Annotated in this window: 60 protein-coding genes (2 of these 60 cut by a window edge); 20 read left to right on the forward strand and 40 right to left on the reverse strand. The window is 43.0% G+C overall.

All coding sequences use genetic code 11. The features are described 5' to 3' along the window. The 7 genes in view from P5G49_RS02650 to P5G49_RS02680 are tightly spaced (at most 23 nt apart) and all read left to right on the forward strand, a layout consistent with a single transcriptional unit that may run on beyond the window. Nucleotides 1-2,145, forward strand: the 3' portion of a protein-coding gene (locus P5G49_RS02650; RefSeq protein ID WP_301241926.1) for a Na+/H+ antiporter subunit A. The gene continues 267 nt to the left of window position 1, outside the view; only the last 2,145 of its 2,412 coding nucleotides appear in the window; the start codon falls outside the window, past its left edge; the stop codon is at nt 2,143-2,145. Then, nucleotides 2,132-2,554 (forward strand): Na(+)/H(+) antiporter subunit B, encoded by a 423-nt coding sequence (locus P5G49_RS02655; RefSeq protein WP_301241927.1) that lies wholly within the window; start codon nt 2,132-2,134, stop codon nt 2,552-2,554. Before P5G49_RS02650 ends, P5G49_RS02655 begins: the two co-directional genes overlap by 14 nt. Before the next feature lie 3 nt (nt 2,555-2,557). Then, entirely contained in the window at nt 2,558-2,899 is a 342-nt protein-coding gene (locus tag P5G49_RS02660) for a Na(+)/H(+) antiporter subunit C (protein ID WP_301241928.1), read from the forward strand. Continuing rightward, a complete protein-coding gene (locus tag P5G49_RS02665) occupies nt 2,892-4,376 on the forward strand; it encodes a Na+/H+ antiporter subunit D (RefSeq protein WP_301241929.1) in 1,485 nt (494 codons plus the stop codon). The genes P5G49_RS02660 and P5G49_RS02665 overlap by 8 nt, the downstream gene beginning before the upstream one ends. 23 nt (nt 4,377-4,399) lie before the next feature. Continuing rightward, nucleotides 4,400-4,882: a Na+/H+ antiporter subunit E gene (locus P5G49_RS02670; protein ID WP_301241930.1), complete on the forward strand. Its 483-nt coding sequence runs from the start codon at nt 4,400-4,402 to the stop codon at nt 4,880-4,882. Further along, the gene (locus tag P5G49_RS02675; protein ID WP_301241931.1) at nt 4,879-5,163 is read left to right on the forward strand and encodes a Na(+)/H(+) antiporter subunit F1; all 285 of its coding nucleotides are present in this window, start codon (nt 4,879-4,881) and stop codon (nt 5,161-5,163) included. The genes P5G49_RS02670 and P5G49_RS02675 overlap by 4 nt, the downstream gene beginning before the upstream one ends. Then, a complete protein-coding gene (locus tag P5G49_RS02680) occupies nt 5,141-5,527 on the forward strand; it encodes a Na+/H+ antiporter subunit G (RefSeq protein WP_301241932.1) in 387 nt (128 codons plus the stop codon). The genes P5G49_RS02675 and P5G49_RS02680 overlap by 23 nt, the downstream gene beginning before the upstream one ends. A gap of 19 nt (nt 5,528-5,546) precedes the next feature. On the opposite strand, the gene P5G49_RS02685 is transcribed toward P5G49_RS02680, so the two are convergent. Next, nucleotides 5,547-6,254, reverse strand: coding sequence for a DsbA family oxidoreductase (locus P5G49_RS02685; protein WP_301241933.1), 708 nt, complete (start codon nt 6,252-6,254; stop codon nt 5,547-5,549). Between the two features lie 103 nt (nt 6,255-6,357). Here P5G49_RS02685 and P5G49_RS02690 point away from each other — a divergent pair, with 103 nt between their 5' ends. Beyond that, nucleotides 6,358-7,734: an FAD-dependent oxidoreductase gene (locus P5G49_RS02690; RefSeq protein ID WP_301241934.1), complete on the forward strand. Its 1,377-nt coding sequence runs from the start codon at nt 6,358-6,360 to the stop codon at nt 7,732-7,734. A gap of 93 nt (nt 7,735-7,827) precedes the next feature. Here the strand turns inward: P5G49_RS02690 and P5G49_RS02695 are convergent, their stop codons facing one another. Together P5G49_RS02695 and P5G49_RS02700 are read right to left on the reverse strand one after the other, a co-directional pair. Continuing rightward, entirely contained in the window at nt 7,828-8,754 is a 927-nt protein-coding gene (locus tag P5G49_RS02695) for a manganese-dependent inorganic pyrophosphatase (protein ID WP_301241935.1), read from the reverse strand. A 44-nt stretch (nt 8,755-8,798) separates the two neighbouring features. Further along, entirely contained in the window at nt 8,799-9,242 is a 444-nt protein-coding gene (locus P5G49_RS02700; protein ID WP_301241936.1) for an RrF2 family transcriptional regulator, read from the reverse strand. A 163-nt stretch (nt 9,243-9,405) separates the two neighbouring features. Between P5G49_RS02700 and hmpA the strand changes: the two genes are divergently transcribed. Then, nucleotides 9,406-10,599 carry an NO-inducible flavohemoprotein gene (hmpA, locus tag P5G49_RS02705; RefSeq protein WP_301241937.1) on the forward strand — a complete coding sequence of 398 codons (1,194 nt, stop codon included), beginning with the start codon at nt 9,406-9,408 and terminating at the stop codon, nt 10,597-10,599. Between the two features lie 36 nt (nt 10,600-10,635). Here hmpA and P5G49_RS02710 read toward each other — a convergent pair whose 3' ends face one another. From P5G49_RS02710 to P5G49_RS02780, 15 genes are all read right to left on the reverse strand, one after another. Beyond that, entirely contained in the window at nt 10,636-11,691 is a 1,056-nt protein-coding gene (locus P5G49_RS02710; RefSeq protein ID WP_301241938.1) for a YkvI family membrane protein, read from the reverse strand. Nucleotides 11,692-11,833: 142 nt separating this feature from the next. After that, complete coding sequence (locus P5G49_RS02715) at nt 11,834-12,346, reverse strand: type 1 glutamine amidotransferase domain-containing protein (protein WP_301241939.1); 513 nt, start codon at nt 12,344-12,346, stop codon at nt 11,834-11,836. Nucleotides 12,347-12,411: 65 nt separating this feature from the next. Beyond that, nucleotides 12,412-13,023 (reverse strand): DNA-3-methyladenine glycosylase, encoded by a 612-nt coding sequence (locus tag P5G49_RS02720; RefSeq protein WP_301241940.1) that lies wholly within the window; start codon nt 13,021-13,023, stop codon nt 12,412-12,414. Nucleotides 13,024-13,110: 87 nt separating this feature from the next. Continuing rightward, the gene (locus P5G49_RS02725) at nt 13,111-13,335 is read right to left on the reverse strand and encodes a DUF6199 family natural product biosynthesis protein (protein WP_301241941.1); all 225 of its coding nucleotides are present in this window, start codon (nt 13,333-13,335) and stop codon (nt 13,111-13,113) included. Between the two features lie 12 nt (nt 13,336-13,347). Next, a complete protein-coding gene (locus P5G49_RS02730; RefSeq protein WP_301242275.1) occupies nt 13,348-15,081 on the reverse strand; it encodes an ABC transporter ATP-binding protein in 1,734 nt (577 codons plus the stop codon). 161 nt (nt 15,082-15,242) lie between these two features. Continuing rightward, entirely contained in the window at nt 15,243-15,800 is a 558-nt protein-coding gene (locus P5G49_RS02735) for a hypothetical protein (RefSeq protein WP_301241942.1), read from the reverse strand. Continuing rightward, entirely contained in the window at nt 15,797-16,318 is a 522-nt protein-coding gene (locus P5G49_RS02740) for an AAA family ATPase (protein WP_363322153.1), read from the reverse strand. Before P5G49_RS02740 ends, P5G49_RS02735 begins: the two co-directional genes overlap by 4 nt. Further along, on the reverse strand, nt 16,308-16,973 hold the full coding sequence (locus P5G49_RS02745) for a uracil-DNA glycosylase (protein WP_301241944.1): 666 nt from the start codon (nt 16,971-16,973) through the stop codon (nt 16,308-16,310). The genes P5G49_RS02740 and P5G49_RS02745 overlap by 11 nt, the downstream gene beginning before the upstream one ends. 134 nt (nt 16,974-17,107) lie before the next feature. Beyond that, nucleotides 17,108-17,452: a DUF6054 family protein gene (locus P5G49_RS02750; RefSeq protein WP_301241945.1), complete on the reverse strand. Its 345-nt coding sequence runs from the start codon at nt 17,450-17,452 to the stop codon at nt 17,108-17,110. A gap of 105 nt (nt 17,453-17,557) precedes the next feature. Then, on the reverse strand, nt 17,558-18,763 hold the full coding sequence (locus P5G49_RS02755; RefSeq protein WP_301241946.1) for an MFS transporter: 1,206 nt from the start codon (nt 18,761-18,763) through the stop codon (nt 17,558-17,560). A 150-nt stretch (nt 18,764-18,913) separates the two neighbouring features. Continuing rightward, nucleotides 18,914-19,870 (reverse strand): siderophore ABC transporter substrate-binding protein, encoded by a 957-nt coding sequence (locus tag P5G49_RS02760; RefSeq protein WP_301241947.1) that lies wholly within the window; start codon nt 19,868-19,870, stop codon nt 18,914-18,916. A 17-nt stretch (nt 19,871-19,887) separates the two neighbouring features. Beyond that, nucleotides 19,888-20,649, reverse strand: a complete 762-nt coding sequence (locus tag P5G49_RS02765) for an iron ABC transporter ATP-binding protein (protein ID WP_301241948.1) — start codon at nt 20,647-20,649, stop codon at nt 19,888-19,890. Beyond that, nucleotides 20,646-21,596 (reverse strand): iron chelate uptake ABC transporter family permease subunit, encoded by a 951-nt coding sequence (locus P5G49_RS02770; protein ID WP_301241949.1) that lies wholly within the window; start codon nt 21,594-21,596, stop codon nt 20,646-20,648. Before P5G49_RS02770 ends, P5G49_RS02765 begins: the two co-directional genes overlap by 4 nt. After that, on the reverse strand, nt 21,589-22,539 hold the full coding sequence (locus tag P5G49_RS02775; RefSeq protein ID WP_301241950.1) for an ABC transporter permease: 951 nt from the start codon (nt 22,537-22,539) through the stop codon (nt 21,589-21,591). Before P5G49_RS02775 ends, P5G49_RS02770 begins: the two co-directional genes overlap by 8 nt. A gap of 318 nt (nt 22,540-22,857) precedes the next feature. After that, nucleotides 22,858-23,742, reverse strand: a complete 885-nt coding sequence (locus P5G49_RS02780) for a DUF6612 family protein (RefSeq protein WP_301241951.1) — start codon at nt 23,740-23,742, stop codon at nt 22,858-22,860. 225 nt (nt 23,743-23,967) lie between these two features. Between P5G49_RS02780 and P5G49_RS02785 the strand changes: the two genes are divergently transcribed. Then, nucleotides 23,968-25,686: an ABC transporter ATP-binding protein gene (locus P5G49_RS02785; protein WP_301241952.1), complete on the forward strand. Its 1,719-nt coding sequence runs from the start codon at nt 23,968-23,970 to the stop codon at nt 25,684-25,686. Between the two features lie 222 nt (nt 25,687-25,908). Here P5G49_RS02785 and hflX read toward each other — a convergent pair whose 3' ends face one another. The 5 genes from hflX to P5G49_RS02810 all read right to left on the reverse strand — a co-directional run bounded on the left by hflX (nt 25,909) and on the right by P5G49_RS02810 (nt 33,014). Next, nucleotides 25,909-27,180, reverse strand: a complete 1,272-nt coding sequence (gene hflX / locus P5G49_RS02790; RefSeq protein ID WP_301241953.1) for a GTPase HflX — start codon at nt 27,178-27,180, stop codon at nt 25,909-25,911. Nucleotides 27,181-27,189: 9 nt separating this feature from the next. Next, on the reverse strand, nt 27,190-27,891 hold the full coding sequence (locus P5G49_RS02795) for a VOC family protein (RefSeq protein WP_301241954.1): 702 nt from the start codon (nt 27,889-27,891) through the stop codon (nt 27,190-27,192). 96 nt (nt 27,892-27,987) lie between these two features. Continuing rightward, a complete protein-coding gene (gene putP, locus P5G49_RS02800; RefSeq protein WP_301241955.1) occupies nt 27,988-29,472 on the reverse strand; it encodes a sodium/proline symporter PutP in 1,485 nt (494 codons plus the stop codon). Nucleotides 29,473-29,689: 217 nt separating this feature from the next. Beyond that, nucleotides 29,690-31,333: an AMP-binding protein gene (locus P5G49_RS02805; protein WP_301241956.1), complete on the reverse strand. Its 1,644-nt coding sequence runs from the start codon at nt 31,331-31,333 to the stop codon at nt 29,690-29,692. Between the two features lie 121 nt (nt 31,334-31,454). Beyond that, nucleotides 31,455-33,014, reverse strand: coding sequence for an FMN-binding glutamate synthase family protein (locus P5G49_RS02810; protein ID WP_301241957.1), 1,560 nt, complete (start codon nt 33,012-33,014; stop codon nt 31,455-31,457). A gap of 89 nt (nt 33,015-33,103) precedes the next feature. Here P5G49_RS02810 and nfsA point away from each other — a divergent pair, with 89 nt between their 5' ends. Continuing rightward, nucleotides 33,104-33,835 (forward strand): oxygen-insensitive NADPH nitroreductase, encoded by a 732-nt coding sequence (gene nfsA / locus P5G49_RS02815; RefSeq protein WP_301241958.1) that lies wholly within the window; start codon nt 33,104-33,106, stop codon nt 33,833-33,835. 247 nt (nt 33,836-34,082) lie between these two features. Beyond that, nucleotides 34,083-35,252 carry a class I SAM-dependent methyltransferase gene (locus P5G49_RS02820; RefSeq protein ID WP_301241959.1) on the forward strand — a complete coding sequence of 390 codons (1,170 nt, stop codon included), beginning with the start codon at nt 34,083-34,085 and terminating at the stop codon, nt 35,250-35,252. 77 nt (nt 35,253-35,329) lie between these two features. Here the strand turns inward: P5G49_RS02820 and P5G49_RS02825 are convergent, their stop codons facing one another. The 3 genes from P5G49_RS02825 to P5G49_RS02835 form a co-directional block, all read right to left on the reverse strand. Further along, the gene (locus tag P5G49_RS02825) at nt 35,330-35,881 is read right to left on the reverse strand and encodes an integrase (RefSeq protein ID WP_301241960.1); all 552 of its coding nucleotides are present in this window, start codon (nt 35,879-35,881) and stop codon (nt 35,330-35,332) included. A gap of 181 nt (nt 35,882-36,062) precedes the next feature. Continuing rightward, entirely contained in the window at nt 36,063-36,599 is a 537-nt protein-coding gene (locus P5G49_RS02830; RefSeq protein WP_301241961.1) for a hypothetical protein, read from the reverse strand. Further along, nucleotides 36,596-37,291 (reverse strand): Dph6-related ATP pyrophosphatase, encoded by a 696-nt coding sequence (locus P5G49_RS02835; RefSeq protein WP_301241962.1) that lies wholly within the window; start codon nt 37,289-37,291, stop codon nt 36,596-36,598. The genes P5G49_RS02830 and P5G49_RS02835 overlap by 4 nt, the downstream gene beginning before the upstream one ends. Nucleotides 37,292-37,446: 155 nt before the next feature. Here P5G49_RS02835 and sigV point away from each other — a divergent pair, with 155 nt between their 5' ends. Further along, the gene (gene sigV / locus P5G49_RS02840) at nt 37,447-37,935 is read left to right on the forward strand and encodes an RNA polymerase sigma factor SigV (protein ID WP_301241963.1); all 489 of its coding nucleotides are present in this window, start codon (nt 37,447-37,449) and stop codon (nt 37,933-37,935) included. 4 nt (nt 37,936-37,939) lie between these two features. Then, on the forward strand, nt 37,940-38,815 hold the full coding sequence (gene rsiV / locus P5G49_RS02845; protein ID WP_301241964.1) for an anti-sigma-V factor RsiV: 876 nt from the start codon (nt 37,940-37,942) through the stop codon (nt 38,813-38,815). Nucleotides 38,816-38,893: 78 nt separating this feature from the next. On the opposite strand, the gene P5G49_RS02850 is transcribed toward rsiV, so the two are convergent. From P5G49_RS02850 to P5G49_RS02875, 6 genes are all read right to left on the reverse strand, one after another. Then, on the reverse strand, nt 38,894-39,424 hold the full coding sequence (locus tag P5G49_RS02850; protein WP_301241965.1) for a DinB family protein: 531 nt from the start codon (nt 39,422-39,424) through the stop codon (nt 38,894-38,896). Nucleotides 39,425-39,635: 211 nt separating this feature from the next. Next, on the reverse strand, nt 39,636-40,139 hold the full coding sequence (locus P5G49_RS02855; RefSeq protein ID WP_301241966.1) for a PCYCGC motif-containing (lipo)protein: 504 nt from the start codon (nt 40,137-40,139) through the stop codon (nt 39,636-39,638). A 93-nt stretch (nt 40,140-40,232) separates the two neighbouring features. After that, nucleotides 40,233-41,615, reverse strand: a complete 1,383-nt coding sequence (fumC, locus tag P5G49_RS02860; RefSeq protein WP_301241967.1) for a class II fumarate hydratase — start codon at nt 41,613-41,615, stop codon at nt 40,233-40,235. 126 nt (nt 41,616-41,741) lie between these two features. Then, nucleotides 41,742-42,671 (reverse strand): HD-GYP domain-containing protein, encoded by a 930-nt coding sequence (locus P5G49_RS02865; protein ID WP_301241968.1) that lies wholly within the window; start codon nt 42,669-42,671, stop codon nt 41,742-41,744. A 144-nt stretch (nt 42,672-42,815) separates the two neighbouring features. Beyond that, nucleotides 42,816-44,360 (reverse strand): flotillin lipid rafts scaffold protein FloT, encoded by a 1,545-nt coding sequence (gene floT, locus P5G49_RS02870; protein WP_301241969.1) that lies wholly within the window; start codon nt 44,358-44,360, stop codon nt 42,816-42,818. Nucleotides 44,361-44,387: 27 nt separating this feature from the next. Further along, a complete protein-coding gene (locus P5G49_RS02875; RefSeq protein WP_301241970.1) occupies nt 44,388-44,921 on the reverse strand; it encodes an NfeD family membrane protein in 534 nt (177 codons plus the stop codon). Between the two features lie 244 nt (nt 44,922-45,165). Here P5G49_RS02875 and P5G49_RS02880 point away from each other — a divergent pair, with 244 nt between their 5' ends. The 4 genes from P5G49_RS02880 (at nt 45,166) to P5G49_RS02895 (ending at nt 49,639) form a co-directional block, all read left to right on the forward strand. Continuing rightward, nucleotides 45,166-45,786 carry a DUF47 domain-containing protein gene (locus tag P5G49_RS02880; RefSeq protein ID WP_301242276.1) on the forward strand — a complete coding sequence of 207 codons (621 nt, stop codon included), beginning with the start codon at nt 45,166-45,168 and terminating at the stop codon, nt 45,784-45,786. An 11-nt stretch (nt 45,787-45,797) separates the two neighbouring features. Then, a complete protein-coding gene (locus P5G49_RS02885; protein WP_301241971.1) occupies nt 45,798-46,796 on the forward strand; it encodes an inorganic phosphate transporter in 999 nt (332 codons plus the stop codon). Nucleotides 46,797-46,953: 157 nt separating this feature from the next. Continuing rightward, a complete protein-coding gene (locus P5G49_RS02890; RefSeq protein ID WP_116018206.1) occupies nt 46,954-47,154 on the forward strand; it encodes a cold-shock protein in 201 nt (66 codons plus the stop codon). Nucleotides 47,155-47,509: 355 nt separating this feature from the next. Then, nucleotides 47,510-49,639: an MMPL family transporter gene (locus P5G49_RS02895; RefSeq protein ID WP_301241972.1), complete on the forward strand. Its 2,130-nt coding sequence runs from the start codon at nt 47,510-47,512 to the stop codon at nt 49,637-49,639. Nucleotides 49,640-49,695: 56 nt separating this feature from the next. Here the strand turns inward: P5G49_RS02895 and P5G49_RS02900 are convergent, their stop codons facing one another. The 4 genes from P5G49_RS02900 to P5G49_RS02915 all read right to left on the reverse strand — a co-directional run bounded on the left by P5G49_RS02900 (nt 49,696) and on the right by P5G49_RS02915 (nt 52,237). Next, complete coding sequence (locus P5G49_RS02900) at nt 49,696-49,833, reverse strand: hypothetical protein (RefSeq protein ID WP_301241973.1); 138 nt, start codon at nt 49,831-49,833, stop codon at nt 49,696-49,698. After that, a complete protein-coding gene (locus P5G49_RS02905) occupies nt 49,830-50,309 on the reverse strand; it encodes a hypothetical protein (RefSeq protein ID WP_301241974.1) in 480 nt (159 codons plus the stop codon). The genes P5G49_RS02900 and P5G49_RS02905 overlap by 4 nt, the downstream gene beginning before the upstream one ends. Before the next feature lie 44 nt (nt 50,310-50,353). Then, nucleotides 50,354-51,004 (reverse strand): pentapeptide repeat-containing protein, encoded by a 651-nt coding sequence (locus P5G49_RS02910; protein ID WP_301241975.1) that lies wholly within the window; start codon nt 51,002-51,004, stop codon nt 50,354-50,356. 369 nt (nt 51,005-51,373) lie between these two features. Beyond that, complete coding sequence (locus P5G49_RS02915) at nt 51,374-52,237, reverse strand: putative RNA methyltransferase (RefSeq protein ID WP_301241976.1); 864 nt, start codon at nt 52,235-52,237, stop codon at nt 51,374-51,376. 128 nt (nt 52,238-52,365) lie between these two features. Between P5G49_RS02915 and P5G49_RS02920 the strand changes: the two genes are divergently transcribed. Then, nucleotides 52,366-53,496, forward strand: coding sequence for a CAP domain-containing protein (locus P5G49_RS02920; RefSeq protein ID WP_301241977.1), 1,131 nt, complete (start codon nt 52,366-52,368; stop codon nt 53,494-53,496). Between the two features lie 62 nt (nt 53,497-53,558). Here P5G49_RS02920 and P5G49_RS02925 read toward each other — a convergent pair whose 3' ends face one another. Then, nucleotides 53,559-54,116 carry a superoxide dismutase family protein gene (locus tag P5G49_RS02925; protein WP_301241978.1) on the reverse strand — a complete coding sequence of 186 codons (558 nt, stop codon included), beginning with the start codon at nt 54,114-54,116 and terminating at the stop codon, nt 53,559-53,561. Nucleotides 54,117-54,268: 152 nt separating this feature from the next. Continuing rightward, nucleotides 54,269-54,949 (reverse strand): phosphoribosylaminoimidazolesuccinocarboxamide synthase, encoded by a 681-nt coding sequence (locus P5G49_RS02930; protein WP_301241979.1) that lies wholly within the window; start codon nt 54,947-54,949, stop codon nt 54,269-54,271. Between the two features lie 383 nt (nt 54,950-55,332). On the opposite strand from P5G49_RS02930, the gene P5G49_RS02935 reads away from it, so the two are divergent. Then, the gene (locus P5G49_RS02935; protein ID WP_301241980.1) at nt 55,333-56,052 is read left to right on the forward strand and encodes a YebC/PmpR family DNA-binding transcriptional regulator; all 720 of its coding nucleotides are present in this window, start codon (nt 55,333-55,335) and stop codon (nt 56,050-56,052) included. Nucleotides 56,053-56,109: 57 nt separating this feature from the next. Here P5G49_RS02935 and P5G49_RS02940 read toward each other — a convergent pair whose 3' ends face one another. After that, entirely contained in the window at nt 56,110-56,952 is an 843-nt protein-coding gene (locus tag P5G49_RS02940; protein ID WP_301241981.1) for a DUF2268 domain-containing putative Zn-dependent protease, read from the reverse strand. Between the two features lie 46 nt (nt 56,953-56,998). After that, nucleotides 56,999-57,671, reverse strand: partial view of a LamB/YcsF family protein gene (locus P5G49_RS02945; protein ID WP_301241982.1) — the 3' portion only. It continues 95 nt past the right edge of the window; the window shows 673 of its 768 coding nt (coding positions 96-768); its start codon lies off the right edge, out of view — the gene reads right to left on this strand; the stop codon is at nt 56,999-57,001.

Consider the following 57,671-nt stretch of genomic DNA (forward strand, 5'->3'; position numbering starts at 1 on the left):
GTCGGCAGTTTGGTCATCCTTTACTCTATATACTATTTGTCCGAACGTGAATCATTAGGGCGCTTTTACGTGTATCTCTTACTATTTATGGGCGCCATGCTTGGAGTCGTTTTGTCAGACAACCTTATGGTACTCTATGTCTTTTGGGAATTGACGAGTATTTCATCCTTCCTATTAATCGCCTTTTGGTATCACCGAAAAAAGTCAAGGTATGGTGCTCAGAAATCCATGCTCATCACAGTATCGGGCGGTATTGCGATGCTTGCAGGATTCATCATGTTACAGTCCATGACTGGGTCTTTCAGTGTACGTGAAATAGTGGCGACTATCGGACAATATACGGACGAGCCTCTTTTTATATTCGCTATGCTGTTAGTATTATTGGGCGCATTTACAAAGTCTGCACAATTTCCGTTTCATATTTGGTTGCCAGATGCGATGGAAGCACCAACACCGGTCAGTGCCTATTTGCACTCAGCCACGATGGTAAAGGCGGGCATTTACTTGGTTGCTCGTTTCACTCCCATTTTCGGAGGTGAGACAGTATGGCTCTACGCAGTAAGCGGCGTTGGGGTCTTCACATTATTATTAGGTTCACTGAACGCAGTGAAGCAGACCGATTTGAAAGCGTTACTCGCTTATTCAACAATTAGCCAATTAGGCTTAGTCATGAGCTTATTCGGCCTCGGATCAGTGGCACTGCAGCAAGGATATAGCACGGATTCGGTCATCTATACGCAAGCGACATTCGCGGCATTATTCCATCTTGTTAACCATTCCACATTCAAAGGGGCACTCTTCATGGTCATTGGTATCGTTGACCATGAGTTAGGTACTCGTGATATACGGAGGTTAGGCGGACTCATGGCATTCATGCCTGTGACGTTCACTATCGCTCTAATCGGAAGCTTCTCGATGGCAGGTCTCCCCCCTTTCAATGGTTTCCTGAGTAAAGAAATGTTCTTTGAAGCGTTATTGAATGCTCGAAACCTTGAAGTTTTTACTACAAATTCGATAGGTACGCTGGTCCTTGTAGCGGCATGGATTGCAAGTGTATTTACATTTGTCTATAGCATGATCATTGTTTTCCAAACGTTTTTCGGGGAATTCCACCAAGAGCGTGTTGAGAAGCCAATCAACGAAGCATCTAAGGGAATGCTCATTGCTCCATCCATTTTGGCAACATTAGTCATCGTCATCTTTTTCTTCCCAAATGTTGTAGGAAACTACCTGTTGCGTCCTGCGATGATAGCAATTTACCCAACTTTCGCGGGAGCTGAACGTCTGACACCACATATTAAGGCATGGCATGGATTCAATCCGGCCTTATGGATGACGATTGGTGTCGTAGTTCTTGGTACGATCCTATATAGATTCATGCGATATTGGAGAGGCATCTATACAATTGCCCCGTTGAAATGGAATTTAGATACTGCATTTAACGCCGGTTTGACATGGCTTGAAAACGGATCCCATTTCCTGACGCGGCTATATATGAAAGGCTATTTGAAAGACTATCTCGTCTATATTTTCGTATTCTTCATCATCGCAGTAGGAGGTTCGATCCTATTTACTGGATCCTATTCGTTCGACTTCTCTGATGACAGTTCAATTGCAATAAATGAATTTCTAATTGTGCTCGCAATGGCTGGTGCCGGACTCGCGATGATCTTCGTAAAGTCCAGAATGACAGCAATCATATTAAATGGTGTTCTTGGTTATTCGATTGCCCTTCTCTTCGTCGTCTTCCGTGCCCCGGATCTGGCCTTGACTCAAACCATCGTTGAAACGGTGACAACTGCCCTGTTCCTTCTTTGTTTCTACTTCTTACCTGAGTGGAAGAAAGAACGTTCAGGTAAGAAGACGAAAATCTTCAATGGCATCATCGCAATTTCAGCTGGAATAGTTGTGACAGTTTTAGGCCTTGCCGTGCAAGGCAATAAGATGTTCGAATCAATTTCAGTATATTTCGAGGATTCTTATCGCCTCGCCGGGGGTAAAAACATTGTCAATACGATTTTGGGAGATTTTCGCGCGTTTGACACGATGCTTGAAGTCGTCGTTCTTTTCATTGCCGGAATCGGCGTATTCACACTCATTAAATTAAAGTCTAAAAAGGAGGAACAGGATATTGAAGATCAATGATGTCATTTTGAAAACAGTGACGAGAATCGTCGTGTTCATCATATTGACGTTCGGCGTTGAGCTTTTTCTGTCGGGTCATAACAATCCTGGCGGCGGCTTCATCGGCGGTCTCGTCCTCTCCTCCGCATTTGTTTTACTTTACTTAGTGAATGATATCGAAACCGTTCGTAAGGGTATCCCGTTCGACTTCAAAAAGATTGCAGCTATCGGGGTGTTTCTTGCAGTCGGTTCGGGCGTTGGTTCCGTCCTATTCGGTGAGAATTTTCTGACCCAAGCTTTCGGCCATTTCGATTTGCCGATATTCGGAGTTACTGAACTGTCAACAGTCGTCCTGTTCGAAGCAGGGGTTGCATTGACTGTAGTCGGCGTTGTCGTGACGATTATTTTAACGATAAGTGAGGATGTGTAGCAGATGGAAACATTAATTACAGTACTAGTCGGCCTACTTGTGACAGTAGCTGTCTATTTGCTACTGTCCCGTAATCTGATCCGTGTCATCTTAGGGTCTGCTGTCTTATCACATGCCGCGCATCTGCTTTTAATGACGATGGGCAGCGGATTGAAAAAAGGAAGCGCTCCATTGTTAGGCGAGAATGCAGCAAGCTATGTGGATGCTTTGCCGCAAGCTCTTATTCTAACGGCGATTGTGATCAGTTTTGCCGTGACGGCATTTTTGTTAGTGTTGGCGTATCGTACATATAAAAAGACGGGGACTGACGACCTCTATGCATTGAGAGGGTTTGATGATGAATAATATTATAGTTATGCCGATGATCATTCCTTTAATGACGGGAATCATCTTGATATTCTTGCGAACGCGCGTGAATTCACAACGTATCTTAAGCATTTTGTCAAGTATTGCTACAATTGCAGTCAGCTTAGTTATTTTAAACAGAATTCAGCATGAAGGAATTTTGCGACTTGATTTCGGAGGATGGCTGCCGCCATATGGAATTTTATTTGTAGCGGATTCATTTTCCATGCTGCTTGTTGTAACGACGTCGATCGTGACAGGTATTCTCCTCATTTACGCTTTTTCATCCATCGGGAAACAGCATGAAAACATGTTTTTTTATCCATTCATTTTTTTCCTTGTTGCCGGAGTCAACGGCTCCTTCCTGACAGGTGATCTGTTCAATATGTTTGTCTGTTTTGAAGTCATGCTGCTTTCCTCTTATGTACTTATCACAATGGGGGGCAGGAGGATTCAGTTAGTCGAATCGATCAAATATGTGACGATTAATGTCCTTTCCTCGTGGTTCTTTTTAATTGGGATTGCGTATTTATACGGAACTGTCGGGACGTTGAATATGGCCCATTTATCTGTCAGAGTTGCAGAAGTTGGACAAGGGCCGCTATTAACAGTCATTAGCTTGATGTTCCTGATTGTATTCAGCTTGAAGGCCGGACTCCTTCTTTATTTTTGGCTGCCAGGCTCTTACAGCGCTCCGCCGACTGTCGTTGCGGCATTATTTGGCGCCTTGCTCACTAAAGTCGGGATCTATGCGATGTTCCGCATTTTCACACTCATCTTTTATCACGAAACGGCTATTACGCATACCGCGATCGGAATCATGGCCATCCTGACCATGATTGGTGGAAGTATCGGCGCCCTTGCGTATAATGATATTCGTAAAATCGTTTCGTATAACGTAGTGATTGCCGTCGGTTTTATCTTGGCGGGTCTTGCGATGTCATCTGAAGTTGCATTCCAGGGAGCCATCTATTATTTAATACATGACATGATTGTGAAGGCTTTGCTGTTCCTCATTGCAGGAACGATGATCTATTTGACAGGGAAAGCCAAGATTGAGGAGATGAGCGGTCTAATCCGCAACTATCCGATGCTTGGTTGGCTGTTTTTCATCACGATGCTATCTTTGACGGGTATTCCTCCGTTAAGCGGGTTCATCAGCAAAGTGTTCTTAGGACAAGGGGCAATTGAAACAGGCTCCTATCTGTTATTGGCAGTGGCCTTTATGTCGGGTATTTTCGTACTGTACTCATTACTGCGAATCTTCCTGAACTGCTTCTGGGGCGAGACGATCATCAGTGAGGATGACGATGTCCCATTGAAAAAAGGGATGCTCGTTCCTTGTGTCCTCTTAGCAATCATGACAGTTGCAATAGGAATTGGGGTCGAGGGTCTAGTACCCTATGTCAGCGATGCCGCACGTACACTTATGAATCCTGACATTTATATAGAAGCAGTCTTACAAGGAAATCGTTAAGCGGAAAGTTGAGGTGGAGTTTGATGCCAGCCCAGTTATTACTGAATCTGTTCATCGCTTTTTTGTGGATGACGTTGATGGATGAAGATGAATTGAAGTTCACGACTTTCTTTGCCGGTTTCCTTGTCGGAATTGGAATTATCTTTTTCATGCACCGTTTTTTCGGCACACAATTTTATTTGCGGCGGTTAGTTAAAACAATTAAATTACTTTTCATTTTCATATCTGAATTGACCCAGTCAAGTATCGTCGTCTTAGGACAGATTTTAAGCCCTAAATTGAAGATAAAGCCAGGCATCTTTAAATACGAAACCGTCCTTAAAAGTGATGTAGAGGTCACGATGTTGTCCCTTCTCCTCACATTGACTCCGGGATCCGTTGTTATGGAAGTGTCTCCTGAAGGCGATACGCTGTATATCCATGCAATGGATGTCGAGGAGTCCAAGGCAGGTTTGATCAAACAGCTGAAGAACTTTGAAAAAGCGATCATGGAGGTGACACGATGATTGAAACGATGCTTATGGTATCACTCGTCCTATTTTCAATCACTATTTCCATTGCGATCATTCGGATCATCCTTGGCCCTTCAATGCCCGATCGAGTCCTTGCGCTTGATATGATTGGTGTCAATTTGATTGCCACGATTGCAGTTGTCTCAATCATCTTGAAAACAAAAGCCTTTTTGGAAGTCATTTTGATATTAGGGATTCTTTCTTTCATCGGAACAATCGCCTTTTCGAAAGCGATTGAGAGGGGGGTCATCGTTGAGCGTAAACGTGATGGGTGAATTTATAGGGGCTCTATTGATTTTATTGGGCGGAATTGCGAGTGTCATTAGCGTGTTCGGTCTCATTCGACTGCCGGATGTGTATACGCGCTCACACGCGGCGACAAAGAGCTCGACGCTTGCTGTCTTGCTGACACTTTCAGGAACTTTTTTATATTTTTTGTTCCGTGAACAATTTGTTAGTGTTCGTGTTCTGCTTGGTATTGTTTTCGTCTTTCTTACTGCTCCGGTAGCAGGCCATCTTCTTGTAAGGGCTGCGTACCGGTCGAAAGTGAAGCTTGCGGATATATCGACGGAAGATGCATTGCATGAAGTTTTATACACGAATGAAACAGAAAACGACGGTTCTAGCGACAAAAGCTAGTACCGTCGTTTTTCATATATCAACTACTACAGTTATCATCGGTGCAAATGCCCTGGCCTTCTCCGCCTAATACTTTAAATTGCGGTTGGATTCCTTCCTCTGCTGCCACTTTTCTTATCGCTTCTTCGAAAGCTTGTGTCGTCTGGGCTCCCGAAATTGCGTATTTCCGGTTAATGACGAAGAACGGCACGCCTTGAACTCCAATTTGCCCTGCTTCGGAAATGTCTTTCTTCACTTCGTCGGAAAACTCATCTGATTCAAGCATCTGTTGTACCCGTTCTTTTGAAATGCCTATCTCTTCCGCTATTGCCAATAATGTAGCCTCATCGCCAAGGGCTTCACCTTTTACGAAATGGCCTTCCAATATGCGCTCGGAAACAGCAGTGGCTTTACCTTCCTGCTCAGCTAACTTTGTTAGGCGGTGGGCATTATACGTGTTTGCCACTTTCATTGCGTCAACATCGAAATTCAGTCCAACTGTCTCGGCTTGTTCCGCAACATTTTCCATCATTTGTCGTGCCTCTGTTAAACTGACTCTGAATTTCTTCATCAAGCCTTCCACCGCTGAACCATTTGCTGATTCCGGTGTATTCGGATCCAATTGAAACGCTTTGAACACCACTTCAGTTTGACCGCCTAAGTTTGTAGACTCTATCGCCTCTTCCAATCTTCGTTTTCCTATATAGCAAAACGGGCAAACATAATCTGACCAGATCTCTATCTTCAAGATTTAAACCACCTTTCTTTTCTTATTTTAGAATTCATTTAATCTGGCAACAATGAATATGCCTACTGATGTTGTTAGTGAAGAATCTATTGGAGGACTGAGCATGAATAATTCACTTTGGCTGAAAACCGCCTATACGCGGGATTCCTACCCCGCTTTAGATAAAGATATATCGTGTGATGTCTGCATAATCGGAGGAGGATTAAGTGGAATCGCAAATGCCTACTTTTTAGCAAAAGAAGGATTGGACGTCGTCTTGTTGGAAAAGGACGAGATCTTGAGCGGAGCAACGGGCAATTCAACTGGCAAGCTAACATTACAGCATGATCTTGTTTATGCTAATCTGATTAAGCAATTTGGACGCGATAATGCAAAGACTTATTTTGACGCAAACCGTGAAGCTGTTTTATTCGGAAAGGGTTTTGCGATAGGAGATGAGCTTTGGGATGCAAACTCAATACTCTTTTCACAATCAAAGTTTGGGACAAAACTGCTTCAGGATGAAAAAAGGGCATATGACGAGATTGGCATAGCAGCCGTGTTAGGAAGAGATAGCGAACTTCCATTAAAAACTGAAGCCACGCTCACGATTAAAGATGAAGCTCAAATCCATCCTGTACGATTCGGCCAGCATTTAGCTCAACTATCAGTTAAAGCAGGCGCCCGCATATTCGAAAAAACGCAAATCCGCTTGATGGATTTGAAGAAAAGAATCCTCAACACAAACTCTAATAATGAAATTCAATTTAACAAACTCATATTATGTACTCATTATCCAATAGCAGCTTTACAAGGATTGCAAATCCTTAAATTGACTGTCGGGAGATCGTACGTAGTATCCACCTCTGCCAATATGCCTTTGCAAGGGCAATACATTTCAGTTGATTCACCAAAGCGTTCTGTACGGACGGCTTTCATCGATGGACAAGCTCACTTCCTACTATCCGGAGAGGGACATCCTGCTAATGTGGAAAAGGAAACGCGAATACACTACCGAACCTTAGACTCGGAATTGAAATACGTCTACCATCTTGACCCGCTGCAGTATAAGTGGTCGGCACAGGATCCGTCCACACCCGATCTTATTCCATATGCCGGTCCGATTTCAAAAAGCATGCCGTATGTTTACTTAAACACAGGTTTCAGAAAATGGGGGCTATCTAATTCGCTTGCTTGCGCAAGGATCATAAGTGATCAGATTATCGGCCGGGACAATAAGGCGAGTTCGTTATACGCTCCAGATAGAACTGGGTTCGGTTCATTTCTTGTACAGGCTTTGAAGAATACCGGTCTTGTGCTTAAGGAATTCACGGGCGGGTATATTAGACGAACCGGAACACCGATATGCACTCATATGGGGTGTAGGACAAAATGGAATGAAGCGGACGAGACATGGGATTGTCCTTGCCATGGATCCCGTTTCCGAAAAGACGGCTCTATTTTGGAAGGGCCTGCGACAAAGCCTTTGGATTTGGGATGATGTAAAAGTAGATGTACCAAAGGGCACTGAATTAACTACATTACCAATATAAAAAGGTTGTGCTCTCCAATTAGAAAGAGCACAACCCTAATTTCATTTTAACGCTTCAGTCAACACTGGAACGATTTGTTTCTTTCTTGATACAACGCCTTTTAGGATTGCCGTATTGTTCGTCAATGCGACATTGAATGCGGCACATGCGCGTTCAGCCGCCGTACCCAATGCGATAACTGTTGAATCATTATTCAGGATATCTGTCACAGCGAACAGGAATAGAGACAATCCTTTTTCTTCAATGACGCTGTTCAATAGAACTTCAAGCTCTGCTTGACGGCTCATAACGTCATTCACATCAATCGCATTCACTTGGGCAATCTCAACTTTCGCTCCGCCCATTGTGAACTCTTTCGCATCCAATGATACAAGCTCTTCAAGCGATTTCCCGCTTAAATCCGCACCTGCTTTCAACATTTCAAGACCATATACATGCGCGTCTACATCCGCAATTGCAGCCAACTCTTCAGCAGCAACACGATCCTGTTCTGTAAACGTCGGTGATTTGAATAATAGCGAATCGGAAATGATTGCCGAAAGCATAAGTCCTGCAATGTTTTTCGGAATTTCGACACCATGCTCTTTGTACAATTTATTCAAAATTGTAGCTGTGCAACCAACTGGTTCAGCGCGGTAATAAAGCGGATCAGCCGTTTGGAAGTTGGCGATTCGATGGTGATCGACAACTTCAATAACTTGTACATCATCGAGATCATCGACGCTCTGTTGTTTTTCATTATGGTCAACAAGAATGACTTGTTGCGCTTCCGGTGCAGCCTTTTCTATTAAGCGTGGAGCTTCGAAACCGAACTGGCTTAAAGCATAAGCTGTTTCACCCGAAATGGAGCCAAGACGAACTGCTTCCGCGTCCATTCCAAGCTGCTGTTTTAAATAAGCCAAGCTGATTGCAGCCGTTATGGAATCGGTGTCAGGGTTTTTATGTCCAAATACTAATACTTTTCCCATTTAAATCCTCCTACATATTTATATATAATTTCTTTCTTATTCTATCATAAAGGTTTGCCGAACAGAATTGCGGCAAGCTCATCTTTATTCACAATAAAATCTGCAATCGTATACTTGTCTAAAACTGCAAAATAAGCAAGAAGAGCTTCTTGGAGTGCACCTTTTAACCGGCAAACAGGCGAGAGTATACATCGATTTCCATCGGCACTGAAGCATTCCACCAGATAAAAATCATCTTCCGTTTTTCGTACAAGCTGACCCACATTAATCTCTTCAGGTCTCAACTTCATGCGGATACCACCTCCGCGCCCACGTACTGTTTCAATTAGTCCCATCTTCCCCAATTCATGGACGACTTTCGTCAGATGGTTTTTTGATATCCGGTACTTATCTGAGATCTCCTGAATGGTTGATAATTCATTCTGATCCTTGGCTCCAAGGTATATAAGTACACGTAATGAAAAATCTGTATATAAGGTTAACCGCATAATTTCACCGCCATTCTCCAACCTATTATAACGATTATGTCTGTATCGTGAAAGAAATGTGTCTAAAATCCTACATCACTCTTTAAGGTGTATTTTAGATATAGCTTTAGAGCAGCTAATCGTTTATTGTAGAATTATTAATACAAGAAAGGTTGTGCATTCAATGTTATCACAAGAAACAATTGATATCGTAAAATCCACAGTACCAGTACTTGAACAACATGGAAAAACAATTACAACCGTTTTTTATAAAAATATGTTCGCTGCTCATCCAGAGCTTTTAAACATTTTTAACCACGCAAACCAATCGAAAGGTCGTCAACAAACCGCACTTGCCAATACAGTCTACGCAGCTGCAGCACATATCGACAACTTAGGTGCTATCATTCCAGCTGTTGTCCAAATCGCGCATAAGCACCGTTCATTAGGAATCCAAAAAGAACATTACCCAATTGTCGGATACCATCTTCTTGGAGCGATCAAAGAAGTTCTTGGTGATGCAGCAACTCCTGAAATCATTGCAGCTTGGGGAGAAGCATACCAAGTGATCGCGGACGCATTTATCGGTATTGAAAACGAAATGTACGACAATGCGGAAGAAGCTGAAGGCGGCTGGAGAACGTTCAAGGAATTTGAACTCGTCAAAAAGGTTCCTGAAAGCGAAGTCATCACTTCTTTCTACTTCAAACCAGTTGACGGTCAAAAATTGCCAACTTATAAACCAGGTCAATACATTACAGTACGCTTTCAAATTCCTGGAGACGAATTCACGATTAACCGTCAATATAGCTTGTCACAAGCAACAGGCAACGATACATTACGTATTTCGGTAAAACGTGAAGACGAGTGCAATCCGAACGGTAAGGCTTCTGTGTACCTTCATAGAAGCTTGAATATCGGCGATAAAATCGAAATCAGTGCGCCAGCTGGTGATTTCTATCTGGATACAGAAAGCACTACACCTGTCACATTGATTAGCGGTGGTGTCGGGATTACGCCAATGATGGCGATGTATCAGACAATCGCTAAGACGACACCTGAACGCCCGGTTACATTCCTGCATTCAGCTCGTACTCGCGGTCACCAAGCATTCCATAAAGAGTTGCAGGCAATGACTGAATCACTACAAAACGCTAAATACGAAGTGCTATATTCTGAAGAAGGCGATGGATTCATCAACCGTGAATTCCTTGCGAAGCATGTATCGGAAGGAAGCGATATTTACGTCTGTGGTCCAACGCCTTTCATGCAAGCTGTCATTTCCGGATTGGTCGCAAACGGAGCAACGGAAGATAAAATTCACTTCGAGTTCTTTGAGCCAGCTGAAGAATTGCAATGGGATTTGGCTACTAACTGATAAATGTAAAAAGGGGCTCCATCGCGGGGCCCCTTTTCATCGTCTTACTTTTTTCGGCATTCTAAATGAAGTAACGATCAAAATGACTGATAGGAGTAATCCCAAATAGCCGATCCATGGATAGAAGTAAGCAACTAACAGTTTAAAGCGTAAGAAGCTTAGTCCGAATCCGACAAGTAACGTGATGAATACAAACATCTTGAAATTCCTTGTTCCTACTTTGGTAAATCGTGCCCCAAATGCGTAGAACATACTGACAGCCGTATTGAAAATCATTCCATATAAAATGAATGCCATGAATATGGCGAAAATCGGAGAGATTTCATTGATGATTGCTAACATCGGCAAATCCACATCCGCGATTGTCTCCACTTTTGAGAAAATCGCCAAGTCGCTAAGTAGAATCAGGATTCCTAAACCGAAACCTCCGACAAGCCCGCCTAAAGCTGCGGTCTTTTCATCCTTCTCCTCTCCACCCATCACTAATGACATTGAGGCACCTACCGCAATGTTAAACGATACGTAATTGATGGCGGAGATGAACCAGTTCGGCAATGTAGTTGGTACTTCTTTAGCTACAACATCAAGCTCAGCAAAGGGTTGATCCATCGTCAGTAGACTAAAGACTGAAACAATGATGATGGATAGGATAAGAAATGGCGTAATACTTCCAATAACAGCAACTACTTCATCAATATTCATTAGAATGGAAATGAAAATCAGCGCAACCATCAACAGGCTTCCTATGACAGATGGTACGCCAAATTGTTGCTCCAAATTGGAGCCTGCCCCGGCAATCATGACAACGCCAACACCAAACAAAGTGAATATGATGATGTAGTCAATTATGACGCCTAAAAATCGGCCACTAATTTTATAAATGACGTCCTTGTGTGAAGTTGCCCGCATCCTGCTTCCAAGCCTTGTCAAAACCATTCCTAAATACGCAAACAAAGCTGTGGATAAAAGCGCAGCTGCTATTCCCATCATTCCGAAGCTGGTAAAGTATTGCAGAATCTCCTGCCCGGATGCAAAGCCTGCACCGACGATTATTCCTATAAATGCGCTACCTATTTTAAGTACCTTTTTCAACTGCACCTTGCCCTCCTCTTGACCAATAAATTCAACCCTTATCGTATTAGTACGTTATGTAATTATGGACAAGGTCATTCCGGATTTCAATATAAAAAAGGGAGGGCAGGATTGTAAAATCCCCCCTCCCTCATGATTGCACTCAACCTAAAAGTTTATTCGATTCACGTATGAAAGCAGGCAAATCATCCGGCGTTCGGCTCGTCACCAACTGATTTTGGCATACGACAACTTCCTTATCCGCATATTTCGCTCCAGCATATTCCATATCCACTTTGATGGACTTATAACCTGTTGCGTCCCTTCCCTCCAATGTTTTTGCGGTAATTAGCAGCTGTGGTCCGTGGCAGATTGCAAAAACAGGCTTTTTATCATCCATGAACTTTTTTGCGAATTCCACGAATCGGTCATCCGCCCTTAGCTGGTCAGGTGAAAATCCTCCAGGGATGAAAAGGGCATCATAGTCTTCAGGAGAAGCATCCGCAATTCCAACATCAATCGTTACAGTGGAATCACCTTTTTTTCCTTTCACTTCTTTCCCAGCTTCCTTCTCGATTGTGACGACTTCATGCCCCGCCTCCTGAAAGGCTTTCGCCGGTTCAGTATACTCCGAGTCCTCGAACAGATTTGTGATAACAGTAGCTATTTTAGCCAATAGTCCATCCATCCTTTCAAATTATGCTATCCCTACTTCTATTCCACTTCTATAGGGTGCTAAACTTAAAGGCGGTACTTTGAGACATAAGGATTATCCTTTTCGAAGAATCTCCATGGATAATGGACGGCCTCACCCGTATTGCCAATTCCGACACGTGGACCAGTTTCAATTTTCTCTGCACCTGGCCCCTTGGCAATGAAAAGCGGCTTGTCCGACCAATGATGCCCGTAATACTTCATCGTTACACCAAGCGCTTTTGAAAGCTTCCCCGGCCCATTCGTCCAGTCTTTCATCTTCAATTTCAATCCGCGATTGTCGCGCATCAGCTCGAGTCCATCGACCGGCTCGGCTGCACGAATCAGTACTGCATGGGGAGTTCCGACAGGCCCACAGACGACATTCATCAATGTATGTGTATGCATCTGGTAGGTATATACGAGCCCAGGCGCGCCAAACATGATCTCCGTCCGCTTCGTCCGACGGTTCCCAAAGCTATGGGCTGCTCGATCCTCAGGCCCATGGTAGGCTTCCGTCTCTACTATTCGTGCAGCCATGATCCCCTCAGGCAGCTCATGTACTATATATTGACCGACCAGATTCCGTGCAAGCTCAAGAACTGGTCTCTCGAAAAAATCCTTATCAATCGGTACGTACAAAAGAATCCCTCCGTCCATGCCAATTCCCTCTTTCTTAGGATAGCCGTATTATGATGAAATGAATCCTATTAAAAAACGTATCCGAAAAGTATCGGATACGCATTTTCATATTAGCTTAATTAAGAAAACAACAAAAATGAAAGTCAGCACGAATATCGCGACAATCGACATGATCTTTACATACTTTATCGCTTCATCCGAAACCTCGGGCTGATCCTTATACATCCAGCGCTTCCCCCACAACACCGCGTCTTCAGGATTAAATACCTGCCATATAAGAATCAGATATAGCGGTATGCTAATAATGAAACATACAATGAATTCAGCCACCATGAACTCCCCCTATTTCAACCCCTGTCCTTCCGCAAATTCACGATACAGTGGATGGGAGTTGATTAATTCATCATGCGTGCCTATTCCCGTAATCCGCCCCGCTTCAAGGAAGATAAGTTGGTCCGCGTCAATTACAGTCGACAATCGATGAGCGATAATCAAAGTCGTTCGCCCCTCCATCAACCGTTGTAGCGCCTCCTGTACATGAGTTTCAGAACCGCTATCCAAATTCGAAGTCGCCTCGTCAAGCAGTAAAATCTCCGGGTCATGCAAAAGAGCTCTGGCAATTGCAATTCGTTGGCGTTGGCCGCCCGAAAGCTTCATGCCTCTTTCTCCGACAAGCGTTTCAAACCCGTCCTCCATCGCTACAATGAAGTCTAGCGCATTCGCCGCCTCCGAAGCCTTTCGCACCTCATCCATAGTAGGGCGTTTCTCTAAACCGTATGCGATATTATCTAAAATCGTCCCACTCAACAACGGACTTTCCTGCGATACATAACCGATTCGTTCACGCCATTCGGACAAAGCGATTTCTGAAATCGGCGTATCACCGATTGAAATCGTACCATCCGTCGGTAAATAAAACCGCTCAATAAGTGAGAAAATCGTCGTTTTCCCACCACCGCTTGGTCCGACAAACGCAGTCACTGTTCCGGGTTCTGCCTTGAATGAAACCTCACGAAGAACATCCTTACCGCTTTCATACGAAAAATCGACTGACTCGAATTGAATACCGCTAGTTGGCACTACACGAAGCCCCTTGGCATTCTCTCCATCCATCCCTAAAATCTGTTGAATACGCTCGGTTGCACCGACTGCCTTCTGGAAAATCGTAAACACCTGTGCCATACGCGCAAACGGAATGATAATCTGGAACATTAGAAAAATGATTGCTACAAGCGTTCCGGCGGATAGCGTCTCATTGGCCACCTGCGCACCACCGTATCCCAAGATCACCACTAAGATACTCATCATTATAAGAGTCATGACAGGCGAGATGATAGCCTGTATTTTAGCCTCTTTCAAGCCGAATGAAAACAGCGAGCTTATCGCCATTCTACCCTTCTCTCCTTCAGCCGGCTCCGCACGATACGCCTTCACCAACCGGATATCGCCAAGCACCCGCCCAAGATGCCCCGAGAATTTCGCCATCTCCCCTTGTGTTGCCTTCGCTATTTTGTGCATAATTCTACCAAGTGGTAAGATAATCGCCATACTAACAGGAATGCTGATTAACATAATGAGCGTCATCTTCCAGTCAAGATACAATAGGATTGCAACAGCTCCGATTACGGAAATGATTCCTGTAATGAACGATACAAGATGATCCGACACCAACTGCTTTAGAATCGTCGTATCCTGCGTAATCCTGCTCATAGTCTCCCCAGTTTCATTCTCATCGTAATACGGTACGGGAAGTCGTAGCACCTTATCCCATAACTTAGTCCTCAAATCCGCCACAATCGTCTCACCGATGTAAGCAAGTAAATAATACGAAACCCCACCCAATACAGCCTGCAAAACAAAAACCGTAAACAAGAACACAGCAGTCTGCCAGTTAAAAGCAGCCGCCGTCAACGAATCCACAAGCTGCCGTGTCACTAACGGTATTGCCAAACTCGCCGCCGTAGAAAATAAAGCAAGAACAAGCGCAATCACCGTAATCCCCTTCGGCCATTTCAGTTGCCGCAATAAAACAACGAATTCCTTCATCGACCCTTTCGTCTTCAACTCTTTTTCCATCATCATTCCTCTTTTCTCCCCAAATACGCATAAATCTGCCTAATCACTCATAAAAACCCAAAAAAGCTCATAACCTCCGATAGATACGCATAAACAAGAATAGGCACGCATAAAAGGGGATAAAAGCTCATAAATGCATCCACATGCGTATAGCCCGCTTCTCATTCACCATCATACCAATCGTAAGCCTCATAAAAATGCTTATACATATCGAAACTCATCTTAATATCTTCCTGAATGTTCTTCAAATGCTTGATCAACAGAAATCTCGAATAGAACGGTTGGTCTTTCAACCATAATATATCTTCCTCTGCCTTAAGAATCTTCCTCACACTTGCTTCAAGATACTTTCTTGATTCCGACGAATGCTTTTCCTGAAAAGCTATATCTAAAAGCCTATCACGCAACATTCGAACGTCAACCAACATCCAATTCAAATCTCCCTTGCCCACTTTCACTCTAGCAGACGTCATAAAATCCATCCCGTACAAATCCAATATCAAGTCAGTATCATAGTTCACCCGATTCCACTCTTTAACTGTATTCCCGTCATGCACCTGCTTGAATTCATGCAGTTTTTTCTTATAATCTTGCAAATAAGGAAGATCCGCATCGAATCCAACGGACTGATAGGCACTTAAAGGCGAATGCGGAAAGAGAACCGTCATCAAAAATATGAACAGAGCAATACTTGACATTATCAAGAATTTCTTCTTCAATTCGATTCCCCCATATCCAACATCCTCAACCAATTCTCCACTTCACGCGGCGACTTCAATACAATTACTTCCGCCCCGCTGCGCCATAGCATTTCAAAAACACCCGGCCGCTTCTTTTTCGGATACGTCCATATGAACTTTACAAACTCCCAATCTACCTTCTCCTCGCAACCCTCCGCCATATCAGGCCTTGTCTTCCCCCGATACATCCACCGTCGCTTTAAAATCCGCGACAAACATAACCAATTCGGGAAATCGAGGAAGATAATTAAATCAGCATATTGAGCCCGCATCTCAATCGTGGAGTTGAAATTACCATCGATGATCCATGCGGGCTTCTCCAATTCAGTTTGCAGTTTCTCCCTAAATTCTTGTTTCGGTGTTGGCACCCATCCTTCATTCCAAAATAGTGCATCTAAATGAAGGACGGGCAAATGCAATCGATCCGCAAGCTCAATCGACAACGTCGATTTCCCCGCACCGCTGCAGCCAATGACCAAAATCCGATTATATTTCATTATCCCCATCCCCAATTCTCTTCAGCATCTCGCCAATCGCCAACCAATCCGCCTCCAAATCCGGCCTGTGTGATGGACGATAGAAAACGGCTGCCGGATGAAATGTCGGAACGATTCGATATACTTTATTTGTCCACTCGAACTTGGTGCTATCGAGATCCGGAAGAAATTGAACCGGCCTTTCCAACAATTGCCCATGTAGCTCTGTCACTTTCGCGTCTTTGCCTAAGAGCCTTTGCAATCCGACATTCCCAAGCGCCACGATCAGCTTCGGCTCGATATTTGCAATCTCATAATCGAGCACCGGTGCATGCGCCAAAATCTCTTTCGCAGTCGGCGGCCTATTGTATTTCCGCTTCGTCATCGTGCCGTCTCGCTCACGTTTTTCGCCCCATTTGTATGGCCGGCTACGAACAGTACTCGTTATATAGACATCCTCACGCGTCAATCCAATTGAATCGAGCGACTTCATCAATTCCTTGCCTGCCCTACCGATGAAAGGGATTCCGTCCACTGCCTCGAATTCCCCAGGCGCTTCACCAATCAGCAAAAGCTCAGGCTTCTGGGGGCCTTCTCCATAGACAAAGCCCTCCACCGGAAATCCTTTTAGCCGTTCACGTCCAAGTTCTGCAATCGATTCAGGTATTCGAAACATCGGCACACTCCCTTTCAGCCTTGCAACAGCCTAATTGTTTCAATTAATATTGCTTTTCTCAAAGCCTTGTTTGTTCTACTTGGTTCCTTAGTATATCCGATCATATCGAAACGGATCGATAATTGCGAATTTCATTATTCACCAATGATATATTGTTCCAACGAACGTTCAACACTTGTCGCAAAACTGTTTCCGGCTCCCCAATCAAATCTGAAGAAAACACCTTCCGAACTACCTGCCGCCACGACATGGACGCGCGTGCTTCCATCAAAATTATCAATCGTCGCCGTGACCGACGCCCGGTTGTTTGAGCGCATATAGTATTTCTCCATAATTAATACGTGCACTTCCGCAGATCCAGTCGTCCTCACATAATGATCGACCAATGTCCCGCTAATACTTCCTCGAAGAATTTCAGATTCAATCGTGTTTGCCGCTTCTGCCGGAGAGATTTTCACTGTAAACTCCTTGACTGACATTTCATCATCCCCCTCTTTAGTTCTAATACGATTGGGGGCAAATGGAAGTTTCAATTTATTGGACAAAAAAAGACCGACGCCTTTATGAGAGACGTCGGTCCAAAATCATTCCAGTTCCAATTGTTTTGTTTCTGTTCCTAAAAAGATTACTGCAAGGACACCAATGATAATTGCACAACAGAATATGCCGAAAATAAGCCCGAAACCGTAGCCTGCTGTCAAAAGTGAACCAACCAACAACGGACCGAAAATGCCGCCAATCCGGCCGACTGCCGCTGCTGTACCGGAGCCGGTTGCCCGTACCGCTGTCGGATATTGTTCCGGCGAATAGGCGTAGAGTGCTCCCCATGCTCCTAAGTTGAAAAATGAAAGGAATGCTCCTGAAACAAGAAGCATCGTGAGCCCCTCCGCATTACCGAATAGAAGGGCACTGATGGCTGTTCCGATTAAATAGGTCGATAAGACAAATTTACGGCCTGCCCTCTCGATGAGCCATGCCGCGGTGAAATAGCCTGGCAACTGCGCCAATGTCATGATAAGGACGTATTTGAAGCTGTGAATCATGTCGAACCCTTTCATGACCATGACGCTTGGGAGCCAAAGGAACATACCATAATAGGAGAATACGACCGTAAACCAGACAATCCAAAGCATTGTCGTCCTGCGTGCATATTCTTTCGACCAGATGAGTTTCATTTTCATACCAAGTGATTGCTTTGGTTTCCCCTCCTGTTTAAATTTTGGGGAGTCAGGCAAGTTCCGTCGCAAGTAGATTGCATAAAACGCTGGAAGTGCTGTTAGGATAAGCGCTATCCGCCAGCCATACTCTGGAATGATGAAATATGCTATTAATGCAGCCACAAGCCAGCCCGCCGCCCAGAAGCTTTCCAATAATACAACAACCCGTCCACGCTCTTTCGCGGAGACGCTTTCTGAAACAAGCGTGGATGCAACGGGCAGTTCCCCTCCGAGTCCTGCCCCGACGAAGAAACGTAAAATGAGGAATACCGTCAACGTCGTCGTCAGTGCCGACAATCCGCTTGCTAATGAAAAGAGTACAAGTGTCATCATAAAAACGTTTTTCCTACCAATACGATCTGCCAACAGCCCGAAGCCAAATGCTCCAATAGCCATACCGATTGAATTCATGCTGCCGATCCAACCCATCTCAGCTGGTGATAGAGACCACTCGACTGCAACGGCCGCGATGACGAATGAAAGAATTCCGACGTCCATTGCATCGAACATCCAGCCCGTGCCTGAGATAACTAATAATTTATTGCGGGAAATTCCTTTTTTGTTAGTTTTCATAAGTTGTCTGCCTCTCGTCTTAGATTAATGTACTGTCTTGACACTTGTCATTATACGTTTAGATAGATATTGTTACAAGAGTTAATTTTTAGTATAGGTACCAATAAAAAAAGGCCTGCTCACTTAGTGTGAGCAAACCCTTGAAATTAATTATAATGATGCTTCAATTTCTTCAATCATTTCTTTCATAGAGAGCAATCCGCCACCTGATAAGTACCAGTACTCCCCGTTCAAGTAAACGATTTTCCCATTTTTATATGCGTTGGTTTTCTTAACAAGTTCATTTTCCACAGATTTTTTTGCGCTTGCACCGTTACCGATTGCTGCATCACGGTCGATGACGAATAGGACATCAGGATTTTTCTCGAAAATGTACTCAAATGAAATGTTCTGTCCATGGGTAGATACTTCAATTTTTTCATCAGCTGCTTTATAACCCAATACATCGTGGATGAGACCGAAACGAGAGTTTGGCCCATAGGCACTCACTTTTCCTTCGCTTGCTAAAACGATAAGAGCGGTTTCGTCACTCACTTTTGTTTTTTCTTTTATTGCTGCGATTTTAGCGTCTATGTCATCAAGTTCTTTTTGAACCTCTTCTTCTTTCCCAAAAATTTCACCGATCAATTCAGCATTATGCTTAAATGAATCCATATAATGAGCATAGTCGATACCAACGTAAATAGTTGGAGCGATTTCCGCGAATTGATCATAAAGTTCAGCTTGTCGTGTTGAAATGATGATAAGATCCGGTTTCATAGCATGAATCGCTTCAAAGTCAGGTTCTTTCAAACTTCCGACGTTAGTGTATTTATCGTCATCATATTTCGAGAGATATGTGGGCACATTTGCTCTTGGCAAAGCTGCAACTTCAACGCCTAAATCATCCAACGTATCAAGTGTTCCAAAATCGAATACAACAACTTTTTCAGGGTTTTTCTTAACTTCTACAGGTTTGTCACTAAGTTCATGTTCAACAGAAATGGTTTCGCTAACGTCGTTCGCTTCAGAACCTGATGTTTTATCTTCATCTTTATTTTTAGTGCCGCATGCTGCGAGTACAATCATGAGAGAAGCAAGCAAGAGCATCATTGTTAACTTTTTCATTTACTACCATCCTTTGTTTATGAATTGAAATAGACGCAGATATTACAGTTATTCATCTTTTTAATCGGTATATCCATATCGTAAATTTCCTTCAATGCATCCGAATTGATGATTTCTTCTGTCGGGCCATCGCGGACGACCCTGCCATTTTTTAAGGCGACAATCCGATCAGAATAGACGGATGCAAAGTTAATGTCGTGAAGTACGATAACAACAGTCTTTCCAAGTTCGTCAACTAATCTACGCAGAATTTTCATGATTTGAACGGAATGTTTCATATCCAAGTTGTTGAGCGGTTCGTCAAGCAGAACATAATCCGTGTCCTGTGCAATCGTCATTGCGATAAAAGCGCGCTGGCGTTGACCTCCTGATAATTCATCCATATAATCATTCTGCATTTCCATCAGGCCCATATAATCCATTGCCTGCTCGATAATCCGGATATCCTCCGCATTAAGCTTGCCTCTTGAATAAGGAAAGCGGCCAAATGACACCAACTCACGAATCGTCAATCGTACATTCATGAAGTTCGATTGTTTCAGAATCGAAACGCGCTTCGAGAACTCATTTGATTTCATTTTTTGAACATGATCATTATCCACAAGCACTTCGCCGGTATCTGCGTCAATAAGACGACTGACCATTGAAAGAAGTGTCGACTTCCCAGCTCCGTTCGGACCGATGAAAGATGTAATTTTACCTCGATGGATATTAACATTCACCTTTTCAACGACTGCCTTTTTCCCATAGAACTTAGACAACTCTCGAACTTGGATCATGAGGATCGACTCTCCTTTAATAGTAAATAGATGAAATACACACCGCCGATGAAATTGATAATGACACTCAACGTAGTCGAGAAGGTGAATATCCGCTCCACGACCCATTGACCACCGACAAGTGCAATAATACTCATTACCGAGGCACCCGCGATAAGGATCTTGTGTTTATATGATTTAAAAAACTGATAGGATAAGTTTGCAACAATCAATCCGAAAAATGTAATCGGACCAACAAGAGCAGTCGATACAGATATCAATACCGCAGAAATGACAAGCATTAGCTTGACTACCTGGTCGTAAGAAACACCAAGGTTTATTGCCGTATCCCTACCAAGGGATAGTACATCAAGGTCATTGAATGATTTCCATCCGACCAAAAACGTCAGGATGACAATCCCGAGTGCCCACCATACCAGTTCACCACTCACATTATTGAAGCTCGCGAACATTTTGTCCTGCACTTTCAGAAATTCATTTGGATCAATCAGCACTTGTAGGAAAGTCGAGATGCTTTCAAAGAACGTACCAACGATAATCCCGACAAGTAATAGGAAGTAAATCGGCTGGCCACCCCTCTTGAAGAGCAAACGGTATAAAATGAGCGCAAAAACGATCATTGTCGAAACCGATAAGATGAAGTTCACATGTCTGTTAACGATTGTAATATGGCTGGAGCCAAGGAAAAAAATGACGACCGTCTGTAGCAATAAATACAAAGAATCCAACCCCATTATACTTGGGGTTAAGATGCGATTATGCGTAATCGTCTGGAAGATGACTGTCGAATATGCAATTGCAACTCCAGTCAACACCATCGCTAACACTTTAATAGCACGGCGGGGTAGCGCATAATCAAAACTACCATTTAAATCATGAAACAAATACAACGAGCAAAAAACAACTGCTAGAGCCGATAGAATGATCATTTTAGTCGAATCACGCATATGCTTTCCTCCTAAATAACAAATAGAGGAATATACCGCTTCCAATGACGCCGACCATTAAACTGATCGAAATTTCGTAAGGATAGATGAGAACCCTGCCTAAAATATCACAGATCAAAAGGAAGATCGCACCTAACAACGCGGTGTGCGGTAACGTTTTCTTCAAATGATCTCCGTGGAAAATAGACACGATATTTGGAATGATCAACCCTAAAAATGGAATCATCCCGACAGTCAAGATGACCGTGGTCGTTACAAGAGCCACCAATATTAGGCCGATATTGACAATCCTTTTATAAGCAAGTCCCAAGTTTTTGGAAAAGTCCTCACCCATTCCCGCAACCGTAAAGCGGTTGGCGTATAAATAAGTGATAATCAGAACAGGGATGCTTATGTACAAAAGCTCGTACCGACCGACCATAATCATCGAAAAATCACCTTGCAACCAAGACGCCATGTTTTGGATGACATTTGATTTGTAAGCGAAAAAGGTCGTAATGGAAGAGAGGATATTTCCGAACATGAGCCCGACGAGCGGAATGAAGATTGCGTCCTTGAATTTAATGCGGTCCAAGATTTGCATGAACAATAATGTTCCAGCAAGTGCAAATACAAAGGCAACTATCATTTTCTCAATCGTAGATGCGTTCGTAAAAAGCAACATCGAAACCAATATTCCAAGACGAGTGGCATCCAATGTTCCCGCAGTTGTCGGCGATACGAATTTATTCCGACTCAGCTGTTGCATAATGAGACCCGCAATACTCATCCCCGCACCCGCAAGAAGAATCGCTACTAGTCTTGGCAAACGGCTTATGAGGAAAATTTCGGTTTTCTCCGACTGGAAATCGAGGAGGTCCATTGGTGATATTGAGCTCACTCCAACGAATAACGAAAGGAATGATAGTAATATAAGTGCAATAAACAAATAGCGTTTCTTCATGAAGATTGAACTCCGATATCAATTATTTGCTCCAATTGAGAATCATCTTTAGTGAAAATGATTATCAATTAGCCTGCAAATCCAATTATATCAGGTATGAATATAGTGTCAACTTATAATTGAAAATGATTATCAATTACAAGAAGACTAGTAGAACTCACTATACCAAGCAAGCCGCTGTAATACGGTTCATTGCAATTGTGGCGGTATTTTTACAGGTTTTATGTAAGGGGTATCCTTGAGGGTATAGCGCTTCTGATGCGGAATAAAAAAACGATTATGGAGAACATAAAGTTGTCCATAATCGTTCATGCATACTTATTCTTGGCCCATCAACTCTTCCAAGTCAACAGCGCTATCAATTACTTCTTGCGGAACTACGATTTCATCAATCTCATTGATTTTCGTAATGACAGATTTCATCTCTTGCACAATATGCATCTCTTCGTCTTCAATCTTCATCGTCATATCCATTTTCATATCAAACGCATTTGTATAGAATGTTTCCTTGTCGATGTAAATCGTAATGTCCAAACTTTTTAAATCCATATTATTCAACAGATCAGCTTCTTCTTCAGTCATTTCCATATCTGCCGGGAAAGTTGAACCCATCAATTCTTTCATAAGGCCGCTAAACTTATCTCCGGAAGCATTCAACGTCAAAATATACTCGTCATCAGTCTGCTCAAATTTAAAATCATCCTTAAATTCCTTGAACATCTTCATATCCAATGTAGGATCTGTTTCCCCACCCATTTGCGCCATCATTTCATCATACATCTCTTTCGGCATCTTAATCCATTGAGCAGATTCCGGATCAAGCATATAAAAACCGGATTCAGTCATATAAATTTCCATGTCCATCGCGCCAATTTCCGGACCCATATCCATACTCATTACTTGGTACATTGCCAAAGGATCAATAATCATATCCATATCCATTTTGATTTTCGAATCCATATCAAGTCCCTGGCCCGGCATGGACATTTTTTGATTGATATCCATAACTGCATGCATGCTCTTTTGTTCTTCTGAAACTTCCATTGCTTTGCTATATACTTCTTGTGCCGTCATCTTACTTTTGTTTGTCACTTCGACCTTTTTTCCGGTATCGGGATCTGTTTTCGGTTCTGCAGCGGATCCGCAAGCTGAGAGGCCAAGTGCAAGCAAGCCGACGCCTAAACCCTTTATCAATTTTTTCATATAATTCGCTTCCCTTCTTTGTTTCTATTTTTACTACACCTAATCATACGGCATGGACGGAAAAGGGTTCCAGTTTTTTTCTTAATTGAATCTTTACTACTATCTATTGCTTGCGGGACCATTGCTCACCTTTCGATTTATTTCGGTAATTGAAACTTTTTCATGTTCCTTCATTATCAAATCCGTTATAATAATCGAGACAAATAGAAAGGACATCAAACACCTATGCTAAAAAAATTCTTTTCTTACTATAAACCACATAAACGGCTATTTATTATCGACTTTTCAAGTGCCATTTTCGTAGCATTGTTAGAATTAGCTTTTCCAATGGCTGTTCAATGGTTTATCGACACTCTTTTGCCATCCGGGGAATGGGGCAAAATCGTGACAATCAGCATCCTCTTGCTGCTTGTATACGTTCTCAGTACATTCCTTCAATACATTGTCAGCTATTTGGGGCATAAATTAGGGATTAATATCGAAACGGATATGAGGCAGCAACTATTCAACCATGTCCATCGACAATCATTCCGTTTTTTCGATAACACGAAGACTGGGCATGTTATGAGCCGGATTACGAATGATTTATTCGATATCGGTGAACTTGCCCATCACGGACCGGAAGACGCATTTATCGCGGTCATGACAATTATTGGCGCGTTCATTCTTATGTTTTCCATCAATCCCGAACTTGCAGTAATCGCGATTTGTATGGTGCCACTCCTTGTCGTTCTTGTAACGTTCTGTAATATAAAAATGAATGCCGCATGGCAGAATATGTACGGTAAGATTGCCGACGTAAATGCAAGGGTAGAAGATTCGGTATCTGGTGCTCGCGTCGTTAAATCGTTCACGAATGAGGAATTCGAAATTTCACGATTCAAGAAGGACAATGGCAGCTTCCGATTGGCAAAACTTGTTGCATATAATGTCATGGCCTGGACGCATTCCAGCATGTATATGATGACGAGGCTTGTAACGTTGGTCGTACTTGTGGTCGGAGCTTGGTTTACATATAACGACCGACTTACTCCTGGAGAGCTTGTCGGCTTTATCCTTTTTGTTAATATCCTTATCAAGCCTGTCGACAAAATCAGCGCGTTACTGGAACTTTATCCGAAGGGGATGGCAGGTTTCCGGAGATTCCTTGATTTGCTTGAACAAGAACCGGAAATTAAAGACCGACCCGGAGCGGAATCTGTTGGCCACTTACATGGCGATATACTTTTTGATGACGTCCATTTCAAATATGATGATAATAAAAATGTCTTGAATGGAATCGATTTATCAATTAAAGCTGGTGAGACGATTGCATTTGTAGGCCCATCCGGTGCCGGAAAAACGACAATCTGTTCACTTATACCCCGTTTTTACGATGTTGATGCGGGTGCCATTTCAATTGACGGTATCGATATCCGTAATATGACCCAGCAGTCTCTGCGTTCCCAGATCGGAATTGTACAGCAAGACGTGTTTTTATTCACAGGTACGATTAAAGAAAATATTGCCTATGGGAATTTGAATGCGACGGATGAAGAGGTAATAACTGCTGCGCAAAAGGCGCATTTGGAAGATTTCATCGCTTCTCTTCCTGACGGCTATGAGACACAAATCGGAGAGCGTGGCCTAAAGTTATCAGGTGGACAGAAACAACGGCTTGCGATTGCGCGCATGTTCCTAAAAAATCCGCCAATCCTAATTTTAGATGAAGCAACGTCCGCATTAGATACTGAGACGGAGCGCATCATCCAACAATCACTTAATGAGCTTTCGGAAAATCGTACAACACTCATCATTGCACACCGTTTAGCGACAATACGAGATGCCGATAGAGTCATTGTCGTTACGGAAGACGGCATTGTAGAAGATGGAAAATACGATGATTTGGTTAGGAAGGGTGGAATTTTTGCCCGTCTGCATAATATTCAATTCCAAGAGGTTTAACATTTGAAGAAACGGGGATACTATTATCATCCCACCCCCCTTTCTCTTTATAGATAAAAAACTGCACTGTGGACTTTATAGTCCGAGTGCAGTTTTTTCGTTATGTCCAGCTTCAGGCGCCAGGGGCTCGAGGTCATAAGTCGATGATACTTTGTGGCAAAGAACGCCACGCCGTATCTTCGCCTTATGCTTGTCGCCCCTAAGCAGGCGCCTTCGCTTTCGTTAATGGCTTATGATAAACTCTTCAAACTTAACCCGTTCCGAACCGTCCATCTCCACTGTCATCAATGTGCCATCTTCCTCGTATTCCGTCTTTTTCACATTGGCCTTGTCATTCAAATAGGACACGACATCTCCTCGATCGAATGGAACAAGCAGTTTGCAAGTAATGTATTGCTCAAAAATCTTCTTCTTAATCAAATCAATTAAATCATCCAAACCCGCCGATTCATAAGCTGATATCCAAATATTATCGTCGGTCAACCTTGGATACGGCACACCCGCCAAGTCCGATTTATTGAATATATTTATAGTCTTTATATTTTCCACTCCAACATCATGTAGCGTATCATTCGTCACTTCCATCATATAGCGGTATTCAGGATTCGAAACATCGACAACATGCAGAAGAAGATCAGCACCGCGCGCTTCTTCAAGCGTGGAACGGAAAGCCTTGACCAAATGGTGAGGCAGTTTTGAAACGAATCCAACCGTATCCGTCAAAAGGAACTCTTTATTGTCGGCAAATTTCAAATGGCGCACAGATGTATCTAATGTCGCGAAAAGCATGTTTTCCTCATACACTTGCTTTTCTGTTTCCTCATCTACTTTGCGCAAAAGCCCATTCATTAATGTCGATTTTCCTGCATTCGTATAACCGACAATGGACACGACGGGTATCCCGCTTTTCTTTCGCTGCTTCCTCTGCGTTTCACGGCGATCACGCACATGTTCAAGATCCTTTCGCAGTTTCGCAATCTGGTCCTCAATTTTACGGCGGTCAAGTTCAAGCTTCGTTTCACCGGCACCTTTGTTCTGGAATCCACCGCCAGTACCGCCCCCTTGCCTGCTCAATGAAGCGCGCAACCCGACAAGTCTTGGAAGTGTGTATTGCAATTGTGCCAATTCAACTTGCATCCGTGCTTCATGAGTCCGGGCTCTTCTTGCGAAGATATCAAGGATGAGCATCGTCCTGTCAATGACCTTCACTTCAAGCTCCTGCTCTAAGTTACGGATTTGCGACGGTGAAAGCTCATCATTGAAAATGACAAGGTTCGCCCCCGTCTCTTCATAAAGCCGTTTGACCTCTGCAACCTTCCCTTTGCCGACATAATGGGTTGAATGTCTGCGTTCCAAATTCTGAGTCACTCTTCCAACGACCTGTACGTCAATTGCTTCCGCCAAGTTCTGTAATTCTTCCATTTCATATTCAAAATGCTCATCATTTTGTTCATGCACACCGACAAGAACTGCGTATTCAACTAAAATCTCCATAAATCCACTTCATCCTTCCCTCTTTCCAATGACAACATCACTTAACCTATCTTTTCCCCCTTCTTGCTGAATAAATCTCAACCGAACATTTTCCAATGAGATATCATTCGAATCGCCAACCTTTTGTGAAAGAAGTACAGCCCACTCTCCTGTATCGCGCAAGGGGTCTTCTACTCCAAAGATGCATTCTTGAATTTCCTTAGCATCATTTTCTTCAATCAATGTCCCATCCTTCCGTAATTGGGCAAAACGGACATCTTCAGGTTCTTCCCATTCAATGAAAAAAGGATATGGAAGTTCAGCAGTTACTGGTTGATCGACAAACAGCATCTTCCACTTCCTCAGCACGCCACTTTCAGTCAGTCGTTCCGCATCCAATACACCAGAAGTGGCAAAACCTTTGTTTTTAATATCATCATTAAATTGCTCAATATTCGTGACAGATAAACAAATGGTACCCCATCCATCTCCATCCGTAACATCATGCAAAAGCAAGCGAGTCAACGGATGATCGACTTCCCTCGCTAATTCAGGCTTTTCGACGGAAAGCCATTCCACATATGCATTTTTCACATACATAAGTGCATTATGCGTCCCCCATTTTTCATGCCTGCCCCCAATTACGGCGTGGTTGCCTTTTTCCTTTTGCTCCTGAACGACTTCGTTAGGGCTTTTCGATGTAAAATAAACAACATGATCAAGCTTCATCATTTACGTCCCCCTTTTAAAACCCTATTTCGATTAGCGTACCATACAATAAGAAAAAACGACCCTCGATTGCTTCATCGAAGGTCGCTTTATCTAATCTTATCTTTCCTTTTCAAGTAATACTTGCGCATCGTAGAATTCCTTATCAATTTCCGCATTCGGACGATAAGTCATCATACTCACTACATAAGTTACAACTAAACAAACGAGGAATCCAGGGACAATCTCATAAAGGCTCTTCGATAAAAATTCAATATTCCCCCACACACCTACAGTAATTGCACCTGTCACCATTCCCCATAGTGCGCCAGTCGCAGTAAGCTTACGCCAGTATAGCGATAAAAGGATAATTGGTCCGAATGCACCGCCGAAGCCGGCCCATGCAAAGGATACAAGTTTCAAGATCGATTCTTTATTTGGCCAAGCAAGCGCCATCGCAATTAAGGAAACTACAAGAACCGCCATCCGTCCTAAAAAGACATATTGCTTATCTGAAGCATCCGATTTAATGACCGCTTTATACAAGTCCTCAATCAGGGCAGAAGAAGTCACGATCAACTGCGATGAAATCGTACTCATGACAGCAGCAAGTACAGCAGCAAGCATGATTCCCGCTATGAACGGATGGAAAATAATTTGTCCAAGTGCGATGAAAACAGTTTCCGGATCGACAAGCTCAGCACTTGGATTTTGGTGATAATAAGCAACTCCTACCAAAGCTGTCGCTATCGCACCAAACAGGCTTAACATCATCCAGCCGATACCGATCCGTCTTGCACTTTTCGTCTCCTTCACTGATTTGATAGCCATGAAGCGGACGATAATATGCGGCTGTCCGAAATAGCCAAGTCCCCAAGCGATGGAGGATATGACACCTGCTACGGTCGCCCCTTTCACCAGACTAAGCATCTCAGGATTCACTTCCTTGATACTTGCAGCAGTTTCCGCGAACCCACCCGTAAGCGTCAAGCCTACAATCGGAACTAAAAGCAAAGCTAAAAACATGATAAGGCCTTGAACGAAGTCAGTATAGCTTACTGCCAAGAAACCTCCAAAAAGCGTGTAAGCGATAACAACTGCAGAAACAATAAGTAACCCAGCGTGATAATTAAGACCAAAAGAACTTAAAAAGAATTTACCGCCTGCAACCATACCTGAAGAAACATAAAATGTGAAGAATACAAGAATTATTATACCTGAGGCAATACGTAGGAATCTTGATTTGTCCTTTAATCGGTTTTCCAAGTAACTCGGTATAGTAATGGAATCATTCGATACTTGCGTATAGACGCGAAGCCTTGGTGCAACAAGAAGCCAGTTCAAATACGCACCAACCGTTAATCCGATTGCAATCCATGCTTCGGTCATACCTACTGCATAAATGGCACCCGGGAGTCCCATAAGTAACCATCCTGACATATCCGCAGCACCAGCACTTAATGCCGTTACTGCCGGTCCAAGAGAGCGCCCGCCCAACATGTAGTCAGTTAAGTTGGAGGTCTTCCTGAATGCATACCACCCGATGAAAAGCATCGCGGCCATGTACAAAATAATAGCGATCAATTGATACATACTACCAGTCATAGTTTCCCCTCCTTCTAAATAAGTACAGTTCAATAATAACATTTTTCAAATGATTTGGAAGTACTTAAAATATTCCAGGCAAGATGACATGTTTATCCTACATCCGCCACATTTCCCGGGGAATGAACAAACTTCGACAAATGGAATTCATATAAGCAAAGAAAATGAGCAAAAAAATTGACTGCGTCCCTTTCAATGAAGGTTGCAGTCTACAAGCTTATATTTTTTGACTAAGCGTCTCTTCAATCGATAGTTCTCGAAGCTTGAATTTCTGGATTTTTCCCGAGGCGGTCATTGGGTACGCGTCAGTGAATCTAATATACCTCGGAATTTTATGATAAGAGATATTACCATGGCAAAACGATCGTACAGCTTCTTCATCGATGATTTTGTCCTTCTTTGGAATTATCCAGGCCATCAATTCTTCCCCATACTTAGGATCCGGCACGCCAACAATTTGGACATCAGAAATTGCAGGATGTGTATACAGGAATTCCTCAACTTCTCGGGGATAAATATTTTCACCTCCACGAATAATAACATCCTTAATACGTCCGGTAATATCGATGTATCCATCCTCGTCCATAATTGCGATATCGCCGGTGTGGAGCCAGCCTTCTTCATCGATTGCCTCGCGCGTCGCCTCTTCGTTATTATAATACCCTTTCATGACATGGTAGCCCCTTGTACAAAGTTCACCCGGCACTCCCACAGGTGCCTCCTCTCCCGTCAGCGGATCAATGATCTTCACCTCTACATAAGGATGAGGTTTTCCAACAGTGGAGACACGCTTTTCAATCGGATCATCAGTCGTTGTTTGAGTAATGACAGGTGATGATTCTGTTTGCCCGTAACAAATCGTAATCTCCTCTGCACCCATTTCGTGAATCACTTGTTTCATCACTTCAATCGGGCATGTAGAGCCAGCCATAATACCTGTTCGCAATGAGGATGTATTGAACTTTTTGAAATCAGGATGATTCAATTCGGCAATGAACATTGTTGGTACGCCATGAAGCGCTGTGCATTTTTCATCTTGAACAGCCTCCAATACACGTAGAGGATCGAACTGCTCGATGACGACCATTGTCGAACCATGAGTCACTGCTGCCAAGTTGCCAAGTACACATCCAAAGCAATGGAAAAACGGCACGGGTATGCAGACGCGATCTTCTTCAGTTAGTTTCATGTAATCCCCTATTAGTTTCCCATTGTTTACAACATTACGATGTGTTAACATGACCCCTTTCGGGAACCCCGTTGTACCAGACGTATATTGAATATTGATAACATCATCCGGTGTCATTGTCCGTTGACGTTCAGCCAAAACCTCGTCAGTAATCCCTTCCGCGTGATGAAGGAATTCAGACCATTTATATATCCCCATTTCTTCACGGTCTGTCATTAGAATAATCCGTTTCAATTTAGGTAACTTTTCACAATTTACGATACCGTTCTCACTATTTTGCAGTTCGGGATAAATTGAACGGATAATGTCGATATAGCTCGTCCCTTTATAGCCTTCGTCGAGTATCAGTGTTGTAGCATCCGATTGTTTCAGGAGGTATTCAAGTTCATTTGCCTGGTAGTTCGTGTTCACTGTAACAAGAACAGCCCCCATTTTCCCAGTGGCAAATTGACTTAACAACCATTGAGGTTTATTATCCGACCAGATGGCGACATGCTCCCCTTGCTCTATCCCCATCCCGATGAATGCCTTTGCCAACTCATCTGTCTCACGATCAAACTCTTGATATGTTTTCCTAATTCCATGCTCAGGATAAACATATGCCTCATTCTCAGGTATCAATTTCGCCCAATCCCTTACGATCTCGCCAACTGTTTTCTCTAACAAAGACATCCACCTAACCCCTTTCTATGATTCTTTGGTTACTTATATGTTATCACAAAATTCAGAAGTAGTCTTAGGCATTCCTAATCAAAATGCCATTCTACCTAACAGGTAAAATGGCATGAAATGTTTATTCAATTGGGAAAACTCGGCCGCGTTCATCTTTATAGACAACATGATGCCTGTCGAATTTTGTTGGAGAATCAATACCAGCAGCAGCCGCAATCCGATACAGCCCTTCACGCATCGTCAAAATATAGTTGGTTACGCGGAATTTCTTCTCCTCTACAACGAGACCCCTTTGTAAGTTCTTATCTGTTGTAGCAACTCCTGCTGGGCACTCATTTGTGTGGCATCGTTCAGCCATTATACATCCGACCGAAATCATGAATCCACGGGCAATCTGGACAAGATCCGCTCCCATAGCCAATGCAATTGCCGCTTTGTCAGGTGTTGTAATTTTTCCAGATGCTATAATTTTCACCTGATCACGTACTCCATACTTCTGAAGGGCATCATCCAATAAGACAAGTGCTGATTTAAGTGGCAGTCCTACACTATCGGCCAAGTCCTGATAGGTTGCCCCTGATCCGCCTTCTGCGCCATCCAATGAGATGAAATCAGGTCCTTTTCCGCTTTCATTCATGAAGGAAGCAAGCTCCTCTGCGTCTTCCTTGCTCCCAATGACGATCTTTATCCCAACAGGTTTTCCGCTGTGATCCCGTATCTTTTCAATGAAGTCAAATAGGGTAGGATAATCCGAGAACTGCTTAAATCGATTCGGACTATTAATGGTCGTAAATGGCACGACGTTTCGGATTTTGGCAATTTCCTCTGTCACCTTTTCACCTTCAACATGCCCGCCTCGCATTTTCGCCCCTTGCGCCATCTTAATTTCAAACGCCTTCACCTGTGGTATTTCCGCCTTCTCGCTAAGACGTTCCCAACTGAATTCTCCATCTTCGGTACGAAAACCGAAGAGCCCCGAACCGATTTGAGCGATAATATGTGCATCTCCAGCAAGATGATAAGGTGACAGCCCACCTTCGCCGGTATTCATCCATGCCTCTTTCGCCATGCCAATCCCCTTAGACAACGCCGTGATGGCATTTTCTCCAAGGGCCCCATAACTCATGCCCGACTGCCCCAATAAACTACGGACGTGAAATGGATGCTGACAATTCGGTCCAATGATTACCGCATCCTCTTCAGGCAACAGCCAAGGCAATGCAGGTATTTCTTCACGATGCTCTTTCCGAGAAAAAAGGTTATCTTCATCGACCCGATAGCGCATCGTGTTGACCAACTCATCATTGTCGACCCGCATTTCTTCGTTCTGTTTTGTGAACAACGCATTCCGAATGTAATAACCCGGCTCCTCAAAATTACGTTTTGATCCAAAACCGATAATACTATTCAAGTACTTTCCGGGTAAGACCATATGCAAATATTCTTCACGATTAAACGGTTTCCCTTCGTGATCAGCGTTGAACAAGTACTGGCGCAACTCAGGTCCAGTCTTTTCGAGCACATAACGCATCCGCCCCAATATCGGATAGTTTCGAAGGATGGCATGCTGCTTTTGCCTTCTGTCATAAAAGTAAAGATAAATGGCAATTGATATGGGAATGACCACTAAAATAATGATAATCAATGTCGTCGTCAACGAAAGGCTATCTAACCAACTCATCCCGGCACCCCTTTTCTTGGCATTAATTGTAGTGTAACATGGTTATATTCAATCAATATAGAATTATAGAATATTCTGGAGGTATACATATGGTTATTGAATTATTGAAATCACACGCATCCGTAAGAAAATACAAGGACATCCCACTTTCGAAGGAAGACGTCTATGACCTCATTCGCGCAGGCCAACACGCAGCAAGCTCCCATTTCGTGCAAGCATATTCCGTCATCCATGTAACTGATCAGGGCAAACGGGAGCGACTTGCCGAATTGGCAAGTAATAAAAGGCAGTTTTTAACTGCAGCCTCTGTCCTCATCTTCTGCGCTGACTACTGCAGGTTAGGTAAAGCTGCCGAGCTAAACGGGAAGGAAATTGATTACTCATATGCTGAAAATATGCTCGTCGGTGCAATCGATGTTGCACTCTTCGCTCAAAACGTCGCAATCGCAGCCGAATCGAAAGGATATGGAATCTGTTATATCGGAGGTATCCGTAATGCACCTACTGAAATCAGTGAACTATTAGGGCTCCCGAACGGCGTTGCACCAATGTTCGCAATGTCGATTGGTGTTCCCGACGAGGCGAATGAAGTGAAGCCAAGATTGCCGGTTGAAGCGATCATCCATGAAAACAGCTATGATTCGGCGAAATATAATGAGCTCCTTTTAGACTACGACCAAACGATGCATGATTATTACCTTAATCGTGGTTCAAACCAAAAAGATACAGCATGGTCTGAACAGATGGCTGACTTCTTGGCAGAACCAAGACGTACACATATGAAGGATTACCTGACAAAACAAGGATTTGAGTTTAATTAAGCCCAAAAGCTCATAAACTTGGACAGATGCGCATAAAGTTAGCGAAAAACGCATAACTCCGCCAAGAACCTCATAAATCAGGATAAGCACGCATAAATGCAAATATACACGCATAACTTCAGGAATGACCAAAGCCGTTTTGAATAACGGCTTTTTGCATGCACGAACGAAGCATTAGAAGCACATCTACTGAGTCCCTTGTAGTATTCTTATATATACAAACTTGCCCGAAAAGAGGTCCAACACTATGCAATTTGAAGAACTTGTAGAGAAACTCGTCCAAAGGATGCAAGAGGGCGCATTCATTCAAGGGACGATTAGCCAGCCCCGTTACAAGTCGACCGGTCTGCAAAAAGTGAAACTGAAGCCGGTGGAAATCAAGAAAGAAGTCTATATTCAATTTGAATATCACTATGAACGCATTTTGAAACATGAAAATATAAAAGCAGCTGACATTCAGCCTTCTCTCAAGCAATTATTGGAGCAGTTCAAGCAGATGCAGGCGGAGTTCAGCGATGAGAAAGTCCATATCCAGCTAACGAAGAAATTCAAAGTAGCCTGGAAAAGCGAGAAGACAGCTTCCACGAAAACAGTCGATTTATCGCATAATCGGAAAAAGAATTATTTATTGGATGATTCGACCCCCTACCCTTTCCTGATTCGTCTTGGTGTACAATCTCCGGAAGGCAAAGTGAAAAAGCAGAAATACGATAAGTTCCGTCAGATCAACCGCTTTGTTGAGTTCATCGATGATGCGCTTGTCCATCTGCCGAAGGATCGCCCTGTACGCATATTGGATTTCGGATCCGGAAAATCCTATTTAACATTTGCGCTATACCACTATTTGCATATCGAAAAGGGACTGGATATTCGGGTTACTGGACTTGATTTGAAAAAGGAAGTCATTGAAGAATGTAACGTAATCGCTAAGGATCTCGGTTACGAACAACTGGAGTTCCTTGTCGGTGACATCAACGATTACAATGAAGAAACCGCTGTTGACATGGTCGTTACGCTGCATGCTTGTGACGTTGCAACGGATATGGCGTTGGCGCGCGCCGTCAAATGGGGAGCGGAAGTAATTTTGAGCGTTCCTTGCTGCCAACACGAACTGTTTTCACAAATCCAATCACCTGCATTAGACATCATGCTGCAACATGGGTTAATAAAAGAACGCTTTTCAGCACTTGCAACCGACTCAATCCGGGCGGAGTTGCTGAAACTTGTTGGTTATGATGCACAGCTTCTTGAATTCATCGATATGGAGCATACGCCGAAAAACATTTTGATACGCAGCTTTAAGACTGGCAAGAAACCGTCCGCGGAAGCTGTTGAAAAGTATAAAGCGTTCCGTGATTTACTGAATGCAAAACCGTTTTTGGAACGTGAGTTGAAAGAAGCGGGGTATTTAAACTAATTTGGGCTCAACAAAAATAAAACCGCACTCGAATTCTCTTCGGGGGCGGTTTTTATATGAATAAATAAGTCCATTGATTATACAAGTAAAGTTTCTTCTTGCAATCCTTGATAGATTGCCAAGTCATTCTCATACAACTTCCAATACGTCTCAAGGCTATGCGATTTCACCTTCTCAAAGCTATCCCCATCTACAATCCCAAAAAAGCTGTTTAAAATTCCAGCGTTAGCCCATGCGGTTTCTTCGAAGGCGATGTCCGACTTATGTTCTTCAATGACCATCTTCATGAAAGGCAAATCCGTTGGTCTCTTTTCAGCAGCTGCTTGTTTTTTCATCGTGATGATTTCTTTCGTTCGGTCCAGCGATACAAGGAGTGCTTTGCGATCCATCGCGTGCCCCAATTCATGGATTGTCAATACACGAAGATACGTTTCGAGCGGCATCGGTTCAGGCAACTCGTTGCAGGCTTTTTGCACACGTTTGATATCGACAATCACTTCATTTTTAATGAAGTCATACATCATGTTAACTCCAGTGCGCTCCTGCTTCAGCTCAACGTCCATATTTACGTCACAAATAGTTAATTCGATTAAAGCTTCAATCTGCGATTCGGTCATAGTAGCTTTCATTCTCTTCCCCTAACACCCTTCACTATTTATATAGTCGCAATCACCGAATAGGGTTCTTATATAGAGTCAACCCAATATTTCACACAACTTTTTTATTATAGAAAAATAATGAAGAAAACACAATGTATTTTTCCTAAAATCCACGGAATTGTCAAAAGTCCGCCAACTTGCTAACTTGGACTCATTCCGGCTTTTCAACAACCTCAACGACTAACATATAAAGCAATCCGTCCTGTTTTAATTTCTCCATGTCAATTGAGCCTTCTTCGAACATTTTTTGCTGCTCCACCGTTAACGAGTTTGTATACCAATAAGCGATTGGCTGTGGTTTCCCAGGTTCAAGCTTCAATGAATCGATGAGGACTCCGCTGAAGATAGGGCCGCGAATAGGTTCATCCTTGACACGATAAATAAGATCACTCGTTCCAAAGTTTACCACTGTCTCATCGGATTTTCTGTCAGAATCGACCCTGAACAAGATAACATTCTTCCTACTTGTCGGGTTCGTAAAATCTTCATCGATTATCGACTGAGTCCCATCCAAATACTTTTCAACAGAAAAAAGCACATCGTAATCCTCAGTGACTAAGCCCTTTTGAACGAATACCGCGCTAAACCTGTCTTTTGTTTTCGTCGTGTCCTTAACTTCTAACGTTAATGGCTTTGTACAACCACCGAGAAGAACAAGGCAAAGGAAGCCGGTTAGCCATTTCCTCATAGATACGGCGCCCTAACTACTTTCTCCAAAGGTTCCTCTTCCAACCCAACAGATAAAAACACATACCCATCACGTTCATGTTGCTCCTTAAATACAAGCGGAATACGTTTTTTAAAAATCGGCCCATCGATGACAACAGTGTGGAACTCCCCAGATTCCCCACATGAATCAATACCAAGCGACTCCAATTCATTCATCAATTCAATCGTGAATTTACGCCCAATGAACTCAGCAGGCATCATCTTGGTATTAATGACAACGATATATGCCTCAAAGTAGGAGTTTACGAATTCCTCCAAAAGCTTCCGGCGCGGTTCCATCCATATCGGGTGGACGGCTTTCATTTCAACTTTAGCGCATGTTGTCTGCACCCATGTCAAATGATCCTCCAAGTCGATATCACCGAAAACACCATTTGGAATTCCGGCTTCAACGCATTCCTTCATAGCATCTAAAAATTTCTCTTCATAGCCATTCCAGTCAGCCCCGCGAATCATCAACGGAACGCCGAGGCTGTCAGCTTGTGCTTGGATGATCTCCAAGGGCAAGGCATGAGACTTCGAACGTTCTTTATCCTCTTCAAACATCGTCCATAACCGCTTTGGAATTCCTCCCGACTGAAAAGCACGGTAATAAGCCAATGCTGAATCTTTACCGCCGCTCCAGGAAGCAACGAAAGGTTGGTTATTCATTTATTCACACACCCTATCCTCATATTTTGAATAAAGCATATCACAAACATTTCATATCCTTTCCAAAGCCTCAAAACTTTTTAGGGAATCAGTCCGTCCATACTTATGAGACGTGTTCGCGAGACGTTATTAAAAGAGAAGGTGACCCGATTGTCATGACAAGAGACGATAAATTTAAGTTGGTGGAAAAATTCATTATTGAAAATCAGCAAGCCTATTATCGGCTCGCATTTAGTTACGTTAAAAATAAAGAAAATGCACTTGATATCGTTCAGGAATCCATCCTGAAGGCGCTTCGTTCCATTGATCGGCTCGATGAAGTGAACTATATGAAAACATGGTTTTACAGAATCATTGTCAATACAGCAATTGATTTCATCCGCAAACATCAGCGGATGTCTATCATGGACGATGAAATTTTGGAAAGTCATTTGCCGACTTCGGAGGATGAAGTAACCGATTTTGATCTGCAAGAAGCGGTCGACCAACTACCTCCAAATTATAAAATAATTATCATACTCCGCTTTTTCGAGGATTTGAAGATTGACGAGATTGCTGAAATCACTGGTGATAATGTCAATACGGTAAAAACAAGATTATATGCAGCGTTAAGGAAATTACGAGTTGAAATGCGAGAGGAGTAATGGAATGAGTCAAATGGATAAATTAAAGAAGGACTATGAGAATACCGAGATTCCCCATGAATTGGACGAAGTTGTGAGAGCAACCATTCGTAAAGCGGAGATGGAGCAACGAAAGAAGCGTCCTGTTTTTAGAAACAGCATAATAGGCTTCGCTGCAGCCGCTGCGATTTTCATTGGCAGCATTAATGTCAGCCCAGCATTCGCCAATACGATGGTGAATGTACCAATTTTAGGGTCTCTCGTCGAAGTATTGACTATCCAACAAATGAAAGTCAATGAAGGTACGTATCAAGCCGACGTTTCCACGCCAGGTATCACGGGCCTTGAAGATGAAAACCTGCAAGCTGCATTGAATGAAAAATATATAGCAGAGAACAAGGAACTGTTTGAGCAATTCGAGAGTGAGATTGCGGAACTGAAAAAAGCAGGTGGCGGACATTTAGGAGTGGATGCTGGCTTCGAAGTGTTGACCGACAATGATCGAATCCTATCGATAATGCGCTATCAAGTGAATACAGTCGCTTCATCTTCCACAACGATGAAGTACGACACAATCGATAAAGTCGACAATGTGCTGATTACATTGCCAAGCCTTTTCAAAGATGAATCATATATCGAAGTCATCAATGCTTACATTGAAAATGAGATGGAGCGTCAAATGGCGGAAGATGAAATGATCTCTTATTTCATCAATGATGAATACACGGAAGGCTTCACATCGATTCGCCCTGATCAGAATTTCTATATCACGAATGATCAAAAGCTTGTCATTTCCTTTGATAAATATGATGTTGCACCAGGTTATATGGGTGTGGTGACATTTGAAATTCCGACGGAGGTCGTGGAGGATTTATTGGTAAGTGATGTTTATATACGTTGAATGAATTGAACCCCGTACATGACCTGCGGGGTTTTGTTATGGAAAAAAGAAAATCCCCATGCGCAGGGCTTGGGGATTTTACTGTGCGTCCGTTTTTATTTCAGAAGCGAGACCTTGAATTCTCAATTCGCCAATTGTTTTCTTCAATACTTTCAAATGGCATTTCTCATACATGCCAACAACAGGGAACCATTGCTCAAGTGGCATCAAACCTAAATTCGGATGTGCTAACGATTTCTCGCTCAGCAGTTCTTTGCGGCTTCCGTCATAGACATCAAGCAAGTAAATCCGCGAATTGTGAAGTTCCTCTTTTATTTCTGAAACTGTCTTGAAGCTATCTGTTGGCTTCGTCGCTTCAGGCAGATCGTCCTTCATCATTAGACTTCCAGTTAGGAAAATGATTTTCTTCGACGCCCGCTGACTAGACTTATTCTTCAACTCTGCTGCTATTTTTGCAGCTATATATGTTTCCATCAAGGCAAGATGCTCCAAAATTTGCTTCGGGGACCAACCATGCATTGACGGTTTACTATTGAATTCCTCATCCGTAAGTCCATCAATCACTTGATAAATCTTTCTTCGGATTTTATTATTGCTTTCAAAAACCATTTTATTTATTCTCCTTTATTTCATTGAGCGAAATATGGATAGTCCTATCAATTTCACAGCATACGCTCTTTCAATGAAAATTTAAAGCCCTATATACATATTCAGAAAAGAAAAATATTGTTTGTGGTAAAACTGTTGTTGAAAGGAAATTTTAGAATAAAAAACAGCAGATAAACTTTCTTCAAGTTTATCTGCTATCTATAATTACTGATTAAGCTGGCATCGGTGTATCTGTTGGTTCAGCGTAGCCCTCTTTGTACATTTCATCGATAAATTCACGGATTTCTTTCATTGACTTTCCTTCTTGTTTCATCTGTACAGATTGAACCGCAATCTCCAAACAGACGAGGCAGCGGGTGCCGTGGTCGTCCCAAATGACGGAACCGTCTTCACGGATTTCGTCGACGAAGCAGTTTAAGTTATTGCCGTGTCCTGCACTTTCACCACAGCCGCAGTAACATGGCATATACTCTAAAATGTCTGAGGCTGAAGCCGCCACTTGGTATACAAGGCGCATTTCTTCAGGTTTGCCCTCTAAAAACTTTGGCAAAACCGTTGCCGATTCAGTCGCTTCTTGCAAGTCACCGTTCGGTAAGTGCCTTTCGTGACCAACGGCTAAATGTTTTTCTTTTTCATCATGGTGTTGCGCCTTGTCTCCGCATGCGGAAAGGACAAGCATCAATATAAGCATGATAGGCATGAGTTTCTTCATCATTCATGTCTACTCCTTTATTTGTCATTGTCCTTTCATCATAGCGGATAACGAAACGAAATCGGGTTACAACTTTGTGGACATTAGAATTATCGTTTATCGTCCGATCATCTTGGAAGGATTGACATATTCATCGAATTGTTCTTCTGTCAGTAAACCAGTTTTTAATGCGGCTTCTTTTAGCGTCGTACCTTCTTTATGTGCCGTCTTCGCGATTTTCGCAGCGTTCTCATAACCGATATACGGGTTCAATGCAGTTACAAGCATGAGAGAGTTCTTCACTTTATTATCGATTTCCTCACGATTCGGTTCGATGCCGACTGCACAATTTTCATTGAAGCTACGCATGCCGTCCGCAAGTAGTTTTGCGGATTGAAGAAAATTGTAGATGATGACTGGCTTGAAGACGTTCAACTCAAAATTCCCTTGGCTTGCCGCAAATCCGATTGCCGCGTCATTCCCCATCACTTGCGCCACCACCATTGTAAGTGCTTCACTTTGTGTTGGGTTCACCTTACCTGGCATGATGGAGCTTCCTGGTTCGTTTTCAGGAATGGTGATTTCGCCAATTCCTGAACGCGGCCCGCTCGCCAACCATCTGACGTCATTCGCGATTTTCATCAAATCGGCAGCAAGGGCTTTCATCGCACCATGCGTATAGACGACTTCATCGTAGCTTGTGAGCGCATGGAATTTATTATCGGCAGATGTAAAATTAATGCCTACTGATTTAGAGATTTCTTCCGCGACTTTCTCACCGAATCCTTTCGGCGCATTCAGTCCAGTACCAACCGCAGTACCGCCAATTGCAAGTTCCTTCATTGACTGGACGCTTTCATTCAACATCTTCTCAGTCTTTTCAAGCATCCGGTGCCATCCGCTAATTTCCTGTCCTAATGTAAGAGGCGTAGCGTCTTGTAGGTGCGTACGTCCAATCTTGATGATGTCCATGAACGCTTCGGATTTATCACCAAGCGTTTTTTTCAATTCTTGAAGGGATGGTAGCAATTCGCGTTCCACTGCGATAACGCCAGCGACATGCAATGCTGTCGGGAATGTGTCGTTGGAGCTTTGTGATTTATTCACATCATCGTTCGGATGCAGGCGCTCTTCCTCTCCCCATTGCTCAAGTAGCTGATTGCCGCGGTTTGCCAATACTTCGTTCATATTCATATTCGATTGCGTGCCGCTGCCAGTTTGCCAGACGACAAGCGGGAAATGATCGTCCCATTTTCCTTCGATCACTTCTTCCGCAGCCGCAATAATCGCTTTCATTTTCGCGTCAGATAGATTACCAAAAAAGTTGCTTGCGATAGCTGCCGATTTCTTCAAATGGGCAAATGCGCGAATGACGCCTAACGGTACCCGTTCTTCACCGATTTTGAAGTTCTGCTTGCTTCGCTGTGTCTGTGCCCCCCACAACTTATCTGCAGGAACTTGTATTTCTCCAAATGTGTCATGCTCAATACGATAATTCATATTCCCTCCGCCTTTCACAAATGAATAATAATACCTCATCTTCTATCATGCACCTTTTCCATGATGAAATAAAATAAAAAGACCCGGTTTCCCGTGTCTTGTACAAATTCATTAAGGTGCTGAAGGTTATACATACGTTATTTTTGCACCAAGCACATCTATAAAACAATCGACGACGGCAGGATGGAATTGAGTACCTTTGCATTTCTCCAACTCAGCGATTGCCTCTTCTCTTGATAATGCTTCCTTGTAGACGCGCTCTGTTGTCATGGCATCGTACGCATCCACGACAGAAACGATTGCCGCTTCGATGGATATTTCATCCCCTTTCAGCCCATAGGGATACCCACTACCGTCATACCATTCATGATGTTGCTCGACAATGAATGCGGCATCCTTCAGCCATTCTACTGGATGAGCGCGCATGATGTTGGCACCAATTCGGGAATGCGATTTCATCGTTTCCCACTCTTCCTCCGTGAGTTTCCCAGGCTTATTCAAGATTTCCATAGGTATCGCGAGTTTCCCAATGTCGTGGAAGAAGGCGCCCCATCGCATCAGTTTCAAAGTACGTTTCGGTCGATTCATCCGTTTCCAAACTTCTATGGAATATTGCCTGATTCGATCACAATGATGGTATGTATAGCCGTCAACTCGTGCGACCGCATCCATTTCAATTTGCAGCATCTTCGTTTCGAAGAACAGCTGTTCATAGAAATCCGCGTCCATTTTCATAAGGATTTCAGCGTTCGAAATCGCGTAAAAGGTCAAAACGCCTTCGAATAGAGACGCATCAATCGTTTCTCCTATTTCCATCTTCCTTCTTACACCTAATTCATCGATTTCAACTTCTCCATCCAATAGAGTATACGTTTCAGCAATCGTATTATCTATGTTATATTGGGCGCAAAAAGAACCATCTTCATGCAATGAAAATAGGGCTTCCGCCAAGCCATTCCATCGCCCATAAAGCGTTATCCATCCAGAAGCCATGCGTAAAACTGGGTATTGGCAATCTGTACTCTGCCGATACGTACGGTTTGGATTTTTTTCCATTGGCGTCCTCCGTGTAGGTTCCGACTTTTTTCTTTCACTCCCTAAAATTATAACAATTATTTACAGAGAAATCTATCTATTTCCACTATATAATAAAAACATCCAATCCCTTAACAAGCGGTCTGGATGTTTTCGATTTATTTTTTATTCCTCGTCAGCGGATTTAACAACCGCCGGCTTTGCAGAGCGGATTTCTTCTGTCAAATTATCAATGCTTGGTCGTAGATTGTTCTTTCCGACATAGCTTTCTATCATTTCTTTCACGTCGATGCCTGATGAAGCTTTCAATGATTCTTGCAAAGTGGACATAAGATTCGTTGCATATGATGTCACTCTATTGGCACCGCCACCTTCACCGCCACCCGTATCGACAACAGTAATTTTGTCGATATTCGAAAGTGGGCTTGCAACTTGTTTCGCGTATTCAGGGATCATACGGACAATCATGTCAAGCACAGCTGCCTGACCATATTGTTCGAACGCTTCTGCGATTTTGCGTTTTGCTTCCGCCTCTGCAAGACCTTTCAGGCGGATGACATCTGCTTCCGATTCACCTTGCGCCCTTTGAGCATCAGCTTTTGCCAATCCGTCAAGACGAATTTTTTCAGCTTCCGCAGCAGCACGTGCTTCAATACGGTACTTCTCTGCTTCCGCCTCTGCCATTTGACGTGATTTTTCTGCGGCTGCGTTCTGCTCGATTGCATACCGATCCGCATCTGCTTTCTTCTTAACTTCTGAATCATATTGTTTCTCACGGCGCAGAATCTCTTTCTCTTCCAATTCGATCTGCTTTTGACGCTCGATGATTTTAACTTGCATCTCCTGCTCCGTAACTTCCTGCTTCGCACGTGCGGATTCTAATTCATACGCTTGGTCGGCGCGTGCTTTCGCTACATCTTGCTCGCGGCGGTAGTCAGCAACTTTCAATTGATTTTCCTTCTCCGCTTCCGCGATTTCAGTCGCACGCTCGATTTCCGCTTTTTGGGCTTCCTTCGATGCTTCAGCATTCTTGATACGTGTTTCTTTTTCAGCTTCCATTGTGGCAATATCGGCATCGCGTTTCACCTGTGCGATACGTGGTTTACCAAGTGAATCCAAGTATCCGTTTTTATCACGAACATCTTTAATTGTGAATGAGACGATGACAAGCCCCATTTTAGCCAAGTCTTGTGATGCAACACGCTGCACTTCCTGGGAGAACTTATCACGGTTTTTATAAATCTCTTCCACCGTCATAGATCCTAAAATGGAACGCAAATGTCCTTCTAATACTTCCTTCGCTTCATTTTCGCGGTCGGCTTTCGATTTCCCTAAAAATTGCTCCGCAGCCGTCGCGATTTCCGAAATCGATCCCCCGATCTTAATGATCGCAGTTCCATCCGCCATAACTGGAACGCCTTGCTCTGTGTAAACTTCTGGTGTCGTTACTTCCAATTTGCTTGAAAGCAAGCTGAGCGGCTCCGATTGCTGGAACACTGGGAAGACGAATGTTCCCCCTCCACGGATGATTTTGATCCGGTTGCCCGAGTCATCCGTATGTACATTTTTTGATCCTAAATAACTACCCGTCACGATCAGCGCCTCATCCGGGCCAACTGTCTTATACTTCGAAATGTAGACGAGAATGACAGCAAGTAGGATGAACACGACAATCCCAATGACAATTAACATACCTGAAATTCCTGGCATTTTGATTCCCCCTCATTATTTATTGTTTCACTTGAAGCGAAAAGGCTCATATTCTTTAACGATAAATGTTCCTTCCTTCACTTCAATGATTAAAACCTCTTTCCCATAGTCGATCGGTTGGTTTTCATATCCGGCTGCCCTTTTTGAAATGATCCCGTTCACTGATTCGATAACAATTTCTCCAAAACCGTCGACTGGCACCGGAACAATCACTTTACCTACCTGACCTGTGAGCGATTCATCTGTATAGGCAAGCGACACTTCCGCAGATTTCAATGGAAGGAGTACGAAAAAGTATAGTAGGAAGTCCAGTGCGGTAGCCGCTGCAAGCGATATGAGTAATATAAATAAGTGATTCCAATCTGTCATCAACTCCAATATATAGCCGACTGCAGATGTGAATGTAATGAACGCAAGGATAACGGCTGGATCCAATAACGGGCTTGCTTCACCGATTCCTTCCGCTATATCACTGAAAAAAAGATATAATACTGTTGCAAGACCCGCAATGATCAACACAGTCAAATAGACATTGATAACAGGCATTCCGAACAATTCCATTCTCTCACCTCCCCATCTCCTTGTTGAATTCTACTATATATACGGACGACCAACGATGAAGTTTCAAAATTCCCGTAAATGTTTTTCTCACTTAAAATAGGTATCTTACCTATTCAAACACAAAAAATAAAATATATTTGTCACATTTTGTAGTAAACAATGTATTTTTTTGTACTAAATCAAATGATTTTTGTTATGATAGGAATACTAAAAAATGATTCCGGTAACGGATGGAGGCGCAAAGATGTTTGGTCCACGTAAAACAGATCCTTTTTTCTCAGCCCTATTGGAGATTGCTGAGCATGTACAAAAAGCGATGCATTATGCACACGACTTTAAAGTTACTTCCATTGGGGACTTAAAAGAAGTTAGCATCAAGTTAAAGGAATTCGAAACAGAAGGCGATGATATGATTCATGAGCTTATTGCAAAACTTAACACCTCGTTCATGACACCGATTGAACGTGAGGATATTTTGCAATTGGCCATTAAAATGGATGATATTTTGGACGGTATTGAACATTTCTCTGCCAATCTTGAAATGTTCTCTCTTACGGAAATTGACGAGTACGTCCAAAAGTTCATGGACAATATCGTGAAAAGCTCTGATGAAATCGTGAAAGCGATGGAGCTGTTATCGAGAAAGAAACTTGTCCAAATGCGAGATCACGCTGTTTTAATCAAAGAATATGAACGGATTTGCGATGAGGTGCTTCGTACATCGATCAAGCAGTTGTTCCTGCGTGAAAAAGATCCAATTCGTATTATTCAATTTAAGGATATTTATGAGTTGTTGGAAGATATCGCGGATCATTGCCAAGACGTTGCTAATACAATCGAAACAATAATCATGCGCAACGCTTAAGGGGTACAAATATGGAAATTGTATTAGTTCTAACTATAGCAGTCGTTGTTTTCGCCTTGGCATTCGACTTCATCAATGGATTTCACGACACAGCCAATGCGATTGCAACTTCAGTATCGACACGTGCATTAAAGCCGCGGACCGCTGTTTACATGGCCGCAGTAATGAATTTCATTGGAGCATTGACCTTCACGGGCGTTGCGAAGACGATTTCGAAGGATATTGTTGATCCGTTCATGCTGGAAAAAGGCTCTGTCGTCATATTGGCGGCACTTATTGCCGCTATTGCCTGGAACTTGATCACTTGGTATTACGGCATTCCTTCAAGTTCGTCCCATGCACTGATCGGATCAATTGCTGGAGCTGCCATTTCCGCGGCGGGATTCGGCATTTTGAATTACAGTGGGTTCCTCAAAATTATGGAGGCGCTCATTCTTTCCCCTTTCATCGCCATAGCGGGTGGATTCCTTTTCATGTTGCTTTTCAAAGTTTTATTGAAAAACCGGAATCTTTTCAAAGCGAATAAACGGATTCGTTACATGCAAATCGGGACAGCCGCATTGCAATCATTCACACACGGAACGAATGATGCACAAAAAGCAATGGGAATCATTACGATGGCACTGATTGCAGCTAATTTGCAAACAGGCGACGACATCCAATTATGGGTGCGAATTGCTGCTGCCACTGCAATGGGTCTTGGTACTTCAATTGGTGGCTATAAAATCATCAAGACCGTTGGTGGAAAAATCATGAAAATCCGCCCTGTCAATGGGATTGCTGCCGACTTGAACTCCGCCATTATCATTTTTGGTGCGACGCTCATCCACTTGCCTGTAAGTACAACACATGTTATTTCATCCTCCATCATGGGAGTGGGATCTGCTCAGCGTGTCAAAGGTGTGAAATGGGGAGTCGCAAAAAAAATCGTCATGACATGGATTATCACGTTGCCAATCTCTGCAGCATTAGCTGCAATTGTTTACCAAATTTTAAACTTGTTCTTTTAAATAAAATATTTTCACTTGCATTGCCTAAAAAGCTCTGTTATGATAAAGGAGAATTATTTTTGTTCGGCATGATGGTCACAGTTTTTGCTTGACCGCTTCAAGACTTGAGCAAGGATAGTAACACAATGTGTGCTTAGCACACGAGGAGGAAACAAACATGGAACATGGTAAAGTAAAATGGTTTAACGCAGAAAAAGGTTATGGCTTCATCGAACGTGAAGATGGCGACGATGTATTCGTACACTTCTCCGCTATCCAAGGCGACGGCTTCAAGACTCTTGAAGAAGGCCAAGACGTGACTTTCGAAATCGAACAAGGTCAACGTGGACTTCAAGCAACTAACGTTGAAAAAAACTAATTTAATCTAACCTTTCAAAACCACTTCCTTCGGGGAGTGGTTTTTTTCGCATTTATGCAACTTGTTGCAATACGTATTAGGCATAGGGGCAGCTACTTGGGACGGGGAATGCCGATCTTGAGCGCTGAAGTCACTTGCTTGAGCGTGAAATGTGAATCTTGAGCGCTGAAGTCACTTGCTTGAGCGCGGATGTCACTTGCTTGAGCGCGGAATACGAATCTTGAGCGCGGATGTGACTTGCTTGAGCGCAGATGTCACCTTCTTGAGCGCGCCACCACAGATTTCATCAAATAAGACATCTCCCCGCACTTCCGTTATGATAGAAACATAGAGAATATAGCGGGAGGACGATGTTATGCGCACACTAGCGCGACTTGTTACAAAAGGTTATAAAGCGATTATCATTAGTTGGATAGCACTATTTATTGTCATGGCTATTTTCGCCGTACGCTTGCCTAATTTACTTGCAGGCGATGGCTTTAGAATGGATGCTGAGCATGAACGTGTGATGAAAATCGCATCTGAGAAATTCTACTTGCCGTCTGAAACAATGTTTGTCGTGTTCGATAAGGTGAACGATGAAACGATTTCATCCACCTTGGCAAAGATTGAGGATCTTGGACTCGCTTCGGAAATCGTTTCCCCGCTTGACAATGAAAAACAATATACAAATGATGTCTCGTACGCAATGCTTCACTTTGAAGAAAACGATATGGACAAATCAAAAGCTGTTACAGATATACGTAATGCAATTGGTGACGAAAAAGGGATTGTGTTAACAGGACAATCTGCTATTACAAAAGACATTAATACCGCAAGCCAGCGGGATCTGATGAAAGCGGAGGCAATCGGTTTACCAATTGCCATCATCATTCTTCTACTTGCCTTCGGGACAATAGTGGCTTCTTTGGTGCCATTGCTTGTGGGTGTCGCTACAGTCATTTCCGCATTTGGCGTAATGGCGTTGGTTGGCGGTCAAATAGATTTGTCAATTTTTGTACTAAATATCGTGCCTATGTTAGGGCTTGCTTTAAGTATCGATTTTTCTTTGCTTTTTATTAGCCGCTATCGCGAAGAACGATTGAAGAGCGATGTACTAAAAGCTGCTGCAACTACAATCCGTACAGCAGGTCGTTCTGTCATTTTCTCGGCATTTTGTGTATTCATCGGTCTCGGCGCGATGTTTGTCATAAGGGTCGAGATTTTCCAGAACATCGCAATCGGCGGCATGATCGTCGTTGCTATGGCGGTACTCAGTTCAATTACATTGTTGCCTGCCATTTTGATCGTCCTTGGTGATCGATTGAATAAAGGTCGAGTGCTCAAATTGAAAGAAAACGGGTCCGACCGTTGGCGACAATTCGCGAATGGCGTTATTAAACGACCTGTTCTTATTACGATTGTCGCGCTTGTTTTGTTAGGCATCGCTGTAATTCCCGTGAAAAATATGGATTTGACGATTCCACAAATTGATTCATTGCCTGCATCATATGATACACGCGCCTCTTACGAATTGATGGATGAAACTTTCGGACTTGGCAAGCAGTCGAATGCATACATTGTTGCCGAACGCGCAGGTGGTTGGTCGGATGCAGACGGGTTAAAGGCGATGAAAGAGTTGGAGAATGACTTGTCCAGTGATCCTTTAGTCAATGGGTTAACGACTATTTTCACTACAAGTGGTGTCGGTTCTCCTGAAGAGTGGGAACAAGTTATACAAGTTCCTGAAATGAAAGCAAAGCTTGAACCACTACTCGATTCATTTGTAAAAGATCATCAATTATTGATCCCCGTTACGCTTCAAGCAAGAGGAACATCCGATGAAGCCCAGCAATGGGCAAGGGATTGGTCAGAACAAACAGAATGGAATCTACTTGTTGGCGGCCAACCGAAGTTCAATCAGGAAATCTTCGATGAGATTTCCGATAATATCGGCATTGCGCTAACAATAATCCTTGTATCAACATTTATTATCCTAATGATTGCGTTCCGTTCGATCTTGATTCCATTAAAGGCGATTTTAATGAACATCGTGGGGCTTTCCGCGACGTTTGGTATTCTCGTTTATATTTTCCAATACGGTCATTTCGGATTGCATCCTGGTACGATTGCACTCATTATCCCAGTCATCGTATTCAGTCTTGTCTTCGGATTGAGCATGGACTATGAAGTATTCCTGATTTCCCGGATGCAGGAGGAATATGCAAAGACATTTGATAATGATCATTCGACGGTTGAGGGACTTGCGACAACGAGCAAAATTATTACGTCAGCTGCACTGATCATGATTGTTCTTACCGGCGCATTTGCATTCACAGATGTCATGCCGGTGAAACAAATCGGCGTCGGAATTGCCATTGCAGTAGCCATTGACGCGACAATAATTCGTTTGTTACTTGTCCCAAGCTTGATGAAACTGTTTGGTAAGTGGAACTGGTGGATGCCTTTTAGAAAAGGTGAATATAAAGCCGGAAATTGGCATTAATTCTACGATATCAAAAGCTGCATGGACAATGAATTCCTCATTTGTCCATGCAGCTTTTATTTTTTATCTATAATCTCCACTTGCGGACCTTTTTGTCGATCTTTTTCAAACTGTGCAGTCATAGCAAAGTAGATGATAGCAACTATCACTAAAACGAACACCACGAGCCCGATGACGAGCGTCCTCCCCTTCACTTCGATTCACCCCCGCTGCGTTTGAAGCCCTCCTCTTTCAAATAAGCCGTGGCTTCCTCATAATCACCGAATCCATCCTCCAGATTATAGACATGGTAAACATTGAAGAATCCGTCCTCTTCTTGCAACGACAACTTCTGGCCCTCTTTGTTCACCCACACTTCTTCAATCGGCTCTTCTACTTCTTCAACCTCTTCTGTCGATAACGCCCGGATTGCATCACGAATCGTTGCAACCAACTCTGCCTCAGTCGCTTCACGGATGTTGACAAGCCCGCGGTCATCGGTCTGATATCCAGGGACCCCTTCTACATAGACAAATCCATTGCCGTTCGGGTGAAGATGCTGCACGACAACTGTCTTTTCATACACACTGTTTTCATAATGATAATTCAACCGTTTCATCGACACTTCTTTTCGGGTTAGATCAGGGAACGTCTTCTCAATAATTAGTTGTTTTTCTTCGAATGTAAGCATTTTTTTGCCACTCTTTCTGTTTCAAATGTCATTTCAGTATAACATTATTCCTCATTCACAGTTAAGCCGAGTACACGTGCAAAGCCGACTGCCTGCTCCTTTGAAACGATACAGCCCGCAATCTTCGGTAACGTCACTTCAATCCGATCATATGTATTGTTGGATAAATCGACACCATTCAGATCAGTTTCGGAGAAATTGATGTTATCCATCTTACTTTTTTCAAAGCGAACTTGCTTGAAATCGCATTCGTAAAAATCACTATCCATCAAATTGCATTCCGTAAACTCAACTTCCTTCATACCAGCGAAATTGAAGTTGGCATAGCGGACATCACTTTCCTTCACGAGTAAATGGCCTAACTTGGCATTCGCCAGATCGGCCCCTGTAAGTTTAGAATTAATGATTTCACAGCGATGCATCATAACATTTTCCATTTGAGCATTCGAAAAGTCACATGCCATGAATACAACATCGACAAATTCCACGCCTTTCCAATCACTGTTCGCAAATGACATATCTTTGAACACGCAATCATCGAACACGATGCGCTCCCCATCCGTCCCAGGCAGCAAACCACCTTCAAATTTAGCTTTTGCAATGAACCCGTCATAGCTCCAAATATCCGCAGGCCGCATTAACCCATGCTCCACCGATAATTTCGGCTTCACCCGCTTGTCTTTTTTCTTCGCCATTTAAATCCCCCCTATCGCGTCTTCCACTCAATGACAATGACAAGCACTACAACCACAACGATTGCAAAAATATAAAACCAACTTGGAATTACACTAATTCCACCAAACATCCCCAGTCTCCCCTTTCTTTATAAAAATGAAGATAGTAGAAGGCTTAAATAAAAGTTATCAACAATAAAAACAAAATTTATCAACAATAAAAACAAAATTTATCAACAATAGACTCTAAGTTACTAACATTAATAACAACATTATCAACATACATTATGGATTTACCAACAATAAAACCACATTTCGAACATGTTAGTCAAAGTTATCAACAATACTTAATCTTCATATCCAAACTTATATTATTAGATGAACCCGATTTCATCGTCGCGTACCAACAATCGCACGTAAATCAATCGTAATCTCGTTCATTCCTACTGACAGCACCTCACGAACTCGTTCATCGCCCGCATTCCAAGTCAATGGAGTCATTCGGATCAAAGGTGCAAGCAATCCTTCCGGTAAAGCAAACTTATAGGTTATCCGTTCCGTCTCAACGTCCTCAAAGTGTTCACTGAAGCGGTCAACCGGATCGGTCTCTTCTTTTTGCGGCTTACCTTCATAGAATGCCTCACGCAGCTCCTGCAAGTATCCGGTTTCCGGCACGACTTTTACAACTTTGCCACCCTGCTTCAGCAAACGGTTGAATTCCCCATAATTGGCAGGAGATAAAACATTCAGGATTACGTCAATCTGCGCATCCTGAAACGGCATTGCAGCCAAATCCGCCACATTCCAAATGATACCCGGATAGGCCTTCGATGCAGCGGCAATACCTTCTTTCGCAAGATCAAGCCCAATCCCGACACTTTCCGGCTTCATCTGTGAATGAATTGCTGATAAATGTGTACCTTCTCCGCACCCGGCATCTAAAATTACAGGTTGCTTAATACTCTCGACGTGGTCAGCCACAATGGAGCAAAGTTTATCAAGAACAGGACTGAAAAACCCACTGCCCATCACTTCCGCCCGAGCTTCAAAAAGAGACCTATCATACTTTGTCGTATGTGCTTGTGGGGCCAAATTGACATAGCCCGTTTTTGCCAAGTCAAAAGTGTGCATGTTATTGCAGACGAGCTGCTTATGGTCCACCATTTCAATTCCGGATGAACATATCGGACATTTGAATAGTTCCTCATTCATGTCCAACAACTGCGCGCTTTGCATTTTCTTTGATAATTTCATTTTCATTGCTCCGATCTAATGTTGTTCTATTAGTATACCGACTTTCAGTCTCTACTCAAACTATGAACAGTTTCCACTGTATCTATCTCCCCTTCAGCGGGTACAATAATAGAAAGGAGGCGATTTCCGTGAAGCGGATTTTTCTATTCATTATTTTCATAGTTGCACTCTATCTTGCAAAACCTTTATGGGAAGAGCCTGTTTCGAGATACATTGACCTTTCCTTTCTTAATCCTGTCGATGAAAAGATTGAAACCGTACTTGAAAATGATTCAGTCACATCAGCCATGAGTTCCATCCGTAACACTGCTGATAAATTCTTCTTTTTCATCTCATCAAAATCATCCGAAATGGAACGTTTGATTCCTGAGAAGGTCGCGAAACCGAAACTTGCCACACCCGACCATTCCGCAATGTCCATTCACAATATAGAGCTTGGCGCCACAGAAGCACAGGTAAAGGCTGAACTTGGTGAACCACAAAGCCATTCATTGAACGAATATGGTACTGAATGGTTCACGTACCATGAGAATTACCAGAACTTTGTCATGATTTCTTTTGATGAAAAATGGAAAGTGAATGCAATCTATACGAATGATGACCTCATTTCATCGAAAGCCGGAATCCAGTATGGTTCTGAGAAGGCTGAAGTCCGAAAAGCGTATGGAGAACCATTAAAAGAGATTCGAAAAGGCTTGAATATATACATTCTGCAAGATGGCGAAGGGATGGATTTATTTAAAGTCGGTGATATTTATATGTATGTGTTTTATGATATTCATCAAAATACGACAGTGACGGCGGTTCAACTCATAACAACTGCACTCGAACATCGAAAATCCGGGATGTACGCAGGCGGTGATGTTTCATTACGAAACGGGTTCGAGCAGCAACTTTTCGATTTGACGAATGCCGCGCGCGTCCGACACGGCCGCTCAATTTTGCGATGGGATGATAGAATCGCGGAAACAGCTCGCAAGCATAGCCTCGATATGGCGATCAATGATTATTTCAGTCATGATAATTTGGAGGGGCAGTCGCCTTTCGACCGGATGAAAGAGGATCATATCAAGTTCCGGAGGGCTGGTGAAAATTTAGCGTACGGCCAGTCAAGCAGCATTTTCGCGCATGAGGGGCTGATGAATTCAAAAGGGCACCGGGAGAATATCTTAATAGATGATTATAGTCACCTTGGCATCGGCGTTGCGTTCAACGAAAAATCGCAGCCGTATTATACGGAGAATTTCTTTTTGAAATGAAACTCCCATAACTATGTATGTCCAGAAATATGAAAACCGGCCCAACTCTGAGCCGGTTTCATTTATTTCTTTGAAGTGAGAGCTGCACAAGCTATGCGATCCCCTGAATTTCCAGATGGATCTGTCTTATTATCATCAGGGTCTGCATGAATGACAAGTGCGCTACCATCCCCATCCAAGATGGAATTTTCCTGTCCCGGCTTCAAGGTGATTTCCCCATTTGTCAGTTGCATAGACACTTTCCCATCATCCGGAACTTCAATATTCGGCAAGTCTCCAAGATGCCACCCTTTTGGATTATCAAATCCATGTTCTTTCCCTGTTGGATTAAAGTGAGCACCGGAAGATTTGAAATCAGGCGCTGTACAGACTCCCGTTTCATGGATATGGATGCCATGCAAACCGGGTTTCAGGCCCTTTGCTTCAACATTAATCATGACGCCTTCCTTCTCCTGTACCAATGTCACTTCACCGATTTTTTTGCCTTCCGTATTTATCAGAGGGGCTATGATGGTCTCCATCTTTTCCCCGCTTACAGGCATTGCTTTCTTCGATTTCCCACATCCTGCCACGAAAAGGATGGCGGTCATGAGTAGTACGATTATCATTTTTTTCCTCACATAAAATCCTCCTTCAGATATACTCCTGCCAAGGATGCCCAACTGAAGGGATATTATGTATGGTAATTTTTCCCGTTATCGTGCGTTGATAAATAGAATGACAAAACCGCTGCACATTCCGATACGTTGGAATGAACAGCGGTTTTCTTTTTTTATGCTAACATCAATTTCTCAAGATCAAGCGGCGCTATGTAAACACCATTTTTATAAACACGCATATTGCCACCGGAAATTTCATCGATCAGCATGATATTTCCTTCTGGATCACGTCCGAATTCAAGCTTAATATCGTATAACTCAAGCCCTTTCTCCGCAAGCTCCTCTTTTACGACGATTGAGATTTCCTTCGTCAACTTCTCTAAAACGACATACTCGTCCTCTGTCAAAATACCAAGCTGCGCCAATGCGTCTTTTGTAATCGGCGGGTCATTGCGGTCGTCATCTTTAATCGTCACTTCAACAAACGCATCCAAAGGTTGTCCTTCTTCGCAATAAGCCCCGTAACGACGCAAGAAACTTCCGACTGCACGGAAACGGCAAATGACTTCGAGACCCTTCCCGAATACAGTCGCCGACTTAACGGTCATTGTCGCGTCCTCGATATTCGCATCGATATAATGCGTAGGGATTTCTTGATCGGCTAATTTCTCAAAAAAGAATTTCGTCATGCGCAAGCCCGATTGCCCCGCGCCTTCAATCGTTAATCCAACTGTATTTGCACCCGGATCGAATACACCGTCTTCCCCGGTTACATCGTCTTTAAATGTCAATAAAACATTTCCATCTTCCAATTTATAAACGTCTTTTGTCTTTCCTTTATAAACAAGTTCCATGCCCACGTTTCCTCTCTATTCGAAAATGTAGTGAATCGAACCACGCAGAGTTCGATTTGCCGTATTTCTGCGTTTTTTGCAGAAATTAAGGCAGCCTTTGTTCACTTATAGTATAAAGCACTTTCCCCTCATACAAAAGCCAAAACTTGATGGGAGTCAAGGTTTCATTCCGAAAAACGCCTTATGACGTTAACAGGTCTATTACTTGTGCCGGGAATTAGGTAAGAAAGGAGAACTTTTGCATAGGAATGAGAACTCCTTCGGGATTAACGAGAACTCCTTCACCCATTCCATTTTCAGGATTTTTACTTGTCAGCATTCCTGCAATGGGTGTATAATTGCTTGATGAAATCAATGCTCATACTGAAAGCGAGTGAATGAGAATGGGCCGTAAATGGAATAACATTAAAGAGAAAAAGGCTTCGAAGGATGCGAATACGAGTCGTATTTACGCAAAATTCGGCCGTGAATTATATGTAGCTGCAAAACAAGGTGAGCCGGATCCCGAGCTGAACCAAACATTGAAAGTGGTCGTTGAACGCGCGAAAACGTACAATGTGCCGAAAGCGATCATTGACCGCGCAATCGAGAAAGCAAAAGGCGGTGCAGAGGAAAACTATGACGAGCTCCGTTATGAAGGCTTCGGCCCGAATGGATCAATGGTCATTGTCGATGCACTGACAAATAACGTCAACCGTACTGCTTCCGAGGTGCGCGCAGCATTCGGGAAAAATGGCGGCAACATGGGTGTCAGCGGTTCAGTTGCGTACATGTTCGACGCGACTGCTGTATTCGGTTTGGAAGGTAAAACTGCGGATGAAGTGTTGGAACTTCTAATGGAAGAAGACGTTGAAGTCCGCGATATCCTTGAAGAAGAAAACACAGTCATCGTTTATGCAGAACCGGATCAATTCCACGCAGTGCAAGAAGCGTTGAAAAATGCGGGCATTACGGAATTCTCCGTAGCTGAACTTACGATGCTTGCGCATAATGACGTAGAGTTGGACGCCGATGCTCAAGCGCAATTCGAGAAAATGATCGATGCATTAGAAGACTTGGAAGACGTTCAACAAGTTTATCACAATGTCGATTTAAGCGAATAAATAATTAAAAACAGCGATTTATTTCCTTTCATCGAGGAATGAATCGCTGTTTTTATTTTATCGTAGTTCAAAAAGTACATTCTCTATTTCATCGAAGAAGTTAGATTCTTTCCAAATCGTTACAGCATTTATCTCTTGATACTTTTCTATCAAGCGAAGTAAAATATTGAAACCTATAAAATATCCAAAACGTGTAAAACCAAAGTGTGTGCCCCCATTAATTGAAAACCACTCACGAAAAATTTCGGTTGGTGAATGTCTTTTTATATCCTCAATAAAAGTAGTTATGATTTTTTGTTTGTTTACCTTCGCAAATTCCAACCATTCCTCTCCACTCCCATCGTAGGAGAAATAAACAGCTTCGCCTGCAGCTGTAACCTGTCTTGAAAAATACGTAGCGCACCCCTCTTGCAATAACCAGGTATATGGATGAAACCATTGAAGCTTCGACCAATCCATCTTAGCTTTATCTGAAAGCATATTGTGAAGGGCATGTCCAAATTCATGTGCGATTATCACTTTTAATTGCTCATCCTCTGAGGACAACCTTTCCAAACAAAACGTTACTTCTGGAATTATTTGACGATGTGTATAAGCATTGGACCCATATGCCCCTACAATGAGATGTACATCCTTTATAAACTCAACATTATATTTCCGTTCATAGGTGGATACAATCTGATGAATTAACTGTTCAATTTTTTTGTTTGTTTCTTTAATATCATTTAACTTCTCTGGGTATTTTTGAATTGCAGCTCTAATCTTCTCTTCGAAATTATTACAATGATACAAAAAATACTCTTCAAAATGCGGTGTGAATTTTTGGAAGTATTGTTTTAAAAATTGTTCTGTTGGCTTGTAGTTTTCCAAAAAGTACGGAACTGTATTATAAATCTTCATTTTCCCTTCTCCTTCTCCCGAAAAAACTTGGTTTTATAAGGCTGATTCACCGTATTACAATCTTCGTAACCAAAATTCCTTCCCTCTCCAACGCACCCGGTATCACTCTCGCAAATTCCACAGCCGTCTTCCCATCCCCATGAATACAAATGGTATCGGCCTTAATTGCCACATCGGTCCCATCGGTCGCGCACACTTTCCCTTCCTTGACCATCCGGATAATTTGCTCAATGGCGACATCATGGTCGGTAATTAATGCGTTCGCTTCCCGACGAGACGTCAATGTCCCATCCGCCTGATAAGTCCGGTCCGCAAACACTTCATTCGCTACCTTCAATCCAATCCGCTCCCCCGCCTTGACTAACTCGCTGCCCGATAGTCCGAAGAGAATTAGTTCGGGATCGACTTTGTAAACCGCCTCCGCTATCGCTTCGGATAATCCACGGTTCACGGAAGCCATATTATAGAGCGCGCCATGCGGCTTCACATGCTGAAGTCGCCCCCCCTCCGCCTTTACAAATCCAGACAATGCACCTATTTGATAAACAACTAAATCAAACGCTTCCTCGGGTGAAATCGCCATTTCACGCCGACCGAACCCAACTAAATCCTGCAATCCCGGATGAACACCGATACCAACGTTTTTCGCTAAAGCCATCCGCACCGTCCTCCGCATCGTCGCGGGATCGCCCGCATGGAAGCCACAAGCAATATTCGCT

Source organism: Sporosarcina highlanderae, assembly GCF_030433715.1.
Classification (GTDB): Bacteria; Bacillota; Bacilli; order Bacillales_A; family Planococcaceae; genus Sporosarcina; species Sporosarcina highlanderae.

Bases quoted from the DNA above. Each gene is read 5' to 3' on its own strand.
- P5G49_RS02805 (WP_301241956.1), bottom strand. From the start codon at position 31,333: ATGTCTTTGTTAGAGAAAACAGTTGGCGAGATCGTAAGGGATTGGGCG.
- P5G49_RS02810 (WP_301241957.1), bottom strand. From the start codon at position 33,014: ATGAGTTGGTTAGATAGCCTTTCGTTGACGACGACATTGATTATCATT.
- P5G49_RS02750 (WP_301241945.1), bottom strand. From the start codon at position 17,452: ATGTCAGTCAAGGAGTTTACAGTGAAAATCTCTCCGGCAGAAGCGGCA.
- P5G49_RS02675 (WP_301241931.1), top strand. From the start codon at position 4,879: ATGATTGAAACGATGCTTATGGTATCACTCGTCCTATTTTCAATCACT.
- P5G49_RS02660 (WP_301241928.1), top strand. From the start codon at position 2,558: ATGGAAACATTAATTACAGTACTAGTCGGCCTACTTGTGACAGTAGCT.
- P5G49_RS02745 (WP_301241944.1), bottom strand. From the start codon at position 16,973: ATGTTTCGAATACCTGAATCGATTGCAGAACTTGGACGTGAACGGCTA.
- P5G49_RS02895 (WP_301241972.1), top strand. From the start codon at position 47,510: ATGCGCACACTAGCGCGACTTGTTACAAAAGGTTATAAAGCGATTATC.
- P5G49_RS02700 (WP_301241936.1), bottom strand. From the start codon at position 9,242: ATGCGGTTAACCTTATATACAGATTTTTCATTACGTGTACTTATATAC.
- P5G49_RS02890 (WP_116018206.1), top strand. From the start codon at position 46,954: ATGGAACATGGTAAAGTAAAATGGTTTAACGCAGAAAAAGGTTATGGC.
- rsiV (WP_301241964.1), top strand. From the start codon at position 37,940: ATGAGTCAAATGGATAAATTAAAGAAGGACTATGAGAATACCGAGATT.
- P5G49_RS02775 (WP_301241950.1), bottom strand. From the start codon at position 22,539: ATGAAGAAACGCTATTTGTTTATTGCACTTATATTACTATCATTCCTT.
- P5G49_RS02875 (WP_301241970.1), bottom strand. From the start codon at position 44,921: ATGGAATTGTTCGGAATGCCTGTTATCAATGTCTATTTGACTGTGTTG.
- P5G49_RS02935 (WP_301241980.1), top strand. From the start codon at position 55,333: ATGGGCCGTAAATGGAATAACATTAAAGAGAAAAAGGCTTCGAAGGAT.
- P5G49_RS02940 (WP_301241981.1), bottom strand. From the start codon at position 56,952: ATGAAGATTTATAATACAGTTCCGTACTTTTTGGAAAACTACAAGCCA.
- P5G49_RS02785 (WP_301241952.1), top strand. From the start codon at position 23,968: ATGCTAAAAAAATTCTTTTCTTACTATAAACCACATAAACGGCTATTT.
- P5G49_RS02760 (WP_301241947.1), bottom strand. From the start codon at position 19,870: ATGAAAAAGTTAACAATGATGCTCTTGCTTGCTTCTCTCATGATTGTA.
- P5G49_RS02755 (WP_301241946.1), bottom strand. From the start codon at position 18,763: ATGAAAACTAACAAAAAAGGAATTTCCCGCAATAAATTATTAGTTATC.
- nfsA (WP_301241958.1), top strand. From the start codon at position 33,104: ATGGTTATTGAATTATTGAAATCACACGCATCCGTAAGAAAATACAAG.
- putP (WP_301241955.1), bottom strand. From the start codon at position 29,472: ATGACTGGTAGTATGTATCAATTGATCGCTATTATTTTGTACATGGCC.
- P5G49_RS02695 (WP_301241935.1), bottom strand. From the start codon at position 8,754: ATGGGAAAAGTATTAGTATTTGGACATAAAAACCCTGACACCGATTCC.
- P5G49_RS02910 (WP_301241975.1), bottom strand. From the start codon at position 51,004: ATGGCGAAGAAAAAAGACAAGCGGGTGAAGCCGAAATTATCGGTGGAG.
- P5G49_RS02915 (WP_301241976.1), bottom strand. From the start codon at position 52,237: ATGAAATTATCAAAGAAAATGCAAAGCGCGCAGTTGTTGGACATGAAT.
- P5G49_RS02880 (WP_301242276.1), top strand. From the start codon at position 45,166: ATGTTTGGTCCACGTAAAACAGATCCTTTTTTCTCAGCCCTATTGGAG.
- P5G49_RS02795 (WP_301241954.1), bottom strand. From the start codon at position 27,891: ATGATGAAGCTTGATCATGTTGTTTATTTTACATCGAAAAGCCCTAAC.
- P5G49_RS02780 (WP_301241951.1), bottom strand. From the start codon at position 23,742: ATGAAAAAATTGATAAAGGGTTTAGGCGTCGGCTTGCTTGCACTTGGC.
- P5G49_RS02665 (WP_301241929.1), top strand. From the start codon at position 2,892: ATGAATAATATTATAGTTATGCCGATGATCATTCCTTTAATGACGGGA.
- P5G49_RS02740 (WP_363322153.1), bottom strand. From the start codon at position 16,318: ATGAAATATAATCGGATTTTGGTCATTGGCTGCAGCGGTGCGGGGAAA.
- P5G49_RS02820 (WP_301241959.1), top strand. From the start codon at position 34,083: ATGCAATTTGAAGAACTTGTAGAGAAACTCGTCCAAAGGATGCAAGAG.
- P5G49_RS02720 (WP_301241940.1), bottom strand. From the start codon at position 13,023: ATGGACGGAGGGATTCTTTTGTACGTACCGATTGATAAGGATTTTTTC.
- P5G49_RS02835 (WP_301241962.1), bottom strand. From the start codon at position 37,291: ATGAATAACCAACCTTTCGTTGCTTCCTGGAGCGGCGGTAAAGATTCA.
- P5G49_RS02830 (WP_301241961.1), bottom strand. From the start codon at position 36,599: ATGAGGAAATGGCTAACCGGCTTCCTTTGCCTTGTTCTTCTCGGTGGT.
- P5G49_RS02850 (WP_301241965.1), bottom strand. From the start codon at position 39,424: ATGGTTTTTGAAAGCAATAATAAAATCCGAAGAAAGATTTATCAAGTG.
- hmpA (WP_301241937.1), top strand. From the start codon at position 9,406: ATGTTATCACAAGAAACAATTGATATCGTAAAATCCACAGTACCAGTA.
- P5G49_RS02865 (WP_301241968.1), bottom strand. From the start codon at position 42,671: ATGGAAAAAAATCCAAACCGTACGTATCGGCAGAGTACAGATTGCCAA.
- hflX (WP_301241953.1), bottom strand. From the start codon at position 27,180: ATGGAGATTTTAGTTGAATACGCAGTTCTTGTCGGTGTGCATGAACAA.
- floT (WP_301241969.1), bottom strand. From the start codon at position 44,360: ATGCCAGGAATTTCAGGTATGTTAATTGTCATTGGGATTGTCGTGTTC.
- P5G49_RS02690 (WP_301241934.1), top strand. From the start codon at position 6,358: ATGAATAATTCACTTTGGCTGAAAACCGCCTATACGCGGGATTCCTAC.
- P5G49_RS02670 (WP_301241930.1), top strand. From the start codon at position 4,400: ATGCCAGCCCAGTTATTACTGAATCTGTTCATCGCTTTTTTGTGGATG.
- P5G49_RS02825 (WP_301241960.1), bottom strand. From the start codon at position 35,881: ATGAAAGCTACTATGACCGAATCGCAGATTGAAGCTTTAATCGAATTA.
- fumC (WP_301241967.1), bottom strand. From the start codon at position 41,615: ATGAATTATCGTATTGAGCATGACACATTTGGAGAAATACAAGTTCCT.
- P5G49_RS02930 (WP_301241979.1), bottom strand. From the start codon at position 54,949: ATGGAACTTGTTTATAAAGGAAAGACAAAAGACGTTTATAAATTGGAA.
- P5G49_RS02905 (WP_301241974.1), bottom strand. From the start codon at position 50,309: ATGCTTACATTCGAAGAAAAACAACTAATTATTGAGAAGACGTTCCCT.
- P5G49_RS02730 (WP_301242275.1), bottom strand. From the start codon at position 15,081: ATGGAAAAAGAGTTGAAGACGAAAGGGTCGATGAAGGAATTCGTTGTT.
- P5G49_RS02770 (WP_301241949.1), bottom strand. From the start codon at position 21,596: ATGCGTGATTCGACTAAAATGATCATTCTATCGGCTCTAGCAGTTGTT.
- P5G49_RS02765 (WP_301241948.1), bottom strand. From the start codon at position 20,649: ATGATCCAAGTTCGAGAGTTGTCTAAGTTCTATGGGAAAAAGGCAGTC.
- P5G49_RS02885 (WP_301241971.1), top strand. From the start codon at position 45,798: ATGGAAATTGTATTAGTTCTAACTATAGCAGTCGTTGTTTTCGCCTTG.
- sigV (WP_301241963.1), top strand. From the start codon at position 37,447: ATGACAAGAGACGATAAATTTAAGTTGGTGGAAAAATTCATTATTGAA.
- P5G49_RS02855 (WP_301241966.1), bottom strand. From the start codon at position 40,139: ATGATGAAGAAACTCATGCCTATCATGCTTATATTGATGCTTGTCCTT.